The 53530-nt window shown below is 72.6% G+C and carries 53 protein-coding genes and 3 tRNA genes; 34 read left to right on the plus strand and 22 right to left on the minus strand.

Annotation, left to right across the window (positions count from 1 at the left end):
* Positions 1–29 precede the first annotated feature (29 nt).
* From AB0K09_RS01545 to AB0K09_RS01555, 3 genes are all read left to right on the plus strand, one after another.
* The gene (locus AB0K09_RS01545) at positions 30–623 is read left to right on the plus strand and encodes a DUF3566 domain-containing protein (RefSeq protein WP_366063227.1); all 594 of its coding nucleotides are present in this window, start codon (positions 30–32) and stop codon (positions 621–623) included.
* An 82-nt stretch (positions 624–705) separates the two neighbouring features.
* Positions 706–779, plus strand: a tRNA-Ile gene (locus AB0K09_RS01550).
* A 170-nt stretch (positions 780–949) separates the two neighbouring features.
* Positions 950–1084 (plus strand): DLW-39 family protein, encoded by a 135-nt coding sequence (locus AB0K09_RS01555; RefSeq protein WP_003958712.1) that lies wholly within the window; start codon positions 950–952, stop codon positions 1082–1084.
* 93 nt (positions 1085–1177) lie between these two features.
* Here AB0K09_RS01555 and AB0K09_RS01560 read toward each other — a convergent pair whose 3' ends face one another.
* Complete coding sequence (locus tag AB0K09_RS01560; RefSeq protein WP_366063178.1) at positions 1178–2344, minus strand: serine/threonine-protein kinase; 1167 nt, start codon at positions 2342–2344, stop codon at positions 1178–1180.
* A gap of 45 nt (positions 2345–2389) precedes the next feature.
* Positions 2390–2935: a DNA-binding protein gene (locus AB0K09_RS01565; RefSeq protein ID WP_366063179.1), complete on the minus strand. Its 546-nt coding sequence runs from the start codon at positions 2933–2935 to the stop codon at positions 2390–2392.
* 118 nt (positions 2936–3053) lie between these two features.
* Between AB0K09_RS01565 and AB0K09_RS01570 the strand changes: the two genes are divergently transcribed.
* Positions 3054–3126 (plus strand) — tRNA-Ala (locus AB0K09_RS01570).
* 78 nt (positions 3127–3204) lie between these two features.
* Here AB0K09_RS01570 and AB0K09_RS01575 read toward each other — a convergent pair.
* Positions 3205–3861, minus strand: coding sequence for a DUF5324 family protein (locus AB0K09_RS01575; RefSeq protein WP_366063180.1), 657 nt, complete (start codon positions 3859–3861; stop codon positions 3205–3207).
* 239 nt (positions 3862–4100) lie between these two features.
* Between AB0K09_RS01575 and AB0K09_RS01580 the strand changes: the two genes are divergently transcribed.
* Positions 4101–4625 (plus strand): peptidylprolyl isomerase, encoded by a 525-nt coding sequence (locus AB0K09_RS01580; protein ID WP_366063182.1) that lies wholly within the window; start codon positions 4101–4103, stop codon positions 4623–4625.
* Between the two features lie 134 nt (positions 4626–4759).
* Positions 4760–5623, plus strand: coding sequence for a rhomboid family intramembrane serine protease (locus AB0K09_RS01585; RefSeq protein WP_366063183.1), 864 nt, complete (start codon positions 4760–4762; stop codon positions 5621–5623).
* A 269-nt stretch (positions 5624–5892) separates the two neighbouring features.
* Here AB0K09_RS01585 and crgA read toward each other — a convergent pair whose 3' ends face one another.
* Positions 5893–6147: a cell division protein CrgA gene (gene crgA, locus AB0K09_RS01590; RefSeq protein ID WP_366063184.1), complete on the minus strand. Its 255-nt coding sequence runs from the start codon at positions 6145–6147 to the stop codon at positions 5893–5895.
* Between the two features lie 148 nt (positions 6148–6295).
* Between crgA and AB0K09_RS01595 the strand changes: the two genes are divergently transcribed.
* The 6 genes from AB0K09_RS01595 to AB0K09_RS01620 all read left to right on the plus strand — a co-directional run bounded on the left by AB0K09_RS01595 (position 6296) and on the right by AB0K09_RS01620 (position 10509).
* A complete protein-coding gene (locus AB0K09_RS01595; protein ID WP_366063185.1) occupies positions 6296–7060 on the plus strand; it encodes a DUF881 domain-containing protein in 765 nt (254 codons plus the stop codon).
* A gap of 26 nt (positions 7061–7086) precedes the next feature.
* A complete protein-coding gene (locus tag AB0K09_RS01600) occupies positions 7087–7935 on the plus strand; it encodes a class E sortase (RefSeq protein ID WP_366063228.1) in 849 nt (282 codons plus the stop codon).
* Between the two features lie 70 nt (positions 7936–8005).
* Complete coding sequence (locus AB0K09_RS01605) at positions 8006–8200, plus strand: hypothetical protein (protein WP_366063186.1); 195 nt, start codon at positions 8006–8008, stop codon at positions 8198–8200.
* Positions 8197–8835, plus strand: a complete 639-nt coding sequence (locus AB0K09_RS01610; protein WP_366063187.1) for an aminodeoxychorismate/anthranilate synthase component II — start codon at positions 8197–8199, stop codon at positions 8833–8835. The genes AB0K09_RS01605 and AB0K09_RS01610 overlap by 4 nt, the downstream gene beginning before the upstream one ends.
* Positions 8754–9782: a class E sortase gene (locus AB0K09_RS01615; protein WP_366063229.1), complete on the plus strand. Its 1029-nt coding sequence runs from the start codon at positions 8754–8756 to the stop codon at positions 9780–9782. Before AB0K09_RS01610 ends, AB0K09_RS01615 begins: the two co-directional genes overlap by 82 nt.
* 37 nt (positions 9783–9819) lie before the next feature.
* Positions 9820–10509, plus strand: a complete 690-nt coding sequence (locus tag AB0K09_RS01620; protein ID WP_366063189.1) for a class E sortase — start codon at positions 9820–9822, stop codon at positions 10507–10509.
* A 61-nt stretch (positions 10510–10570) separates the two neighbouring features.
* Here the strand turns inward: AB0K09_RS01620 and pknB are convergent, their stop codons facing one another.
* The 6 genes from pknB to AB0K09_RS01650 all read right to left on the minus strand — a co-directional run bounded on the left by pknB (position 10571) and on the right by AB0K09_RS01650 (position 18703).
* Positions 10571–12613, minus strand: coding sequence for a Stk1 family PASTA domain-containing Ser/Thr kinase (pknB, locus tag AB0K09_RS01625; RefSeq protein ID WP_366063191.1), 2043 nt, complete (start codon positions 12611–12613; stop codon positions 10571–10573).
* 175 nt (positions 12614–12788) lie between these two features.
* Entirely contained in the window at positions 12789–14246 is a 1458-nt protein-coding gene (locus AB0K09_RS01630; RefSeq protein ID WP_366063192.1) for a penicillin-binding protein 2, read from the minus strand.
* Positions 14243–15661 carry an FtsW/RodA/SpoVE family cell cycle protein gene (locus AB0K09_RS01635; RefSeq protein ID WP_366063193.1) on the minus strand — a complete coding sequence of 473 codons (1419 nt, stop codon included), beginning with the start codon at positions 15659–15661 and terminating at the stop codon, positions 14243–14245. Before AB0K09_RS01635 ends, AB0K09_RS01630 begins: the two co-directional genes overlap by 4 nt.
* A 41-nt stretch (positions 15662–15702) precedes the next feature.
* Positions 15703–17244 (minus strand): PP2C family serine/threonine-protein phosphatase, encoded by a 1542-nt coding sequence (locus AB0K09_RS01640; RefSeq protein ID WP_366063230.1) that lies wholly within the window; start codon positions 17242–17244, stop codon positions 15703–15705.
* A 75-nt stretch (positions 17245–17319) separates the two neighbouring features.
* On the minus strand, positions 17320–17853 hold the full coding sequence (locus AB0K09_RS01645; protein WP_366063194.1) for an FHA domain-containing protein: 534 nt from the start codon (positions 17851–17853) through the stop codon (positions 17320–17322).
* A 10-nt stretch (positions 17854–17863) separates the two neighbouring features.
* Positions 17864–18703 (minus strand): DUF3662 and FHA domain-containing protein, encoded by an 840-nt coding sequence (locus AB0K09_RS01650; protein WP_366063195.1) that lies wholly within the window; start codon positions 18701–18703, stop codon positions 17864–17866.
* Positions 18704–19099: 396 nt separating this feature from the next.
* Between AB0K09_RS01650 and AB0K09_RS01655 the strand changes: the two genes are divergently transcribed.
* The 4 genes from AB0K09_RS01655 to AB0K09_RS01670 all read left to right on the plus strand — a co-directional run bounded on the left by AB0K09_RS01655 (position 19100) and on the right by AB0K09_RS01670 (position 21926).
* Positions 19100–19186, plus strand: a tRNA-Leu gene (locus AB0K09_RS01655).
* 102 nt (positions 19187–19288) lie between these two features.
* Positions 19289–20707 (plus strand): DUF2252 domain-containing protein, encoded by a 1419-nt coding sequence (locus AB0K09_RS01660; RefSeq protein WP_366063196.1) that lies wholly within the window; start codon positions 19289–19291, stop codon positions 20705–20707.
* 60 nt (positions 20708–20767) lie between these two features.
* On the plus strand, positions 20768–21568 hold the full coding sequence (locus AB0K09_RS01665) for a hypothetical protein (protein WP_366063231.1): 801 nt from the start codon (positions 20768–20770) through the stop codon (positions 21566–21568).
* Positions 21569–21578: 10 nt separating this feature from the next.
* The gene (locus tag AB0K09_RS01670; RefSeq protein ID WP_366063197.1) at positions 21579–21926 is read left to right on the plus strand and encodes a rhodanese-like domain-containing protein; all 348 of its coding nucleotides are present in this window, start codon (positions 21579–21581) and stop codon (positions 21924–21926) included.
* A 127-nt stretch (positions 21927–22053) separates the two neighbouring features.
* On the opposite strand, the gene AB0K09_RS01675 is transcribed toward AB0K09_RS01670, so the two are convergent.
* The 6 genes from AB0K09_RS01675 to paaA form a co-directional block, all read right to left on the minus strand.
* Entirely contained in the window at positions 22054–23190 is a 1137-nt protein-coding gene (locus AB0K09_RS01675) for an acyl-CoA dehydrogenase family protein (protein WP_366063198.1), read from the minus strand.
* 134 nt (positions 23191–23324) lie between these two features.
* Positions 23325–24413 (minus strand): 2Fe-2S iron-sulfur cluster-binding protein, encoded by a 1089-nt coding sequence (locus tag AB0K09_RS01680; RefSeq protein WP_366063199.1) that lies wholly within the window; start codon positions 24411–24413, stop codon positions 23325–23327.
* Positions 24413–24976, minus strand: a complete 564-nt coding sequence (paaD, locus tag AB0K09_RS01685; RefSeq protein ID WP_366063200.1) for a 1,2-phenylacetyl-CoA epoxidase subunit PaaD — start codon at positions 24974–24976, stop codon at positions 24413–24415. The genes AB0K09_RS01680 and paaD overlap by 1 nt, the downstream gene beginning before the upstream one ends.
* Complete coding sequence (paaC, locus tag AB0K09_RS01690; protein WP_366063232.1) at positions 24970–25671, minus strand: 1,2-phenylacetyl-CoA epoxidase subunit PaaC; 702 nt, start codon at positions 25669–25671, stop codon at positions 24970–24972. Before paaC ends, paaD begins: the two co-directional genes overlap by 7 nt.
* 11 nt (positions 25672–25682) lie before the next feature.
* Positions 25683–25970, minus strand: a complete 288-nt coding sequence (gene paaB, locus AB0K09_RS01695; protein WP_366063201.1) for a 1,2-phenylacetyl-CoA epoxidase subunit PaaB — start codon at positions 25968–25970, stop codon at positions 25683–25685.
* Positions 25967–26929: a 1,2-phenylacetyl-CoA epoxidase subunit PaaA gene (gene paaA / locus AB0K09_RS01700; protein WP_366063202.1), complete on the minus strand. Its 963-nt coding sequence runs from the start codon at positions 26927–26929 to the stop codon at positions 25967–25969. The genes paaB and paaA overlap by 4 nt, the downstream gene beginning before the upstream one ends.
* 283 nt (positions 26930–27212) lie before the next feature.
* Between paaA and AB0K09_RS01705 the strand changes: the two genes are divergently transcribed.
* From AB0K09_RS01705 to AB0K09_RS01715, 3 genes are read left to right on the plus strand one after another with little or no spacing between them, the layout of a single operon-like run.
* On the plus strand, positions 27213–27983 hold the full coding sequence (locus tag AB0K09_RS01705) for a DUF5819 family protein (protein WP_366063203.1): 771 nt from the start codon (positions 27213–27215) through the stop codon (positions 27981–27983).
* Positions 27980–29206 (plus strand): HTTM domain-containing protein, encoded by a 1227-nt coding sequence (locus AB0K09_RS01710; RefSeq protein WP_366063204.1) that lies wholly within the window; start codon positions 27980–27982, stop codon positions 29204–29206. Before AB0K09_RS01705 ends, AB0K09_RS01710 begins: the two co-directional genes overlap by 4 nt.
* 50 nt (positions 29207–29256) lie before the next feature.
* Positions 29257–29979: a TrmH family RNA methyltransferase gene (locus AB0K09_RS01715; RefSeq protein WP_366063233.1), complete on the plus strand. Its 723-nt coding sequence runs from the start codon at positions 29257–29259 to the stop codon at positions 29977–29979.
* A 42-nt stretch (positions 29980–30021) separates the two neighbouring features.
* Here the strand turns inward: AB0K09_RS01715 and paaN are convergent, their stop codons facing one another.
* On the minus strand, positions 30022–31725 hold the full coding sequence (gene paaN / locus AB0K09_RS01720; protein WP_366063205.1) for a phenylacetic acid degradation protein PaaN: 1704 nt from the start codon (positions 31723–31725) through the stop codon (positions 30022–30024).
* 170 nt (positions 31726–31895) lie between these two features.
* Here paaN and AB0K09_RS01725 point away from each other — a divergent pair, with 170 nt between their 5' ends.
* Positions 31896–33443 carry a 3-hydroxyacyl-CoA dehydrogenase gene (locus tag AB0K09_RS01725; protein WP_366063206.1) on the plus strand — a complete coding sequence of 516 codons (1548 nt, stop codon included), beginning with the start codon at positions 31896–31898 and terminating at the stop codon, positions 33441–33443.
* Positions 33444–33445: 2 nt separating this feature from the next.
* On the plus strand, positions 33446–34045 hold the full coding sequence (locus AB0K09_RS01730; protein WP_366063207.1) for a TetR/AcrR family transcriptional regulator: 600 nt from the start codon (positions 33446–33448) through the stop codon (positions 34043–34045).
* Between the two features lie 45 nt (positions 34046–34090).
* Here the strand turns inward: AB0K09_RS01730 and AB0K09_RS01735 are convergent, their stop codons facing one another.
* Positions 34091–34600 (minus strand): Lrp/AsnC family transcriptional regulator, encoded by a 510-nt coding sequence (locus AB0K09_RS01735; protein ID WP_366063208.1) that lies wholly within the window; start codon positions 34598–34600, stop codon positions 34091–34093.
* Between the two features lie 181 nt (positions 34601–34781).
* Here AB0K09_RS01735 and pdhA (AB0K09_RS01740) point away from each other — a divergent pair, with 181 nt between their 5' ends.
* The 9 genes from pdhA (AB0K09_RS01740) (at position 34782) to AB0K09_RS01780 (ending at position 44799) form a co-directional block, all read left to right on the plus strand.
* Positions 34782–35951: a pyruvate dehydrogenase (acetyl-transferring) E1 component subunit alpha gene (gene pdhA, locus AB0K09_RS01740; RefSeq protein WP_366063209.1), complete on the plus strand. Its 1170-nt coding sequence runs from the start codon at positions 34782–34784 to the stop codon at positions 35949–35951.
* Positions 35948–36994, plus strand: coding sequence for an alpha-ketoacid dehydrogenase subunit beta (locus AB0K09_RS01745; protein WP_366063210.1), 1047 nt, complete (start codon positions 35948–35950; stop codon positions 36992–36994). The genes pdhA (AB0K09_RS01740) and AB0K09_RS01745 overlap by 4 nt, the downstream gene beginning before the upstream one ends.
* Positions 36994–38331 (plus strand): dihydrolipoamide acetyltransferase family protein, encoded by a 1338-nt coding sequence (locus AB0K09_RS01750; protein WP_366063211.1) that lies wholly within the window; start codon positions 36994–36996, stop codon positions 38329–38331. The genes AB0K09_RS01745 and AB0K09_RS01750 overlap by 1 nt, the downstream gene beginning before the upstream one ends.
* Before the next feature lie 15 nt (positions 38332–38346).
* Positions 38347–39219: an NTP transferase domain-containing protein gene (locus AB0K09_RS01755; RefSeq protein ID WP_366063212.1), complete on the plus strand. Its 873-nt coding sequence runs from the start codon at positions 38347–38349 to the stop codon at positions 39217–39219.
* A complete protein-coding gene (locus tag AB0K09_RS01760) occupies positions 39216–41156 on the plus strand; it encodes a molybdopterin-binding protein (RefSeq protein WP_366063213.1) in 1941 nt (646 codons plus the stop codon). Before AB0K09_RS01755 ends, AB0K09_RS01760 begins: the two co-directional genes overlap by 4 nt.
* The gene (locus AB0K09_RS01765; protein ID WP_366063214.1) at positions 41153–42223 is read left to right on the plus strand and encodes a potassium channel family protein; all 1071 of its coding nucleotides are present in this window, start codon (positions 41153–41155) and stop codon (positions 42221–42223) included. Before AB0K09_RS01760 ends, AB0K09_RS01765 begins: the two co-directional genes overlap by 4 nt.
* Positions 42224–42265: 42 nt before the next feature.
* Positions 42266–43243, plus strand: a complete 978-nt coding sequence (locus tag AB0K09_RS01770; protein WP_366063215.1) for an NAD(P)H-quinone oxidoreductase — start codon at positions 42266–42268, stop codon at positions 43241–43243.
* A 108-nt stretch (positions 43244–43351) separates the two neighbouring features.
* Positions 43352–43768 carry a hypothetical protein gene (locus AB0K09_RS01775; protein ID WP_366063216.1) on the plus strand — a complete coding sequence of 139 codons (417 nt, stop codon included), beginning with the start codon at positions 43352–43354 and terminating at the stop codon, positions 43766–43768.
* 467 nt (positions 43769–44235) lie between these two features.
* Positions 44236–44799 carry a bacterial proteasome activator family protein gene (locus AB0K09_RS01780; RefSeq protein WP_366063217.1) on the plus strand — a complete coding sequence of 188 codons (564 nt, stop codon included), beginning with the start codon at positions 44236–44238 and terminating at the stop codon, positions 44797–44799.
* 45 nt (positions 44800–44844) lie between these two features.
* Here the strand turns inward: AB0K09_RS01780 and AB0K09_RS01785 are convergent, their stop codons facing one another.
* Positions 44845–46506: a protein kinase gene (locus AB0K09_RS01785; protein WP_366063218.1), complete on the minus strand. Its 1662-nt coding sequence runs from the start codon at positions 46504–46506 to the stop codon at positions 44845–44847.
* 298 nt (positions 46507–46804) lie between these two features.
* Between AB0K09_RS01785 and AB0K09_RS01790 the strand changes: the two genes are divergently transcribed.
* A complete protein-coding gene (locus tag AB0K09_RS01790) occupies positions 46805–48451 on the plus strand; it encodes a protein kinase (protein WP_366063219.1) in 1647 nt (548 codons plus the stop codon).
* Between the two features lie 30 nt (positions 48452–48481).
* On the opposite strand, the gene AB0K09_RS01795 is transcribed toward AB0K09_RS01790, so the two are convergent.
* The 3 genes from AB0K09_RS01795 to AB0K09_RS01805 form a co-directional block, all read right to left on the minus strand.
* The gene (locus AB0K09_RS01795) at positions 48482–49522 is read right to left on the minus strand and encodes a phosphotransferase (RefSeq protein WP_366063220.1); all 1041 of its coding nucleotides are present in this window, start codon (positions 49520–49522) and stop codon (positions 48482–48484) included.
* Positions 49523–49537: 15 nt separating this feature from the next.
* Positions 49538–49966, minus strand: a complete 429-nt coding sequence (locus AB0K09_RS01800) for a pyridoxamine 5'-phosphate oxidase family protein (protein ID WP_366063221.1) — start codon at positions 49964–49966, stop codon at positions 49538–49540.
* Positions 49967–50098: 132 nt separating this feature from the next.
* Entirely contained in the window at positions 50099–50758 is a 660-nt protein-coding gene (locus AB0K09_RS01805) for a response regulator transcription factor (protein WP_366063222.1), read from the minus strand.
* Between the two features lie 350 nt (positions 50759–51108).
* Between AB0K09_RS01805 and pdhA (AB0K09_RS01810) the strand changes: the two genes are divergently transcribed.
* The 3 genes from pdhA (AB0K09_RS01810) to AB0K09_RS01820 all read left to right on the plus strand — a co-directional run.
* Positions 51109–52263 carry a pyruvate dehydrogenase (acetyl-transferring) E1 component subunit alpha gene (gene pdhA, locus AB0K09_RS01810; protein WP_366063223.1) on the plus strand — a complete coding sequence of 385 codons (1155 nt, stop codon included), beginning with the start codon at positions 51109–51111 and terminating at the stop codon, positions 52261–52263.
* A 2-nt stretch (positions 52264–52265) separates the two neighbouring features.
* Entirely contained in the window at positions 52266–53246 is a 981-nt protein-coding gene (locus tag AB0K09_RS01815) for an alpha-ketoacid dehydrogenase subunit beta (protein ID WP_366063225.1), read from the plus strand.
* A gap of 22 nt (positions 53247–53268) precedes the next feature.
* Positions 53269–53530, plus strand: a 262-nt coding sequence (locus AB0K09_RS01820; RefSeq protein ID WP_366063226.1) for a biotin/lipoyl-containing protein, incomplete at its 3' end; no start/stop codon positions are given.

Here is a 53530-nt window from a genome sequence, read left to right on the forward strand (position 1 = left end):
TGCGCCCTGACCTCGCCCGGCAAGGCGGAGTGCCGCAAGAGCACTCCTCTTGCGGCCAAGAACGACACCCAGAAGCGCAGGGCCCGCAGGCCGCTCAGGGCGCCGCTCAGGGCGCGGGGAAGCCTGCCGCCAAGGCTCCGGCGGCCCCGGCCGGGAACGGCGCCAAGGGCGCCGTCACGCCCCCCAGGGAGCCCGTCCTGGGCGAGCAGCGCGCGGCCCGTCCCGCGCGCCCTGTGTCCCGCCCCGTGCCGCGTACCCGCTCGGCGCGCCTGCGTGTGTCGAAGGCCGACCCCTGGTCGGTGATGAAGGTCAGCTTCGTGCTGTCGCTGGCGCTCGGCGTGTGCACGATCGTGGCCGCGGCGGTGCTGTGGGCGGTCCTGGACGGCATGGGCGTCTTCTCTGCCCTGGGCGGCACGATCAGTGACGCCACGGCCTCCAGCGAGGGCGGCGGCTTCGATCTGGAGTCCTTCCTGTCCCTGCCGCACGTGCTGATCTTCACGACGGTCATCGCGGTGATCGACGTGGTGCTGGCCACCGCCCTGGCCACGCTGGGGGCCTTCGTCTACAACCTCTCCGCCGGTTTCGTCGGCGGCGTGGAGCTGACGCTGGCCGAGGACGAATAGTCCTCGCGGACCCCCTTGGCCCGGTCCCGCAGGCCGGATTTTGGGACTGGGCCCCAAGTGCGCTAATCTTTCGGTGCAGCGCGGGGCTATAGCTCAGACGGTTAGAGCGCTTCCCTGATAAGGAAGAGGCCACAGGTTCAAGTCCTGTTAGCCCCACCGAGTCGATCGGCCCGGACGGAATTCTCCGTCCGGGCCGATCGCTTTTGGGTAGTTGGCGGCCGCCGGACCTGACAGGCGACCGGACGCAGGTCACCGATCGGTATCGGTCGGTGTGTATCATCGGCGACCAGAGGTCCCCTTACGTCAAGGAAAGACGAGGTCGCGCGGTGAAGAAGCTGCTCCTGGTCGCACTGGCCGCCATCGGCGGGCTCCTCGTGTACCGGCAGATCCAGGCGGATCGCGCCGAGCAGGACCTGTGGACGGAGGCGACCGACTCCGTGCCCGCAGGTTCGGGTGTGTGAGCCACAGAAGTTTGGGACGGAGCCCCGGCCGACACGGCCGGGGCTCCGTCGTTTTCATTGCAGTCGCAAATGGAGTGATTGCAATAGGAAACGCTATCCGGGGCGGCTGAGGACGAGCGCCCACACCCCCGCGGCCAGGCACAACAGCGCGACGAGCAGCACGGCGGCCGCGACCCCGGGGGAGGGCCCGGACCGCCCGCGGGCCGCGTGCGCGGGTCCGGACACCGGCTTCGGCCCCGGTGCCGGCGGCGTCGGGGGAGCCGTGTGCGGAAGGGGCGGCACGGGCCGGGCGAGCGGTGCGGGGGCCGGGCGCGGCGGCGTCGGGGGATGGTCCGGCGGGGGAGGCGCCTGCGGCGGGCCGGCGGGTGTTCGGCGGCCGGTCTCCGGTCCGTCCGGGCCGAAGCCGGGCGGCAGCGGGCCGAGCTGGTCGAAGACCTCGATGCGCTCCTCGTCCTCGGCGGGGCCCGCCAGCAGCTCCACGGCGGCCGCCAGTGCCTTGCGCGCGCCCGTGGCCGTACGGAAGCGGGCGTACGGGTCGGGCTGCAGCAGATTCGCGATCACGTCCCAGAGGGGGGCGGGCACCTCTTCGGGGGCGTTCGGGACGCCCTGCCCGAGAAATCTCTCCACGAGCGCCTCGGCGTCGGGTTTCCGGCCGGTGAGCAGATACAGCGCCACCAGGCCGACGGCGAAGAGGTCCGCCGGGAAGTCGGGTTCCTCGCCCAGCATTTGCTCGGGGGCGAAGTAACCGGGGGTGCCCATCACGAAGTTGGTCTCGGTCAGCCGGGGCTCGCCCTTGCGCATGGCGATCCCGAAATCCGAGAGGCGTAAATGCGGGCGTCCGGTGCCGGTCGCCTCCAAAAGGAGGTTGGCGGGTTTGATGTCCCGGTGCACCACGCCCTCGGCGTGCACCGCCGCGAGTCCGGACAGCAGCTGGTCGAGCAGGACGCACACGAAGTGGGGCGGCAACGGCCCGTAGTCCCCGATCAGATGGGCCAGTGAGCCGCCGCCGACGACGTCCATGGTGAAGAGCACCTTGTCGTCGTCCGCCGCCCAGCTCTGCGGCGCCAGCACATGGGGGTGGTCGATGCGCAGCGCCTGCTCGCGGACGAAGCGCAGCAGCGTGTGGGCATCGCTCTGCTGGAGCACCTTCGCCGCCACGTAGCGCCGTCTGCGCCGGTCCCAGGCGCGCCACACGGCCCCGGCCCCGCCGCGCCCGATCGGGTCCACCAGCTCGTACCGCCCAGCGAAGACCTCACCCATCGCGTCCGCGCCGCCCCCGCGCGCCCCGGCCCCGCCCCGGCCCGGTCAGCTCTGGTGCGCCTCGTAGTGCGCGACCGCCTCGGCGGTCCTTCCGGCGCCGTACACCCGGAGGAACTCGGCCAGTTCGGGGTGGGTGGGAGCGAGGGTGTCGGCCGCGTCGATGATGTCGCCGGCGCCGGCCACGGAGCGCAGCAGCGACTGGATCTCGCGCACGACCCGGCGCACGGTGGGGGCGCCGCTGCTGGCCGTCGTCTGGGTGGAGTTGAGGACCGAGCCACCGGAGCTCTTCTTGACCTCCTCCATCCGCTCGGCCGCCTCGGCGGCGCTCACGGTGCCGTCGGCCACTTGGCTGGAGAGCTCCTGGAGCGCCTGCACCCGCTGGACGACGGCGGGGTTGCCGATCTTCGCCCGCTGACCACTCATCAGCTGGGAGAGCATGGGCGCCGACAGGCCCAGGACGGAGGCGAGACGGGCCTGGTTGAGGCCGAGGTCGTCGATGAGACGGCGGAAGAGTGCCCCCAACGGCTCCCCGTACCAGCTCCGCTGCAGCTCTCGTGCGCGGGCGGTGGCTTCCTGCTGTGCTGCGTCCATCTCGCTCTCCCCTTCGCTTCGCTGCCGCGAATCTTGCGCTGCATCCTACGGAGAGTGGTGGCACCCGGCGATACCCGGTCGGGAAACACTCCCGGCACCGGGTAGTCTGGTCCCCGACGGGGCCTTAGCTCAGTTGGTAGAGCGCTGTCTTTGCATGGCAGATGTCAGGGGTTCGACTCCCCTAGGCTCCACCGGAAAAACCCCTCCCACCTGCGCGAACGCGCGGTGGGAGGGGTTTTGTCGTCACCGGGGGCGGCAGGGCCCCGGCGTCAGGGCAGGTCGTTCTCCTCGCCGGCCGGGTGGTCGGCCTCGGCCTGCTTGGCGCGGACCTCGGGGTCGAGCGGGGAGGCGCCGACGCTGCCGTCGACCGAGGACAGCGGGGTCCGGTCGGCGATCTCGGTGGCGGCCGGGGGCTCGACGAGCCAGTCCGGGTTGGACTGCCGGTCCCACCACTTCCACACGGCGACGGCGCCGCCCGCGAGGAGGCCGAGGACCGTCAGCCGCTTGGCCAGCCGGCCCGCGCGGCAGCGGCGGGACCGCTTCTTCGCCAGCTTCTCGATGTCCTCGGCCGACACGTCGCCCCGCAGCGCGGCGAGGGCGGCGCTGCCGCGGGCGACCGCCTCGTCGCGGACGGGTCCGGCGGCGGCGCGGGCGCGGGCGGCGGCCTGGTCGACCTTGGGCGGCAGGGCCTCGCGGGCGTGCTCGATGCGCGGGGCCAGATGGGCGTGGTACTGCTCACCGGCGGTGGCGCGGCACTGCCGCGCGGCGTGGGAGACCTTGGGCGCGATGCGTACACGGGCCTCGTGCGCGTAGTGCGCGGCCGCGTCCTTCGCCGTGCCGGCGTAGGGCGCCACCACCTCCGCGGCGTGGCGCACGCTGTCCTTGGCGGTGCTGGTCGCGGCGCGCACGCTGTCCTTGCGGGTCACGAGAACCTCCTCCTCGGTGGCGTATGGTTTGTCGCCTTTCCACCCAGTGGAAAATCATGCCTGCCGGCGGGCGGTCCGGCATGTGCGAGCGGGCATCCGGGTCACAGGGGAGCTTCGGCCGTCAACGCCCCCGACAATGCCACGGTTCGCCGCCGCCCGCGGGATTTCGTCGGCTACTCGCCCCGAACCCGTCCGTGCGAGGATCGTTAGCCGTCAGTGAAGACTATGGAAGGTAGATCGTGGCCGAGCAGCTTTACGCCACCCTGAAGACCAACCAGGGCGACATCGAGGTGCGGCTCCTGCCGAACCACGCTCCGAAGACGGTGAAGAACTTCGTCGAGCTCGCCACGGGCCGGCGGGAGTGGGTCAACCCGGCGACGGGCGAGAAGACCACGGACAAGCTCTACGACGGCACGGTCTTCCACCGCGTCATCAGCGGCTTCATGATCCAGGGCGGCGACCCGCTGGGCAACGGCACCGGCGACCCGGGCTACAGCTTCGCCGACGAGTTCCACCCGGACCTGGCCTTCACCAAGCCCTACCTGCTGGCGATGGCCAACGCGGGCCCGGGGACCAACGGCTCGCAGTTCTTCATCACGGTGTCCCCCACCACCTGGCTGACGAACAAGCACACCATTTTCGGCGAGGTCTCGACCGACGCCGGCCGGCGGGTCGTGGACGCCATCGCCGCCGTCCCGACCAACTCGAACGACCGCCCGCTCTCGGACGTCGTCATCGAGTCGGTCGTCATCGAGACCCGCTGAGCCGCGTCCGGCCGTGAGGCCGGCTCCCGCACGGGAACCCGGCGCCCCGCCCGTACGTAGGAACGGGCGGGGCGGCTCGTGACCCAGCGGACCCGGGCGGGCTTGTCCGCCCGTGACAGGGGCAAGGGGAGAGCATGAACGACCAGGCAGTCTGCTGCTACCGGCACCCGGACCGGGAGACCGGCATCCGGTGCACCCGCTGTGAGCGGCCGATCTGTCCCCAGTGCATGGTCGACGCCTCGGTCGGCTTCCACTGCCCGGAGTGCTCGGGCGGCGGGCCCGGCGGCGGGCGGTCGGCGGCGCACTCCGCCGCGCCGCGCACGATCGCGGGCGGCGCGCACACCGCGGATCCGCGCCTGGTCACCAAGGTCCTGCTGGGGATCAACGTCGCGCTGTGGATCGCCGTGCTGGCCACCGGCGACACGCTCCTGGACGATCTCGAACTCTTCGGCCAGGCGACCCTCGCCCCGCAGGGCCCTCTGGAGGGCGTCGCCCAGGGGCAGTGGTACCGGCTGCTGACCGCGACCTTCCTGCATCAGGCCCCGATGCACATCGCGTTCAACATGCTCTCTCTGTGGTGGCTCGGCCCGCCGCTGGAGGCGGCCCTCGGGCGCGCCCGCTACCTGACCCTCTATCTGCTGTCCGGGCTGGGCGGCAGCGCTCTGACCTATCTCATCGCCGATCCGCGTCAGCCCTCGCTGGGCGCCTCCGGAGCGATCTTCGGTCTGCTGGGGGCCACGGCGGTGCTGCTGCGCCGGATGAAGTACGACATGCGCCCGGTCATCGCGCTGCTCGTGCTCAACCTGATCTTCACCTTCACCTGGGCCAACATCGCCTGGGAGGCGCACGTCGGCGGTCTGGTGGCGGGCACGGTGGTCGCCTACGGCCTGGTGCACGCGCCGCGCGGGCGGCGGCTGCTCGTGCAGGGGCTCACCTGCGGGGGAGTGCTGCTGGCGATCGCCGCGCTGGTGTTCGTACGGACGCTCCAGCTGCCCTGAGGCGGGTGGGGGAGCCGATCCGGGGGCGTCACCCACACCAGTGGCGGCTCAGGTTGTCCACAAGAAGCCCCGGATCTTGTGCACAGTGTGGGGAACATGCGTTCGAGGTGTAGAGAACGCATCTGACCTGCGATTCCGTTGATGTGCGCCGATGCGGCCGTCGATACGCAGCGCTAGCGATCAGTCACACCGGCGTCAACATCACGGAAGTTATCCACAGATCTTCTGAGTTTTCCCCACTGTGGACGAGGGTGTGGATAACCCGGCCCCTACTTCCACTGCGTCGAGACGACGAAGCCCGCCGCGATGAAGCCGAAGCCCACCACGATGTTCCAGTTGTGCAGGGACTCCACCGGCATGTCGCCGCTCGTCACGTAGAAGATGACGATCCAGGCCAGCCCGATCAGGAACATCGCGAGCATCAGCGGCGCCACCCAGCGGCGCCCCGTGGTCAGCTTGATGTTCTGCTGCTTCACCGGCGGCGGCGTGAAGTCGTCTTTCTTGCGGATCCGTGACTTCGGCACGAGGGACTCTCCTGTCGATGCGCTGCGTGACCGCGCTGGGTTTGCTCGGTGGGCTGGTCTGCCGGGACGGTGAGCACCGGGAGCGGATCCCGCCCCCGGGCGTCCGTTAGCGTAGTGCTTCCGCGGCGTCGGAGAGGACAAGGGTACGTTGAGCAATTCTGCCGACTCCACCAGCGCGCGCGCCCGGCGATTCCGGCCGGTGCGGCTGCTGACCGCCGGCGTCTTCGCCCTCGCCGGCCTCATCTTCTGGATGAGCTTCAACACCGCCAAGGGCACCAACCTGCGGACCGACGCCTCCATGCTCCGGCTGTCCGATCTGATCCAGGAGCGCAGCCGCACCAACGGCCAACTGGACCAGAGCGCCGCCGCCCTGCGGTCCGAGGTCGACGCCCTCGCCCGCCGCGACAACGGCAACACCGAGGCGCAGAACAAGAAGATCGGCGCCCTGGAGAAGGCCGCCGGCACCCAGCCGCTCGCCGGGCCCGGTCTGACGGTCACCCTCACCGACGCCCCGCCGAACGCCACCGCCAAGATCCCCGGCGTTCCGCAGCCCCAGCCGAACGACCTCGTCATCCACCAGCAGGACCTCCAGGCCGTGGTCAACGCCCTGTGGCGCGGCGGGGCGAAGGGCATCGAGGTGATGGACCAGCGGCTGATCTCCACCAGCGCCGTCCGCTGCGTCGGCAACACCCTGATCCTCCAGGGCCGCGTCTACTCCCCGCCGTACAAGGTGACCGCCGTCGGCGACCGGGGCGCGCTGCGCAAGGCCCTGGACTCCTCCCCCGCGATCCAGAACTACCTCCAGTACGTCGCCGCCTACGGCCTCGGCTGGAAAGTCGACCAGCACGACGCGGTGACTCTTCCGGGTTACTCGGGCACAGTGGCTCTCCACTACGCACAGCCCGTGGGGTAATCCGGGAGGGGGTCCGTCCGGTGAGGGTGCGACTCGTCGTCCGTACGCTCAGCGAACTCTGTGTCACCGCCGGGGCGTTGATCGTCCTGTTCGTCGGCTATGTCCTCTACTGGACCGGCGTCCGCGCGGATCACGCCATGGACGCGGAGATCGGCAAGCTCCAGGACCGCTGGTCCACGGACGCCCCCGCCCGCCCGGGCGCCCCGGACCCGGCCCCGGGCGGGGACCCGTACCGGGGGCGGGAACAGCAGGGGGCCCCGGACCGGCCACAGGCCGGGGCCGGAACCGGGGAGCCGGACGCCTCGGACGCGGGGCAGGGCGGCGAGGACACCGTGAGCCGGCCCTCCGGTCCGTCCACGGGCCCCGAGGCCGGCGCCCGCGGAGCCGGTGGCGCGCCGGGCCGTCGCGACGGGGCCGCCTTCGCCGTCATGTACATCCCCCGCCTCGGCTCCGGCTGGGCCAAGCCCGTCCTCCAGGGCACCGGCACCGAGCTCCTCAAGCGCGGGCTCGGCCACTACGCGGACACCGCCGGCCTCGGCGAGACCGGGAACTTCGCGGTGGCCGGCCACCGGCGTACCTACGGCGACCCGTTCAAGGACCTGCCCCGGTTGCGCCCCGGCGACGCGGTGGTGCTGACGGACGGGGCCGACTGGTTCACGTACCGGGTCGACACCCTGCCGTACCGGACGCTGCCCGGGGACACCGGCGTGATCGATCCGGTGCCCGCGAAGGCCGGATACCGGGGGCCCGGGCGCTATCTGACGCTGACGACCTGTGACCCGGAGTGGGGCCACAGTCACCGGCTGATCGTCTGGGCGCACCTGGCGGACACGCGGCCGGTCGGGCGCGGGAAGCCGGACGCTTTGCCCGGCTGACCCTCCCGGCACGGGTGCCGACCCTTACTCTGGTGTCGCAATGACCGATCTCATCGGCGGGTAGGACAGCATGTACGTCTGGATCTGGCGTCATCTGCCGGGCAACGCATGGGTGAAGGCGCTGATCTCGCTGGTGCTGGTGCTGGGGATCGTCTACGTCCTCTTCCAGTACGTCTTCCCCTGGGCGGAACCGCTGCTGCCGTTCAACGACGTGACGGTCGACAACGGTATGCCGGTGAGCGGCGGAACGGCGGTGGCACGGTGAGCGCGCGCATCCTCGTCGTGGACAACTACGACAGCTTCGTCTTCAACCTCGTCCAGTACCTCTATCAACTCGGTGCCGAGTGCGAGGTGCGGCGCAACGACGAGGTGGAGCTCTCCCACGCGCAGGACGGTTTCGACGGCGTGCTGCTGTCGCCCGGGCCGGGCGCGCCCGAGCAGGCCGGGGTCTGCGTCGACATGGTGCGGCACTGCGCGGACACCGGGGTTCCGGTCTTCGGCGTGTGCCTGGGCATGCAGTCGATGGCCGTGGCCTACGGCGGTGTCGTCGACCGCGCGCCCGAGCTGCTGCACGGCAAGACCTCGCTGGTGACGCACGAGGGCAAGGGCGTCTTCCAGGGCCTGCCCTCGCCCTTCACCGCCACCCGCTACCACTCGCTCGCCGTCGAGCGGGCCGGCTGGCCGGACGAGCTGGAGATCACCGCCTGGACCGACACAGGCATCGCCATGGGCCTGCGCCACCGGGATCTGCCCGTCGAGGGCGTGCAGTTCCACCCCGAGTCGGTGCTCACCGAGTGGGGTCACCGCATGCTGGCCAACTGGCTCGTCGCCTGCGGCGACGCCGGAGCCGTGGAACGATCGGCCGGCCTCGCTCCGGTGGTGGGCAAGGCCGGGGCGTGACCACGCTCCGCCCGGAGGGCCATCCCTCCGGGCAGGGCGGGCCGTACGAGGCGTACGGGGTGTACGGGGCGCAGGAAGCGCCCTACGGACCGTCCTACGGGCCGTACGGGCCCCACGTGCCGCTCCAGGACGACGCCACGCTGACGCTGCGCCGGGTGGAGCCCGCCCCGGCCACGGCGTACACGGCGCCGGTCCCGCCGCCCGTGACCGGGGGGCGCGCCGAACGGCGCAAGGCCGCGCAGCGCGCCGCCCGGGCCCGCAGGGACAGCGTCGGCGTCGTCGTGAGCCGGGCGGTCGGCGAACTGTTCATCACCCTCGGCGTCGTGATGCTGCTGTTCGTGGCCTACCAGCTGTGGTGGACGAACGTGCTGGCGCACCAGCAGGCGGGAGGCGCCGCCGACGACCTGCGCCACAGCTGGGAGCAGGGCCGGGGCGGCGACGACCGCGACGCCGGGCGGTTCTCCCCCGGCCAGGGATTCGCGATCCTCTACATCCCCGCCCTCGACGTGAAGGCCCCCATCGCCCAGGGGGTGAGCAAGCACAAGGTCCTCGACCGGGGCATGGTCGGCCACTACGCCGACGGCGGGCTGAAGACCGCGATGCCCTGGGACAAGGAGGGCAACTTCGCGCTCGCCGGCCACCGCAACACCCATGGCGAGCCGTTCCGCTACGTCAACCGGCTGAAGCCGGGTGACAAGATCGTGGTGGAGACGGCGAGCGCCTTCTACACCTATGAGATGACAAGCCGTCTGGATCAGACGTCGCCGGAGAACGTGCGGGTCATCGGCCCTGTGCCGCCCGGTTCGGGCTTCACGCGCCCGGGCCGCTACATCACACTGACCACCTGCACCCCCGAATTCACCAGTACCTACCGCCTGATCGTGTGGGGCAAGATGGTCGACGAGCGGCCCCGGAGCGAGGGAAAGCCGGACGCCCTCGTCGAGTAGCGGCACACGGGAACACCGAATCGGGGTACGAACGGCTGTGGCACGGGGACGGATCGCCGCCTTCGTCAGCGTCATCGGTGAGCTGCTCATCACCGCCGGCGTGATCATGGGACTCTTCGTCGTCTACTCCCTGTGGTGGACGAACGTGCTCGCCGACCGCGAGGCCGCGCGGCAGGGCAGTCATGTGCGCGACAACTGGGCCAAGGCCGTCCCGGGCCGGCCGCAGGGCCCGGGCACTCTCGACACCAAGGACGGCATCGGCTTCCTGCACGTCCCCGCCATGCGCAACGGCGAGGTCCTGGTCAAGCCCGGCACCGGCACCAAGGTCCTCAACGAGGGTGTCGCCGGCTACTACCTCGACCCCGTGAAGTCGGCCATGCCCTGGGACGCCAAGGGCAATGTCACCCTGGCCGCGCACCGCGACGGGCACGGCGCGAAGTTCCACAACATCGACAGGCTGAGGACCGGCGATCCGATCGTCTTCGAGACCCGCGACGTCTGGTACGTCTACCGGGTCTACAGCGAGCTGAAGCAGACCTCGCGCTACAACGTCCGCGTCCTCGACCAGATCCCCCGCGAGTCCGGGAAGGCGCTCCCGGGCCGCTACCTCACCCTGACGACCTGCACGCCCGTCTACACCTCCGACTACCGCTATGTCGTCTGGGCGCAGCTGGAGCGCACGGAGCGGGTCGACGCCAGGCGCACGCCGCCCCCGGAACTCCGCTGAACGCGCGGAGCCCCGGCGTCCTTTCGGACACCGGGGCTCCGCGCGGTCGTACGATCCGGGCTCAGTGCTTGCGGCCGCCCGTCCAGCCGCCGAAGATGCCGCCGACGTCCTGGCCGCCCGTGGGCCCGCCGGTGGTGGTGCCCGGGCCACCGGTGCCGGCCATGGTGGTCAGGTTGACCGCGGTGTTCTTGTCGACCTGGGCGCCGGGGGGCTGGTCGCTGAGGACCACGACGGCGTTGTCGTCCGCCGGGCCCGAGATGGCGCCGACCCGCAGCCCGGCGTCCGTGATCGCCTTCTTGGCGTCCTTGAGCTTCATGCCCGCCAGGTTGTTCGGCACCGTGGCCTTCGCCGCGCCCTTGGAGACGAAGAGGGTGACCGTGGAGCCCGGCTTGGCCGAGGTGTTGCCGTCGGGGCTCTGCCGGGTGACGTTGCCGGCCGGCTGGTCGGAGTCCTCGTCCTGCCGCTGCACCACGAAGCCGAGGTCCTGGAGCTGCTTCTTCGCCGCGTCGAACGGCTGGCCGGTCACGGGCGGGACGGTCTTGGTCGCGGCCGGGGTGGCCACCGTCAGGGTGACCTCCGCACCCTTCTCGGCCTTGTCGCCGCCCTTGGGGTCCTGGTCGATGACCGTGTTCGGCGTGCGGTCCGACTCCTGCGCCTTCTGCTTGACGGTGAAGCCCTTGCCCTCCAGCGCGGCCTTCGCCTCGCTGAAGGAGGCCCCGAGCTCGTCCGGCACGGAGATCTTCTCGATGCCCTTGGACACGCTCACCGTGACCGTGCTGCCCCGGTCGGCCTTCGTCTCGGCCTTGGGGTTCTGCTCGCAGATCTTGCCCTTGGGCTGGTCGCAGAACTTGCCCTCGCCCTCGGCGACCTTGAAGTCGCCGTTGTCGCCCTGCTTCTTGGCGTCGGCCAGCGTCTCGCCGATCAGGCTGGGCACCGTGATCTGCGAGCCGTTGCCGCCGCCGCTGAAGAGCGACTTGCCGATGAAGATGGCGCCGACGAGGACGAGCACGCCCGCGGCGACCAGCAGGATCGTCGAGAGGTTGCTCTTCTTGCCGCCGCCCGCGCCCCGGCGGCCGCCGCCGGAGCCGTCGTCGTAAGCGCCGTATCCGCCGCCGTAGCCGGCGCCGCCGTCGGAGACCGGCGGCATCATCGAGGTCTGGCCCATGCCGCCCGCGTGGTCCTGCGAACGCAGCATGGTGGTCGGCTGGTCCTCGCCGTAACCGCCGGCGCCGAGCACGCCCATCGAGGCGGTGGCGGCGACGGGCTGGCCCTCCAGGGCCGCCTCGATGTCGGCACGCATCTCGTCGGCCGACTGATAGCGGTAGTTCGGGTCCTTGACCAGCGCCTTGAGGACGATGGCGTCCATCTCGGGCGTGATCTCGGGGTCGTAGGTGCTCGGCGGGTTCGGCTCCTCCCGCACGTGCTGGTAGGCGACGGCCACCGGGGAGTCGCCGACGAAGGGGGGACGGACCGTCAGCAGCTCGTAGAGCAGGCAGCCGGTCGAGTAGAGGTCGGACCGCGCGTCGACCTGCTCACCCTTGGCCTGCTCCGGGGAGAGGTACTGGGCGGTGCCGATCACCGCGGCCGTCTGCGTCATGGTCATGCCGGAGTCGCCCATGGCACGGGCGATGCCGAAGTCCATGACCTTGACCTGGCCGGTGCGGGTCAGCATGACGTTGGCGGGCTTGATGTCCCGGTGGACGATCCCGGCGCGGTGCGAGTACTCCAGCGCCTGGAGCACGCCGATGGTCATCTCCAGCGACCGCTCGGGCAGCAGCTTGCGGCCGGAGTGCAGCAGCTCGCGCAGGGTCGACCCGTCGACGTACTCCATGACGATGTACGGGATCGACACGCCGTCGACGTAGTCCTCGCCGGTGTCGTACACGGCGACGATCGACGGATGGTTGAGCGAGGCGGCCGACTGGGCCTCACGACGGAACCGGGCCTGGAAGGACGGGTCGCGGGCGAGGTCCACCCGCAGCGTCTTCACGGCGACGGTGCGGCCGAGCCGGGTGTCGTGCGCGAGGTAGACCTCGGCCATGCCACCACGGCCGAGCACCGAGCCCAGCTCGTACCGGCCGCCGAGGCGACGCGGCTCTTCCATAGCTCCAGCCCTTCCGTTTACCTGACCGCACCGGCCCGGGTCCGGCGGTGTGCTGTTCGGGCATACCGTACCCGGCGCGCACGGCCCCTTCCGGCCGCCACCGGCACCCGATACACGACCGGTACCGACCCGCTGGTGATCTCGGGCCGGTCGGTCGGCGATCGGGTGAACCGGATCACTTCTCCGTCTTGAGCACCGCCTCCATGACGCTCTTCGCGATGGGGGCGGCGAGCTTGCCACCGGCGATGTCGTCACGGGCGGTGTCGTTGTCGCCCTCGATCACGACGGCGACCGCGACCGGCGAGCCGTCACCGGTCTTGGCGTAGGAGATGAACCAGGCGTAGGGGTTGCCGCTGTTGTCGACGCCGTGCTGGGCGGTACCGGTCTTGCCGCCCACCGTGACGCCGTTGATCTGCGCGCTGGTGCCGGTGCCGCTCTGGACCACCGTCTCCATGATGCTCTGCAGCTTCTGCGCGTTCTCCGCGGAGACCGGCTGGCTCAGCTGCTTCGGCTGGTGGGTCTCGATGACGTTGAGGTTCGGCGCGCGCAGCTTGTCGACCATGTACGGCTCCATCAGCTTGCCGTTGTTGGCGACGGCGGACGCGACCATGGCCATCTGCAGCGGGGTGACGCGGTTGGACGCCTGGCCGATGCCGGCCATGGCGTTCTGCGGGCGGTTGTCCTTGGGGTAAATGCTCGCGACCGCGCGCACCGGGGTGTCGATGGGCTTGTTGAAGCCGAACTTGTCGGCCTCTTCGATCATCTTCTTGTTGCCGAGATCGGCGCTGATCTTGCCGAAGACGGAGTTGCAGGACACCCGCAGCGCCTCCCGCAGGGAGGCGTCCTTGCAGGGCAGGTTGCCCTCGTTCTTCAGCTCCAGCTTCGCCGTGTCCGGCAGGTACCAGGGCAGCGGCGAGTCGGTCTTGGAGTCGACGTCCTTGTACAGGCCGTTCTCCAGCGCCGCCGCGGCGGTGACGACCTTGAACGTGGAGCCGGGCGGGTACGTCTGGCTCAGCGCCCGGTTGAGCATGGGCTGGTTCTTGTCGTTGATCAGCTTGCTGTACGCCTCGCCGTCGTTGGCCCCGGCGATCGTCGAGGGGTCGTACGAGGGCGTGGAGGCCAGCGCGAGGATCTTGCCGGTGCGCGGGTCGAGCGCCGCGACCGCGCCCTTCTTGTCGCCGAGGCCCTTGAAGGCGGCCTCCTGGGCCTTGCTGTTCAGGGTGGTGATCACGTCACCGCCCTTCTTGCCCTTGCCGGTGATCATGTCGATCGTGCGGTTGAAGAAGAGCCGGTCGTCGTCGCCGGTGAGGACCTTGTCCTCCAGCTTCTCGATCTTGTTCGAGTCGAAGCGCTGCGAGGAGTAGCCCGTGACCGGGGCCCACATCGGGCCGTTCTCGTAGGTGCGCTTGTACTTGTAGTCGATGCCGCCGGTCTCCACGGAGCCCGTGATCGCCTTGCCGTCGACGATGATGTTGCCGCGCGGCTGGCTGTAGCGGGCGATGTCGAGCCGGTGGTTGTGCTTGTTGTTCTTGAGCTCGTCGGCCTGGACGAACTGCAGCCAGTTGGCGCGGATCATCAGGGCCAGCACGAGCAGGCCGCAGAAGATCGCGATCCGGCGCACGGGCTTGTTCACGGGCGGACCACCTGAGTCATCTCGGCATCGGGGGACGGGGCGGGGGCGGGCGCCGGGCGGCGCGCGGTGTCGCTGATCTTGAGGAGGATCGCGACGAGGGCCCAGTTCGCGAGGACGGACGAACCACCGTACGCCATGAAGGGCATGGTCATACCGGTCAGCGGGATGAGGCCCATGACGCCGCCGGCGACCACGAAGACCTGGATGGCGAAGGCGCCGGACAGACCGCAGGCGAGCAGCTTGCCGAAGGGGTCGCGGGCGGCGAGGGCGGTGCGCACGCCGCGCTCCACGATCAGCCCGTAGACCAGCAGGACGGCCATGAGACCGGCCAGGCCGAGCTCCTCGCCGACCGTGCCGAGGATGAAGTCGGAGTTGGCCGCGAAGCCGATGAGGTCGGAGTGGCCCTGGCCCCAGCCGGAGCCGAAGACGCCGCCGGAGCCGAAGGACATCAGGGCCTTGGCGATCTGCTCGCTCGCCTGGGACTTGCCCCAGCCCCCGAAGGGGTCGAGCCAGGCGTTGACACGGGCCTGGACGTGGGACTCGAAGGAGGCCACGCCGACCGCGCCGGCCGCCGACATCAGCAGACCGAAGACGATCCAGCTGGTGCGCTCGGTCGCGACGTAGAGCATCACGACGAACATGCCGAAGAACAGCAGCGAGGTGCCGAGGTCGGTCTCGAAGACCAGGATCAGGATGGAGAACGCCCAGACCGCCAGGATCGGGCCGAGGTCCCGGCCGCGCGGCAGGTACAGGCCCATGAAGCGGCGGCTGGCCAGAGCCAGGGCGTCCCGCTTCACCATCAGATAGCCGGCGAAGAAGATCGCCAGGATGATCTTGGCGAACTCGCCGGGCTGGAGCGAGCCCAGACCCGGGATCCTGATCCAGATGCGGGCGCCGAACTGTGCCGGGAAGAACATCGGCAGGATCAGCAGGACCAGCGCCAGCACCATCGAGATGTAGGTGTAGCGCTGGAGCACCCGGTGATCCTTCATGAAGATCACCACGGCGACGAAGGCGGCGAGGCCCAGGGCCGAGTACAGCAGCTGGTTCGGCGCCGAGGCGACGAACTTGTAGCCCAGGTTCTTGGCGTCGTTGGCCAGCCGCGGCGACTGGTCGAGCCGCCAGATCAGCACCAGGCCGAGCCCGTTGAGGAGCGTGGCCAGCGGCAGCAGCAGCGGGTCGGCGTACTTGGCGAACTTGCGCACCACCAGGTGGCCGACGCCGGCCAGCAGGCCGAGGCCGATGCCGTAGCCGAGCATGCCGGAGGGCATCTCACCGCTGAGGGCCAGACCCGTGTTGGCGTAGGCGAAGCAGGGGATGACCACGGCGAAGGCCAGCAGCGCGAGCTCGGTGTTCCGCCTGCTCGGCGGGCCCGCGGTGCTGATCGTGGTGGTGTTGGTGGTGTTGTTCGGCATGGGTGAGATCGCTGACATGGCTGGCTCGGCCCCCTACGGCTTCACTGCGAAACGGTGCTGCACTGCGGGACCAACTTCTGCTCTTCCTCGCTGAGGGTGGGGCCGGGGTTCGGCGCCGGGGTGGCCTGGGCGGCGTTCGTACGGGTTTCCGTCCGGCTCTCGGCTCCGGACTCCTTGGCGGTGCCGGTCACGCCACCGGTGCGGTCACCCGACTGCTTCTCGCTCTCCTTGCGCTGCGTCTCCGCCTTGCGCCGCTCGTCCTCCTTCTTGCAGGCGCCGGCCAGCGTGCCGAGCTCCTTGGCCTTCTTCTCGGCCTGGTCCCGGCTGCCGACCGCGATGGTGTCCATCACACGGCTGCGCTGGTCCACGGGGAGGTACTTGAGTTCGATCTCGGGGTGGTCCTGATAGAGCCTGCTCAGGCTCACCCACGCCAGGTCCTGGTTGATGCCCTGGTAGACGGCCAGGTGGTCGTTGTCCTTGGCACCCACGTAGTACTGGGTCTGGGTCCAGGAGTAACCGCCGTAGAGGCCGCCGCCGACGACGCCCAGGACGATCGCGATGATCAGGGACCGCTTGATCCAGCGGCCGCGCCGGCGGCCGGGCTTGACGAAGTCCTCGTCGGTGAACGGTCCGAAGGAACCGTCCGCCATGCCGCCCAGGGACGGGTCGCCGCTGCCGGGCGGGCCGAAGCCGCCGCCGGGGCCCTCCTGCGCGGGACCGCCGCGGTGCCGGCCGAGCTCGGAGGCCCGGCCGGCCGGGGTCTGCATGGCCTTCTTGTCGTTGATGTGCAGCTGGTTCTCGGCCACCGCCCCGACGATCACGGGCGTGTCGTTGAGCTGCTGGCCCAGGGTGTCCCCGCCGTCGACGTCCAGGACGTCCGCGACGATGCAGGTGATGTTGTCGGGGCCGCCGCCGCGCAGCGCCAGCTGGATCAGCTCCTGCACGGTCTCGTGCGGGCCCTGGTAGCTGGCGAGGGTCTCCTCCATCGTCTGATGGCTGACGACCCCGGACAGTCCGTCCGAGCAGATCAGGTAGCGGTCGCCGACCCGCACCTCGCGGATCGACAGGTCGGGCTCGACGTGGTCGCCGCTGCCCAGCGCGCGCATCAGCAGGGAGCGCTGCGGATGGGTGGTGGCCTCTTCCTCGGTGATCCGGCCCTCGTCGACCAGGCGCTGCACCCAGGTGTGGTCCTGGGTGATCTGGGTGAGGATGCCGTCGCGCAGCAGGTACGCGCGCGAGTCGCCGACGTGCACGAGGCCGAGCCGCTGACCGGTCCACAGCAGCGCGGTGAGGGTGGTGCCCATGCCCTCCAGCTGCGGGTCCTCCTCGACCATGACGCGCAGCTGCTCGTTGGCGCGCTGCACGGCCGTGCCGAGGGAGGTGAGGATGTCCGAGCCGGGGACGTCGTCGTCGAGGGTGACGAGGGTGGAGATCACCTCGGAGGAGGCGACCTCGCCGGCGGCCTGGCCGCCCATGCCGTCGGCGATGGCGAGCAGGCGCGGGCCGGCGTAACCGGAGTCCTCGTTGCCCTCCCGGATCATGCCCTTGTGCGATCCGGCGGCGAAGCGCAGTGACAGACTCATGCGCACCTCGCCCGTCGGCTCCGGGTACAGCCCCTTCCCAGCCACGCTGCCCACCCTCCGGTCGTCATGGTCCTACTACTTCCGCAGCTCGATGACGGTCTTGCCGATGCGGATCGGCGCGCCGAGCGGAATCGGGGTCGGGGTGGTCAGCCGGGTCCGGTCGAGGTAGGTGCCGTTGGTCGACCCGAGGTCCTCGACGATCCACTGGCCGTCGCGGTCCGGGTAGATCCTGGCGTGCCTGCTGGACGCGTAGTCGTCGTCCAGCACGATGGTCGAGTCGTGGGCGCGGCCGAGGGAGATCGTCTGGCCCTGCAGGGCGACCGTGGTGCCGGTGAGGGAGCCTTCGGAGATCACCAGCTTGGTGGGGGCGCCACGGCGGCCACGGTCGGCGCGGCGGCCGCCGGACTGCTGCTGTTGCTGCTGGCGCTGCGGCGGCGGGGCCGCCTGCGCCGCGCGCTGCGGCCGGCCCGCGTCACCGCGGCGGGAGCCGCGCTGCGTCACACGGGTACCGAACAGATCACTGCGAATGACCTGAACGGCCACGATGACGAACAGCCACAGTACGGCGAGGAAACCCAACCGCATGACCGTGAGGGTCAGCTCTGACATTGCCCCCGCTTCACCCTTCGGCTTGCCGATAAACGATGGTCGTACTGCCCACGACGATGCGCGAGCCGTCGCGGAGCGTAGCGCGCGTGGTGTGCTGTCCGTCCACCACGATGCCGTTGGTCGACCCCAGGTCCTGGATCGTCGCGGGGGTGCCGACCCGGATTTCGCAGTGCCGGCGGGAGACGCCGGGGTCGTCGATGCGTACGTCCGCCTCGGTGCTGCGGCCGAGCACGAGGGTGGGCCGGGAGATCTGGTGACGGGTGCCGTTGATCTCGATCCACCGCCGGGTCTGCGCGCCGGGGACCGTGCCCGGACCGGGAGCCCCGGTCCGCGGCTGGGGGCGCGCGCCGGGCGGCGGCGACGTGGGCATGGGCGGCGCCCCGGCGGGCTGCGGCGGATAGCCGGCCCCGTGGGTGACCGCCCCGGCCCCGCGCGGGGCGGGGGCCTGCGGCCGGGCGTGCGGGTCCTGCGACTCGCTCGCGGCCAGAGTGCGGCTGCGCACCCGGTACAGCCCGGTGTCCAGGTCGTCCGCCTTCTCCAGGTGGACCTTGATGGTCCCCATGAAGGTGTACCGCTGCTGCTTCGCGTAGTCGCGGACCATGCCGGCGAGCTCGTCCCCGAGCTGGCCGGAGTACGGGCTGAGCCGCTCGTAGTCCGGAGCGCTCAGCTCGACGATGAAGTCGTTCGGGACGACGGTGCGGTCACGGTTCCAGATGGTGGCGTTGTTGTCGCACTCCCGCTGGAGTGCCCCCGCGATCTCGACCGGCTGCACCTCGGACTTGAACACCTTGGCGAAGGTGCCGTTCACGAGTCCCTCGAGTCGCTGCTCGAAGCGCTTCAGTACTCCCACGGGGCACCTCCTTCCCTCAGTGACGTCTGTGATGCTCAGTGTCGTTCCTGATACTGCTTACTGATCGTATCCACGCGTCGGGAAAACAGCTGGTTCCCCTTCGGCGCCAGGAGTGACGAGTGTCGCCTTCGTGTCCGCCCGCGCGTGGAGGGGCGTTCTCTCCGGCGGTGCTCCCGCACGTTTCCCGTACGGATCGTAGAGGCGCCCGAGAGCCAGTGTCCCGCAACCGGAACGGTCTCCGCGGACCCCGCCCGGGGTCGTCGGGGGCGGGGGGCGCACGACGGGTGTGAAGACACCCCCGCGGACGTGCTAATGTTCTCGATGTCGGAAGGCGAACGCACCGGAAACGGGCCGAAAGGTTCGGGGAAGGGGCGGGGCCCGGAAGACGACACCCATGCGCGGGTGGCGGAATAGGCAGACGCGCTGGATTCAGGTTCCAGTGCCCGCAAGGGCGTGGGGGTTCAACTCCCCCCTCGCGCACCAAAGGACTCCGCAGGTCTTATGACCTGCGGAGTCTTTGTTTTACCCCGGTTCCTCCCGATACGGTCTGGGCCCAGTCGAACGGCGAAGGGGGAGGTGGCGGACGTGTCACGACTGCCGTACGTACCGGGTTTCGCGAGGCCGGCCGGGCCGGACGGGAAGGCCGGCCGGGCCAGGGGTGGGGCGAAGGCCGCCGGGAAGGCGCTGCGGGAGCGGGTGCCGCGGGCGGCGCACGCGCGCTGGGAGGCCGCCGCCGGGCGGCCCGGGGCCGTGGAGACGGTCGAGTCCTCGAACGCGGGGCGGCTGCCGGAGCTGGTGCCGATCCGGGTGGGCCGCATGGCGGCCTCGCCCTTCGCGTTCCTGCGCGGCACGGCCGGACTCATGGGACACGACCTGGCGGACACGGCCGTCACCGGGATCGGCGCGCAGTTGTGCGGGGACGCGCACGCCGCGAACTTCGGGCTCTACGGCGACGCCCGCGGCGAACTGATCATCGATCTCAACGACTTCGACGAGACCCTGTACGGGCCGTGGGAGTGGGACGTGAAGCGGCTGGCCGCCTCGCTGGTGCTGGCCGGCCGGGAGGCGGGCGCGGCCGAGGACGTGTGCCGGGCCGCGGCCCGGGACGCGGTCGGCGCCTACCGGCGCACGATGCGGTTGCTGGCCCGGATGCCGGCCGCCGACGCCTGGAACGCGATCGCCGACGAGGAGCTCGTCTCGCACGCGGACGCCCACCAGCTGCTGGGCACCCTGGAGCGGGTCGCCGAGAAGGCCCGCCGGAACACCAGCGCGCGCTTCGCCGCGCGGTCGACCGAGAAGGACGGCGAGGGCGGCCGGCGCTTCGTCGACGCCCCGCCCGTGCTGCGCCGGGTGCCGGACGCCGAGGCGGCGGCGGTCGCGCTGGCGCTGGGGGAGTACCGCGAGACGCTGCCGGCGGAGCTGCTGCCGCTGCTGGCCCGGTACGAGGTGCAGGACGTGGCCTTCCGCGTGGTCGGCACGGGCAGCGTGGGCCTGCGCTCGTACGTGGTGCTGCTGCTCGACCACCGGGGCGAGGCCCTGGTGCTCCAGGTCAAGGAGGCCCGGCCCTCGGTGCTGCTGCCGTACGCGGACAAGGCGGGTTTTTCGGCGTTCCCCGCCTCCGATGCGGGGCACGACGGGCGGCGCGTGGTGCTCGGGCAGAAGCGGATGCAGGTCGTCAGCGATGTGCTGCTGGGCTGGGCGACGGTCGACGGCCGGCCCTACCAGGTGCGGCAGTTCCGCAACCGCAAGGGCAGCGTGGACGCCGCGGCGCTGGGCCCGGACGAGATCGACGACTACGGCCGGATGACGGGCGCGCTGCTGGCGCGGGCGCACGCGCACAGCGCCGACCCCTCGCTGATCGCCGGCTACTGCGGCAAGTCGGAGGAGCTGGAGGAGTCGGTCGCCGCCTTCGCCGCCGGCTACGCGGACCGGATGGAGCGGGACCACGCGGAGCTGGTCGCGGCGATCCGGTCGGGACGGCTGGCGGCGGAGCTCGGCGTCTAGGCGGGGCGTGCCGGAACGAGTGCTTCCGGAGGCTCGCGAGCTCGTAGTCTGGGGCGCGTGATGAATCCGGAAGCCGAACTGTCCGAGGAGCCCGGAACCGAGCGCCTGGAGCAGGCCGTGCGGACCGCCGAGGGCGCGCTGATCGAGTTCGAGATAGCCGTGGAGACGTTCCGGGTGGAGGTCGAGAACTTCTCCCGGCTGCACCACCAGCGCCTCGGCCCGATGTACGCGCGCCTGGACGAGCTGGAGGCGTGCATCGCCGAGGCCGTCGCCGCGCGCTCGGGCGACGCGGAGGACCAGCGCCGGGCGCGGGAGGCGCGGGCGCTGGTGCAGCCGATGCCGGCGGTGGAGGAGCTGTTCGGCGGCTGGCTGGACTCCGACGGGCTGTCCCCGGAGGCCTCGGCGATGCTGACCGAGCAGCCCGTGCAGCCGCCGAAGCGGGTGCGACCGAGCGACGGCGCGCGCCGGGCCTACCGGGAACTGGTCCGCCGGGCGCATCCGGATCTGGCCGGGGACGAGGCGGACCGGCAGCGGCGCGAGGAGTTCCTGGCCCGGGTGAACGCCGCCTACGCCGACGGCGACGAGGCGCTGCTGCGGGAGCTGGCCGAGGAGTGGGCGGCCGGTCCGCTGCCGGCCCAGCGGCGGCCGAGCCGGGCCGAGGAGCTGTACGCGCGGCTGGAATGGCTGGCCCGGCGCAAGGAGATGCTCTCGGAGCTGGCGGCCGAGCTGGAGGGCTCCGCGATCGGCGCGATGATCAAGATGGCGCCGGACGACCCGGACGGGCTGCTCGCCGAGATCGCGGACGGCCTGCTGGCGCAGATCGCCGAGCGGGAGGCCTGTCTGGCCTCGCTGGTCGGGTAGCGTCGGAGTCATGCGATTTGGATCCGGAGTCCCCACTGTCGGCGTCGACGTGCTCGCGTCGGACGACTTTCTGCTGGACGTGCGCGAGGACGACGAGTGGGACGCGGGGCACGCCGAGGGCGCGCTGCACATCCCGATGAGTGACTTCGTCGCCCGCTTCGGCGAGCTGACCCAGAAGGCGCCCGACGGCGCCCGGATCAACGTCATCTGCCGCTCCGGCGGCCGTTCCGCGCAGGTCACCACCTACCTGGCCCAGCAGGGCCTGGACGCGGTGAACGTCGACGGCGGCATGCAGGCGTGGGAGGCCGCCGGCCGCCCGGTCGTGGGCGCGGACGGCGCTCCGGGCGCCGTGATCTAGCCGGCGCCTTTCCCGGCGGTCCGGGGCCGGCGCGCGGGTCGCGGCGGTCGCGGGTGCCGCCGCATCCTGGCCGCGGTGGTGCTCGGCCCGGTGCGGCCGGCGGCGGTGCCGGACCGGCCGCAACCCCTCAAGCGGTGTCCGAAGCGAGCAGGTCGGCGAGGGCCTCCTCGTGGGCGGCCGCGGGGCCCAGGGAGAGCTCCAGCTGCTTGGCCCACGCGTGGTAGCGGTGCAGCGGGTAGTCCGTGTCGGCGCCGAAGCCGCCGTGCAGGTGCTGGGCGGTCTGGACGACGCGGCGCACCCCTTCCGATGCCCAGATCTTGGCGACCGCGATGTCGGCCGCGACCGGGAGGCCCGTGTCGCCGGGGGCGTCCGTCTCGATGCGCCAGGCGGCCTGCCAGAGGGTGGCCTCCATGGCCCGCAGATCGATGTAGCGGTCGGCGGCCTGGACGGCGACCGCCTGGAACGTGGCGATCGGGTGGCCGAACTGCTCCCGCTTGCTCGTGTACTCGCCGGTCATCCGCGAGACCGCCGTGCCGAGCCCGAGGGCGAGGGCGCAGGTGCCGGTGATCAGCAGGCCGCGCAGCCACTCCCAGGCGTGGCAGGCGGTGAGCACCTCCGCGTCGTCCACGCACACCGAGTCCAGGGTGATCTCGGCCAGCCGTTCGCCGCTGGTGGAGACCTGCTCGGCGAGGGTGAGGCCCGGGGCGTCGGCCGGGACGAGGGCGAGGACGGTGCGGCCGTCGCCGGCGCGGGCGGGCAGCAGCACGCGGTCCGCGCCGTACGCCCAGGGCACGGCGGTCTGCACGCCGTCGAGCAGCCAGTCCTCCGGGCCCACCGAGCGTGCGGAGACGGCCAGTTCGGCCGGGTCGTGGCCGGTGCGGCCGTTGCCGGCGACGGTCACGACGAGTTCGCCACGCCCGATCGGCGCGAGCAGCCGGGCGGTGCGCTCGCCGCCGTACCGGGCGAGGACGAGGGCCGTCGCGCCGGCCTCCAGGAGCGGGACGCGGGCCAGCACCTTCGCGGCCTCGCGCAGCACCAGGCACAGCGCGACGGGGCCGAGGCCCGCGCCGCCGTGCTCGGTGGGGACGGTCAGGCCGACGAGGTCCGCGCGGACCAGCCGTCGCCACAGCTCCCGGTCGAAGTCCTCGGCGACGGCGCCGGGGACCTCGACCGGGCTGGGCACGCCGTCCGGGGCGACGTCGGAGAAGACGGCCGCGGCGGCCTCGGCGGCGGCCTGCTGTTCCTCGGTGAAGGTGAAGTCCACTGTCCCGTCCCTCCCGGCCGTCAGCGTCCTGACGGAGCTCTCTGACGGGGCGTCACCTTAGGGCAGGCGGCCGCAACAGGGAACGGTGCGGGAGCGGACGGTCAGTGGTCGCTCAGCGGGCGTTCAGCGGGTGTTCAGCGGTCGAAGTCGAGCTCCACCTGCTCGGTGACCGGATGGGACTGGCAGGCCAGCACGTATCCCGCGTCGACCTCTTCCTCCTCCAGCGCGAAGTTGCGGTCCATCCGCACCTCGCCCGAGACCAGGAACGCCCGGCAGGTGCCGCACACCCCGCCCTTGCAGGCGTAGGGCGCGTCGGCGCGGTTGCGCAGCACGGTCTCCAGCAGGGACTCGCCGTCGCGCACGGGCCAGCTGCCGGCGCGGCCGTCGAGCTTGGCGGTCACCGTGCTGTGCGAGGGGGCGGGGACGGGCCCGCCCGGGGGCTGCGCCGCCGGGGCCTCGGCCACATGGAAGATCTCCTGGTGGACGCGGTCCCGGGGCACCCCGAGGCCACGAAGCGCCCGCTCGGCCGCCTCCACCAGCCCGTGCGGGCCGCACAGGAACCAGCCGTCCACGTCCGCCACCCGCAGCAGCGCGGGCAGCAGCTCGGTCAGCCGCCGCTCGTCCAGCCGCCCGGACGCCGGGCCCGCCTGCTGCTCCTCCCGGGAGAGCGTCTGGACCAGCTGGAGACGGTCGGGATAGCGGTCCTTGAGGTCGGCGACCTCGTCGAGGAACATCGTCGACGCGGTGGTGCGGTCGCTGCGGATCAGGGTGAAGTGAGCCTCGGGTTCCCGGGCGAGCAGGGTCGAGACGATGGACAGGACGGGTGTGATCCCGCTGCCGCCGACGACCGCCGCGAAGTGGCCGGGCCGGGGCGCCAGCGTGAACCGGCCGGCCGGTGCCATGACCTCGACGGTGTCCCCGGTGGTCAGTTCCTTGAGCGCGTAGGTGGAGAACGCGCCGCCGTCGACCAGGCGCACGCCCACCCGCAGCGTCTCGGGCCCGGGGCCGCCGGGGCCGGAGGCGGGGCCGCAGATGGAGTACGTGCGGCGTATCTCGGCGCCGTCGAGGACGCGGCGCAGGGAGAGGTGCTGGCCGGGGTGGTGGCGGAAGTCCTCGCGCAGCTCGGGCGGCACGGCGAGGGTGACGGCGACCGAGTCGTCGGTGAGCGGTTCGACGGCCGTCACCCGCAGGGGGTGGAAGGCGCCATGGCGGGCCGCTGCCATCACAACTCCTTGAAGTGGTCGAACGGTTCGCGGCACGCCTCGCAGCGGCGCAGCGCCTTGCACGCGGTCGAGGAGAAACGGCTGAGGAGGGTGGTGTCGGTGGAGCCGCAGTGCGGGCAGCGCACGGGCTCCGCCGGCTCCGTGGCGGGCCGGCCGGCCAGCCGGGTGGGGCCGAGCCCGACCGGGACGGGACCGGTCGGCCGGGGGCCGGTGCGCGGGGGCGCGATGCCGAACTCGGCCAGCTTGCGCCGCCCTTCGTCGGTGATGTCGTCCGTGGACCAGGCGGGGGAGAGCACCGTGCGCACGGAGACCTCCGCCTGGCCGTGTTCGCGCAGCACGCGCTCGATGTCCGCCGCCATCGCCTCGACGGCCGGGCAGCCGGTGTAGGTGGGGGTGAGCTCCACCTCGACGCGGCCGGGGCCGGTGAGGTGCAGGCCGCGCAGGACGCCCAGCTCGGCGAGGGTGAGGACGGGCAGCTCCGGATCGGGCACGGCCCCCGCCAGGGCCCGCAGCTCCTCCTCGAGCGGGGTGGGGCCGTCCAGGGGCGTCGGGGCGGTCACCATGTCGCCCCCGGGTGACTGCGGTGCAGATGCTGCATCTCGGCGAGCATCCGTCCGAACGGCTCGGTGTGCACGCCCTGCCGGCCGGCCCCGGCCGCCCACGAGCCGGCCTGCGGGCCGGTGGGCAGGGTCAGGGTGGCCTGCTCCACGATCGCGGTGATCCGGGCCTGCCAGGTGTCCCGCAGGGCGGGCCAGTCGGCGTCGACGCCCTCGACCGGCTCGAACAGCTCGCCGGTGTACCGCCAGAGGGCGTCGAGGGCGGTCTGCATCCGCCGGTGGCTCTCCTCGGTGCCGTCGCCGAGCCGGAGTGTCCAGTGCTCGGCGTGGTCGCGGTGGTAGGCGGTCTCCTTGACGGCCTTGGCGGCCAGCGGGGCGAACGGCCCCTCCCCGGCGGCCAGCTCCGCGTACAGCAGCTGCTGGTAGGTGGAGAAGTACAGCTGGCGGGCGATGGTGTGGGCGAAGTCGCCGTTGGGCTGCTCGACCAGCTGGACGTTGCGGAAGGCGCGCTCCTCGCGGAGGTAGGCGAGTTCGTCCTCGTCGCCGGCGAGGGAGAGCAGGGTGCGGGCCTGGCCGAGCAGGTCGAGGGCGATGTTGGCGAGCGCGACCTCCTCCTCCAGGACGGGCGCGTGCCCGGCCCACTCCCCCAGCCGGTGGGAGAGCACGAGCGCGTCGTCGCCCAGCGCGAGGGCGGCGGTCACGGGTCCGCGGTTCACAGGTGCCGCACCCCTTCGGGGATCTCGTAGAAGGTCGGGTGGCGGTAGGGCTTGTCGGCGGCCGGCTCGAAGAACGGGTCCTTCTCGTCCGGCGAGGAAGCGGTGATCGCGGCGGAGGGCACGACCCAGATCGAGACGCCCTCGCCGCGCCGGGTGTAGAGGTCCCGGGCGTTGCGCAGGGCCATCTCGGCGTCCGGCGCGTGCAGGCTTCCCGCGTGGGTGTGCGACAGACCGCGCCGGCTGCGCACGAACACCTCCCACAGCGGCCACTCCGTGCTGGTCATGCCACACCCTCTCCGTGCCGGGCCGCGTACGCGGCGGCCGCCTCGCGCACCCAGGCGCCCTCTTCATGAGCCCGCCTGCGCTGACCTATCCGCTGGTCGTTGCAGGGGCCGTTGCCGCGCAGCACCTCGTGGAACTCGTCCCAGTCGATGGCGCCGAAGTCGTAGTGCCCGCGCTGCTCGTTCCACCGCAGGTCGGGGTCGGGCAGGGTCAGGCCGAGCGATTCCGCCTGGGGGACGCAGATGTCCACGAACCGCTGGCGGAGCTCGTCGTTGGAATGCCGCTTGATCTTCCAGGCCATGGACTGCGCGGAGTGCGCCGACTCGTCGTCCGGCGGGCCGAACATCATCAGGGACGGCCACCACCAGCGGTCGACCGCGTCCTGCGCCATGGCGTGCTGGGCCTCGGTGCCCCGGCTGAGCGCCAGCAGCAGTTCGTACCCCTGGCGCTGGTGGAAGGACTCCTCCTTGCAGATACGGATCATCGCGCGGGCGTACGGGCCGTAGGAGCAGCGGCAGAGCGGCACCTGGTTGGTGATCGCCGCGCCGTCCACGAGCCAGCCGATCGCGCCCACGTCCGCCCAGGTCAGCGTGGGGTAGTTGAAGATCGAGGAGTAGCGCTGGCGGCCCGCGTGCAGCTTGTCGAGCAGCTCGTCGCGGCCGGTGCCCAGGGTCTCGGCGGCGCTGTAGAGGTAGAGGCCGTGGCCCGCCTCGTCCTGCACCTTGGCCATGAGGATCGCCTTGCGGCGCAGCGAGGGCGCGCGGGTGATCCAGTTGGCCTCGGGCTGCATGCCGATGATCTCGGAGTGGGCGTGCTGCGCGATCTGCCGGACGAGCGTGGCGCGATAGGCGTCGGGCATCCAGTCCCGGGGCTCCACGCGCTCGTCGGCGGCCACCGTGGCGTCGAACACCGCGCTCAGCGCGGCTTCCCGGCCTTCCGCTTCCGGCGCCGTCGTCGTCATGCCGTGCCCCCTCGCTCGTCGAACTCCCTACCGACCGATCGTTCGGTTCAATGGTGAAGTGCTCCCCTGGGCGTGTCAAGGCCGGACCGGCCCCTGTGGACAACCGGTCCCCCGGGCCGGGCCGCCTGTGGACGACCCGCGCCGCCCGCGGCGCTGGGCCTTGCGGGGCCGCGTCGGTACGGTGAGGCAGCCCCGACCGGACGGAGGCCGTCCACGGCCGCACGGCGGACGGGCGGGGCCCGGCAGGAGAGACGGAATGCGGCGAGCGGGAGCGGGGCGTGCCATGAAGGCCACGGAGGCGGCGGAGGCCACAGGGGCGGCGGGCGCTGCGGGCGCCGTGCCGGCCCAGGCGTCCGGGGCGGCGGTGCACGGCGCCCGGGGCGGTGGCGACGAGGGTGACGGTCTGGCCCGGCTCGCCGGGCTGTCCCTGCCCGCGCGGCTCGTCGTCGCCGGCGGGACGGCGGTCGTGGCGGTGGCGACGGCCGTCCATCTGGCCATGGTCTTCCTGCACGTGGCACCGCCGAACACGGTCAGCAAGCAGCACGCCGCGGCCATCGACGACTACGTCTACCCGGAGTTCGAACAGAACTGGAAGTTCTTCGCCCCGAACCCGCTCCAGCAGAACGTCTCCGTACAGGCCCGTGCCGAGCTGGGCGGCCCCGGCGGCCGGACCACCGTCACCCCCTGGACGGACCTGTCCGCCCAGGACGGCGCCGGCATCCTGCACCAGCCCTTCCCCAGCCACACCAAGCAGAACGAACTGCGCCGCGCCTGGGACTTCTACGCCTCGTACCACGACGCGAACGAGCAGCCCAGCGGCCTGCGCGGGCGCCTGTCCGAGCAGTACGTCCGGCGGATCGTCGTCTCCCGGCTGACCGCCTCCGGCGGCGCCGGCGCGGACCGCCCGGTCGAGCGGGTCCAGGTCCGCGTGGTCACCGCGCCCATCGCACCGCCGCCGTGGAGCGACGAGAAGACCGACACCAAGCCGGTCCACCGGGAACTGGGCTGGTGGCCGGTCACCACTGCCGATCACGCGGAGGTGACCGCCCGATGAGCACCGCCCCGGCCACCACGGCCGCCACCGCCTCCCCGCCCTCTCCCGGCTCCCCCGGCTCCGCGCTCGGGCGCCGTCTCGCGCGCGGCCTCGGTCGCGTCACCGGTTCGTCCCTCGGCCCGTACCAGTCGGCCGTGCTCCGGATCGGGCTGTCCTTCACCTGGCTCTGCTACCTGCTGCGCGAATGGCCCGACCGGCACGAGCTGTACGGCCCCGACGCGCCGTGGAGCCTGGGCATGGCGCGTCAGCTGCTCGGCGAGAACCACGCCTTCAGCGTGCTGCTGTGGTCCGACGGAACGGTCTGGTTCGAGACCGTCTACGGCCTCGCCATCCTGGTCAGCCTGCTGCTGATGCTCGGCTGGCGGACACGGACGATGTCCGTGCTGCACATGGTCGGCGTCCTCTCGCTGCAGAACCGCAGCGTCTTCGTCGGCGACGGCGGCGACAACGTCATCCATCTCATGGCCATGTACACGGTCTTCACCCGGTGCGGGCGGGTCTGGTCGCTGGACGCGCGCCGCCTCCGCCGCGCCGCCGCGGCCAGGCCCGGCCGGGACATCACCGGCAGGCCCGGCCGGGACATCACCGGCGTCGTGCTGTGGGTGGCCTGCGGGTCGGCGCTGGCCCTCGCGCAGGGCCTCGGCCGTCCCGCGCCGGACTGGACGGCGAACGGGCCACTGCCCGGGCTCGGCTGGGCGACGGTGCTCTGGGGCCTCTGGCTCGTGCAGGCCCTGTGGTGGGCGGTGCAGCGGTACGCGCCCGGGGAGCCCCGCACGGTCCTCGACGCGCTCGCCCATCTCGTGCACAACGCCGGCCTGTTGGTCATCATGGCGGAGGTCTGTCTCATCTACGCCACGGCCGGCTGGTACAAGATCCAGGGGACGCGCTGGCAGGACGGGACCGCGCTCTACTACCCGATGCACATCGACTACTTCGCGCCCTGGCCCGTGCTCTCGCACGCGCTGGCGAGCAATGGAACGGTCGTGATGCTGCTCAGCTACGGGACGGTGGCGGTGCAGGCCGCCTTCCCGTTCACGCTGCTGAACCGGCGGGTGAAGAACGTGCTGCTGGCGGTGATGATGGCCGAGCACGTCGGGATCGCCGTGACGCTGGGGCTGCCGTTCTTCTCGCTGGCGATGGTGGTGGTGGACGCGGTGTTCCTGCCGACCGCGTTCCTGCGGCGGGTGGGGGGCTTCCGACCGGCACGTACGCTGAGCCGGTGAGCACCGAAAGCACCCCGGAAAGCACCCCGGAAAGCACCGACGCCGAGCGGATCTGGGCCGCGTCCGCACCGCACGCCGTCCTGCTCGACGGGTTTCACGCGCTCAAGCACGCGCTGCGGTTCGGCGCCCGCGTCGGGGTCGCGCTCACCACGGACCGGGCGGCCTCCCTGGAGCTCGCCGCGGAACTGGCCCCCGACCTCGTCGAACGGCTCGGTGCGCTGCTGACCGAGGTGCCTGAGCGCACGCTGCGCGGGCTCCTGCCGCGGGTGCACCCGACCGGCGTGGCCGCACTGGCGGACCGGCCGGCGCGCGAGCGGAACCTGGAAAGCCTGGCCCGCATGCCGCGCACGGCACCGGTCGTCGTGCTGGACAACCCGCGCAACCTCGGGAACGTGGGCGCGGTCGTGCGGCTCGCGGCCGGTTTCGGCGTCACGGGCGTGGTCACCACCGGCGACATCGACCCCTGGCACCCGAACGCCGTCCGGTCGGGCGCGGGGCTGCACTACGCCACGGCCGTGGAGCGGCTGCCCCTCGACGAACTGCCGCCCGGGCCGCTGTACGCGCTGGACCCCGAGGGCGAGGACATCCGCTCCCTCACCCTGCCCGACGACGCGCTGCTCGCCTTCGGCTCCGAGCGGCACGGCATCTCACCCGGGCTGCGGGCGAGGGCGACCCGGCTGGTCGCCCTGCCCATGCGGCCCCAGGTGTCCAGCTACAACCTGGCGACGAGCGTGGCCATGACGCTCTTCCACTGGGGCGGCCCGGCGGAATGAGCCCCGGGGGAATGAGCCCGGGGGAACGAGCGGCGTGCGGCGTCACGCCTGGCGCCGCACCTCCACCGTGCGGAAGCGGGAGGCGACGAACGCGGTGTCGCACAGCGCGGCGTTGGCCGCGGGGTTGCCGCCGGAGCCGTGGAAGTCGGAGAAGGCGGCCGTCTGGTTCACGTACACCCCGCCGGTGAGGTTCAGCGAGAGCTGGGCGCACTCCTCCAGGCACGCCTCCTCCACCAGCCGCTCGACCTCGGCCGAGGTGGTGTAGGCGCCGACCGTCATCGCGCCCTTCTCGCGCACCGTGCGGCGCAGCAGCTCCACCGCGTCCGTCGTGGAGTCGACGGCGACGGCGAAGGCCACCGGGCCGAAGCACTCGGAGAAGTAGGCGGCCTCGGAGTCCGGCTTGGCGCCGTCCAGCTTCACGATGACGGGGGTGCGGACGGTGGCGCCCGGGAAGTCCGGGTTGGCGACCGTGCGGGAGGCCAGGGCGACCTCGCCGAACCGGGCGGCCGCGTCGATGCGCTCCTTGACCTGGTCGTTGACGATGGCGCCCAGCAGGGCGTTGGCCCGGGCGTCGTCGCCCAGCAGCTTCTCGACGGACATCGCCAGGTCGGAGACGACCTCGTCGTACGACTTGTGGCCGGCGTCGGTGCCGATGCCCTCGCGCGGGATCAGGAGGTTCTGCGGGGTGGTGCACATCTGGCCGCTGTAGAGCGACAGGGAGAAGGCCAGGTTGGACAGCATGCCCTTGTAGTCGTCGGTGGAGTCGACGAGCACGGTGTTCACGCCGGCCTTCTCCGTGAAGACCTGCGCCTGGCGGGCGTTGGCCTCCAGCCAGTCGCCGAAGGCGGTGGAGCCGGTGTAGTCGATGATGCGGATCTCCGGGCGCACGGCCAGGGTCTTGGCGATGCCCTCGCCGTCCCGCTCGGCGGCCAGCGCCACCAGATCGGCGGAGAACCCGGCGTCCTTCAGCACCTCGCGGGCGATGCGCACGGTCAGCGCGAGCGGCAGGACGGCGCGCGGATGCGGCTTGACCAGCACGGCGTTGCCGGTGGCGAGCGAGGCGAACAGGCCGGGGTAGCCGTTCCAGGTGGGGAAGGTGTTGCAGCCGATGAGCAGGGAGACGCCGCGCGGTACGGGCGTGAACCGCTTGTCGAGCTTCAGCGGATCGCGCTTGCCCTGCGGCTTGACCCACTCCGCCGACTCCGGCGCTGCCTTGACCTGCTCGGTGTAGGCGTAGGCGACGGCCTCCAGGCCGCGGTCCTGGGCGTGCGGGCCGCCGGCCTGGAACGCCATCATGAACGCCTGGCCGCTGGTGTGCATGACCGCGTGCGCGAACTCGTGCGTCCGGGCGTTGATCCGGGCGAGGATCTCCATGCAGACCGCCGCCCGCGCCAGCGGACCGACCTCGCGCCACTCGGGCATGGCCGCGCGCATGGCGGGCAGCAGGGCGTCGACGTCGGCGTGCGGATACTCGATGCCCAGCTCCAGGCCGTACGGCGAGACCTCCGAGCCCGCCCAGCCCTCGGAACCCGGCTGGTCCAGCTCGAAGCGCTGCCCGCGCAGCGCGTCGAAGGCGGCCTGACCCTCGGGCGCGCCCAGGCTGCCCGGCACGCCCTCCGCGCCGTACGCCTTCGGGTGCTCCGGGTACGGCGACCAGTAGGCGCGCGTGCGGATGGCCTCAAGGGCCTGGTCGAGCGTGGGGCGGTGCTTCTCGATCAGCTGGGCGGTGGTGAGTCCGGCGGTCACGTCAGACCAACTCCTCGTCGAGCGGGGCTCCGGTACGGGGTCCGGTACGGAAAACGGCGCGGGGAGAACTGTGCGGGGGAACACCCCCGATGGATACAGTAACCGAACGATCGGTCGGGACAAGAGGGCCCGGCGAACCTGTGGACAACTCATCGGGGAGGATCATCGTCATGACCGCCGCCGCAGCTCCCGCCGACGCCGTCGAGCCCGCCGCCGGACCGGCCGCCGTCGAGCCGTCCCGGACCGTGGCCGTCGTCGGCACCGGCACCATGGGCCAGGGAATCGCGCAGGTCGCGCTCGTCGCCGGCCATCCGGTGCGGCTGTACGACGCGGTGCCCGGCCGTGCGGAGGAGGCCGCGCTGGCCGTGGCCGGACGGCTGGACCGGCTCGTGGCGAAGGGCCGGATGACCGCCACCGAGCGCGACGCCGCCCAGAAGCGGCTGCGGCCCGCCGCCCGGCTCGCCGAACTCGCCGACGCCGCACTCGTCGTCGAGGCGGTCGTCGAACGACTCGACGTCAAGCAGGAGCTGTTCGGCCAGCTGGAGGCCGTCGTCCCCGGCGACTGCCTGCTCGCCACCAACACCTCCTCGCTGCCGGTCACCGCCATCGCGGGCGCCCTGCGCCACCCCGGCCGCTTTCTCGGCCTGCACTTCTTCAACCCGGCGCCGCTGCTGCCGCTCGTCGAGGTCGTCCGGGGCCACGCCACGGACGAGGCCGCCGCCGAGCGCGCCCGCGCCACCGTCACCGTCTGGGGCAAGACGCCCGTGAGCTGCGCCGACACCCCCGGGTTCCTCGTCAACCGGCTCGCCCGGCCCTTCTACGCCGAGGCCTTCCGCGTGTACGAGGAGCGCGCCGCCGACCCGGCCACGATCGACGCCGTGCTGCGCGAGTGCGGCGGATTCGCCATGGGCCCCTTCGAGCTGACCGATCTCATCGGCCAGGATGTGAACAACGCCGTCACCCATTCGGTGTACGAGGCGTTCTTCCACGACCCGAAGTTCACGCCGTCGCTGGCGCAGGGGCGGCTGGTGCAGGCGGGACGGCTCGGCCGGAAGACCGGGCAGGGCTGGTACGACCACGCGGAGGACGCGCCGGCGCCGGAGCCGCACACGGCACAGCCGTGCCCGGCGCCCACGGAGGTCGGGTGCGGGCCCGGGCTCGCCGGGCCGGCCGCCGTGCTGCCGCAGCTGATCGAAGAGGCCGGGATCAAGGTCGTGCGGGGTGGGGCGGGCGCCGGCATCGTGCTGCCCGGCGGCACGGAACTGTGCCTCACCGACGGCCGGGGGCCGGCCGCCGGGGCGCGCATCGAATTCGACCTGGCCCTGGACTACCGCGCCTGCGCGCGCGTCGCCCTCGCCCCGTCCGCGACGGCGCCCGGGGAGGACCTCGCGGCGGCCGTCGGCCTCTTCCAGGCCCTGGGCAAGCGGGTCAGCGTCATCGGTGACGTTCCCGGCATGATCGTCGCCCGTACGGTCGCCCTGCTGGTCGACTTCGCCGAGGACGCGGCCGGCCGGGAGGTCGCCGGCCGGGAGGACGTCGACACCGCCATGCGGCTCGGCGTGAACTATCCGCTGGGCCCGCTGGCCTGGGGGCAGGAGCTCGGCGCCGACTGGGTGGCGGGTCTTCTGCGCAACATGGACCACGAATACCCGGGCGGGCGCTACGCGGCCTGCCGGTCACTGCGCCGCCGTGCGGCCGTCAAGGAGAGCCTGCTGTAATCATGACCATGGCCAAGCGCGACACCTACACGCCCGAATCGCTGCTCGCGGTCGCCGTCGGGGTGTTCAACGAGCGGGGCTACGACGGCACCTCGATGGAGCACCTCTCCAAGGCCGCCGGCATCTCCAAGTCCTCGATCTACCACCACGTCAAGGGCAAGGAGGAGCTGCTGCGCCTGGCCATAAGCCGTGCCCTCGACGGCCTCTTCGCGGTCCTCGACGAGCCCGCCGCGGCCGGTGACGGCCGGGCGGTGGAGCGGCTGGAACACGTCGTGCGGCGCACGGTGGAGGTGCTGATCGCGGAGCTGCCCTACGTGACGCTGCTGCTGCGGGTGCGCGGGAACACGGGCACCGAGCGGTGGGCGATGGAACGGCGCCGCGAGTTCGACCACCGGGTCGCGGAGCTGCTCAAGCGGGCCGTCGCCGAGGGCGACCTGCGCAGCGACGTCGACGTGCGGCTGGCCACGCGGCTGCTGTTCGGAATGATCAACTCGATCGCGGAGTGGTACCGGCCGGCTCGCGCCGGGGCGGCCACGGTCGACGAGGTCGCGGACGCCGTGATCCATACGGCGCTGGGGGGACTGCGGACGCACCGCTCGTAGCCGACGCCCCCGCCCCCGGCACCCTGGGGCGGGCCCGCCCCCAGGTCACAGGCGTTCCGACTTCAGGTCCGTTTCCTCGAAGACCAGCAGCGTGCGCGTGCTGAGGACTTCCTCTATGGCCTGGATGCGGGTCAGGACCAGCTCCCGCAGGGCGCGGTTGTCCCGGGTGTGGACCAGGAGCAGGACGTCGAAGTCGCCGCTGACCAGGGCGATGTGGGACGCGCCCGGCAGTTCGCGGAGCTTTTCCCGGACCGTTCGCCACGAGTTCTGGACGATCTTCAGGGTGATGTAGGCCGATGCGCCCTGCCCCGCGCGCTCCTCGTCCACGCGCGCGGAGAAGCCGCGGATGACGCCGTCGTCGATGAGGCGGTTGATCCGGGCGTAGGCGTTGGCCCGGGAGACGTGTACGCGCTCGGCCACGGAGCGTATCGACGCCCGGCCGTCGCACTGGAGCATGCGCAGGATCGACCGGTCGATGTCGTCGAGCGGGCGGGCCGGTGGTCTCTCGCCGGAAGCGAGCGACGGGACCGGCGTGGCCATCTGTTCGTCCGCCATACCGCCATGCCTCCCCTTCATGGACACCGTGTCCATATCTCACGTTGTGGAGAACCGTTTGTCCACAGGCTCGGGCCGCCTGTAGCCAAAATGTGCCGACGACCGAACAATCGGTAGGGAGAGCGCAGGGCGCTTTCCGGTCACGCTCGTCTCAAGCCCGTCCTCCGAGGAGGTGCTCGTCATGACGGTTCTGGAGCAGCCCGGTTCGTACCGGCCCACTCCGCCGAACTGGCAGCCCCGCACCGACCCCGCGCCGCTGCTTCCGGACGCGGAGCCGTACCGCCTGCTGGGCACCGACGCCGCCGCGGAGCTCGACCCCGAGCTGCTGGTGCTGCTGTACGGCCACCTGGTGCGCGGCCGGCGGTACAACACACAGGCCACGGCGCTGACCCGGCAGGGCCGGCTCGCCGTCTACCCGTCCTCCACCGGCCAGGAGGCGTGCCAGGTGGGCGCCGCGCTCGCCCTCGCCGAGCGGGACTGGCTCTTCCCCAGCTACCGCGACACCCTCGCCGCGGTCGCGCGCGGCCTGGACCCGGTCCAGGCACTGACGCTGCTGCGCGGCGACTGGCACACCGGCTACGACCCGCACGAACATCGTGTCGCCCCCCTGTGCACTCCACTGGCCACCCAACTCCCGCACGCGGTCGGTCTCGCGCACGCCGCCCGCCTGAAGGGCGACGACGTCGTCGCGCTCGCCATGGTCGGCGACGGCGGCACCAGCGAGGGCGACTTCCACGAGGCCATGAACTTCGCCGCCGTGTGGCGGGCCCCGGTCGTCTTCCTCGTGCAGAACAACGGCTTCGCCATCTCCGTGCCCCTGGCCAAGCAGACCGCCGCGCCCTCGCTCGCCCACAAGGCCGTCGGTTACGGCATGCCCGGCCGCCTGGTGGACGGAAACGACGTGGCCGCCGTCCACCGCGTGGTGGGCGAGGCGCTCGCCCGGGCACGGTCCGGCGGCGGCCCCACGCTGATCGAGGCCGTCACCTACCGCCTCGACGCGCACACCAACGCCGACGACGCCACCCGCTACCGCTCCGACGCCGAGGTCGAGGCATGGCGCGGCCACGACCCGGTGGCCCTGCTGGAGGCGGAGCTGACCGGGCGCAAGCTGCTCGACGAGGACGGCATGCGGGCCGTCCGCGAGGACGCCGAGCGGATGGCGGCGGGGCTGCGCGAGCGCATGAACCAGGACCCGGTCCTGGACCCGATGGAACTGTTCACCCACGTGTACGCCGAGCAGACTGCCCAACTGCGCGAGCAGGCGGCGCAATTGCGCGCCGAGCTGGCCGCCGCCGACGAGCTCGCCCCGGGCACCCACGGACACGGCCCCCAGGAAGGAAGGCAGCGATGACCACCGCCGCTGTCGCGCACGCCGCCACACCCACCTCGATGGCGCAGGCGCTCACCCGGGCCCTGCGCGACGCGATGGCGGAGGACCCCTCCGTCCACGTCCTCGGCGAGGACGTCGGCACCCTCGGCGGGGTCTTCCGGGTCACCGACGGCCTGGCCAAGGAGTTCGGCGAGGACCGCTGCACGGACACCCCGCTCGCCGAGGCCGGCATCCTCGGCACGGCCGTCGGCATGGCGATGTACGGGCTGCGGCCAGTGGTCGAGATGCAGTTCGACGCCTTCGCCTACCCGGCCTTCGAGCAGCTCGTCAGCCACGTCTCCCGGATGCGCAACCGCACGCGCGGCGCGATGCCCATGCCGATCACCATCCGGGTGCCCTACGGCGGCGGCATCGGCGGCGTCGAGCACCACAGCGACTCCTCCGAGGCCTACTACCTGGCCACCCCCGGCCTGCACGTCGTCACGCCGGGCACGGTCGCCGATGCGTACGGGCTGCTGCGCGCCGCCATCGCCTCCGACGACCCGGTCGTCTTCCTGGAGCCCAAGCGGCTCTACTGGGCCAAGGCCGACTGGAACCCCGAGCACCCGGCGTCCGTGCCCGGCATCGGCCGCGCGGCCGTCCTGCGGCCCGGCACGTCCGCCACGCTGGTCACCTACGGGCCGTCCGTGCCCGTCTGCCTGGAGGCCGCGGAGGCCGCCCGGGCCGAGGGCTGGGACCTGGAGGTCGTCGACCTGCGCTCGCTCGTGCCGTTCGACGAGGAGACCGTCTGCGCGTCCGTACGCCGCACCGGCCGGGCCGTCGTCGTCCACGAGGCGACCGGTTTCGGCGGTCCCGGCGGGGAGATCGCCGCCCGGATCACCGAGCGCTGTTTCCACCACTTGGAGGCGCCCGTGCTGCGGGTCACCGGCTTCGACATCCCCTATCCGCCGCCGATGCTGGAGAAGCACCATCTGCCCGGCGTGGACCGCGTGCTCGACGCGGTGGCGCGGCTGCAGTGGGAGTCCGAGTGGACCGGCGAGGGTGCCGAGGGTGGTGCGCGCTGATGGCCGTCGTCCGTGAGTTCACCCTGCCGGACCTGGGCGAGGGCCTGACCGAGGCCCAGGTCGTGCGCTGGCTCGTCGCCGTCGGTGACGTGGTCGTCGTCGACCAGCCCGTCGTCGAGGTCGAGACCGCCAAGGCGATGGTCGAGGTCCCCTGCCCGTACGGCGGCGTGGTCACCGCCCGGTTCGGCGAGGAGGGCACCGAACTGCCCGTCGGGGCGCCCCTGCTGACCGTCGCGGTCGGCGAGCGGGACGGCTCGGCGGCGGGGGAGGAGCCGAAGCCGGCGCCGGAGGGCTCCGGCAACGTCCTCGTCGGGTACGGCACGCAGGCGCCCGCCGCGCGCCGCCGCCGGGTCCGGCCGCAGCGGACCGGACGGACGGAGCCGAAGGCCCCTGCCCCGGCCCCCGCCCCGCTCGCGGACCCGAACCCCGGTTCGGCGGCGATCGCGGTGATATCCCCGCTCGTCCGCCGGCTCGCCCGCGAGCACGGCGTCGACCTCGCCGGCGTGCGCGGCAGCGGCCCGGACGGGCTGATCCTCCGGGTGGACGTCGAACAGGCCGCCCGGGCCGCCCGGTCCGCCGGGTCCGTCGCCGCGGAGGCCAAGGACACCGCCGGCCGTGCCGCCCGGCCCGCGCCGCGCCAGGCGGCCGAGGGGCTGCGCGTGCCGCTGCGCGGTGTGCGCGGCGCGGTCGCCGAGAAGCTCAGCCGCAGCCGGCGCGAGATCCCCGACGCCACCTGCTGGGTCGACGCCGACGCCACCGAACTGCTGGAGGCCCGCCGCGCGATGAACGCGTCCGGTGGCGCGAAGGTCTCGCTGCTGGCCCTCCTCGCGCGCATCTGCACGGCCGCGCTCGCCAAGTACCCGGAGCTCAACGCCACCGTCGACGTGGAAGCCGGCGAGATCGTCCGGCTGCCCGGCGTCCACCTCGGTTTCGCCGCGCAGACCGAACGCGGACTGGTCGTCCCGGTCGTCCGGGACGCCCACGCGCGCAACGCGGTCGAGCTGTCCGTCGAGATGGCCCGGCTCACCGAGGCCGCCCGCGCCGGCAAGCTCAGCCCCGCCGAGCTCACCGGAGGCACGTTCACGCTGAACAACTACGGCGTCTTCGGCGTCGACGGCTCCACCCCGATCATCAACCACCCCGAGGCCGCGATGCTCGGCGTCGGCCGGATAGCGCCCAAGCCCTGGGTGCACCGCGGCGAGCTGGCGGTGCGGCAGGTCGTGCAACTGTCGTTCACCTTCGACCACCGCGTCTGCGACGGCGGCACGGCCGGCGGCTTCCTGCGCTACGTGGCCGACTGTGTCGAACAACCCGCCGTGCTGCTGCGCTCGATCTGACCCGATACTCATCGGGTGACGGATCACGCGGAGTACGACGTTGTTGTGCTGGCCGGCGGGGCTGCCCGCCGGCTCGGCGGTGCCGACAAGCCGGGCGTGCGGATCGGCGGGCGCGCGCTGCTCGACCGGGTGCTCGGCGCCTGTCCGGACGCCGCCCGGACGGTCGTGGTGGGCCCGCGCCGGGCGACCGCCCGGCCGGTCCTGTGGACGCGCGAGGAACCGCCCGGCGGCGGCCCCCTCGCCGCCCTGCACGCCGGCCTGCGGCACGCCACCGCCGGCACGGTCCTCGTCCTCTCCGCCGACCTGCCGTTCCTCCGCCCGGACACGGTCCGGGAGTTGCTCACGGAAGCCGGAGCGGCCGGCACGGAGGGCACCCTGCTCGTGGACCCCGCCGGCCGCGACCAGCCCCTGGTCGCCGCCTACCGGACCGAGCCGCTCCGCCGCGAGCTCGCCCTGCTCGCCACGGAACACGGCACGCTGACCGGACTGCCGCTGCGGCTGCTCCTCTCCGACCTCACCCTCACCCGCCTCCACCGTCCCACCGACTCGCCGGATTCCTTCGACTGCGACACCTGGGACGACATCGGCGCGGCCCGTGCCCGCATCAGGGACCATGGGACCGTGCTGGATGAATGGATCTCCGCGGTCAAGGCCGAGATGGGCCTGGATCTCGACGTCGACACGGCGGGCCTCCTCGACCTGGCCCGCGACGCCGCCCACGGCGTGGCCCGGCCCGCCGCGCCCCTGACCACCTTCCTCGTCGGCTACGCGGCCGCGCAGCGGGGCGGCGGCCCCGAGGCGGTCGCGGAGGCGGCCCGCGCGGCGACCGCGCTCGCCGCGCGCTGGGCGGAGGAGAAGACGGACGGTTCGGCAGACGGACCGTCATGACCGACCACGACGCGGACGCGGCCCTGGAACGGGCGACCGAGGAGGCCCTGGCCCTCCTCACCCCGCGGCCCGCCGGTTCCGACGGGCCGCCCGGCCGCTCGCCGCGGCACGCGGACGCGCATGCCGAGCAGCGGCACGGACCGTGCGCGGGACAGCAGCCCGGCCACAGCGCGCCCCGGGAGCACGCCGAGCGGGCACCGGACCGCTCACCGGACCGCTCAGCCGCCGGGCCCGGATTCCCCTTCGACGGCGATCCGTTCGGGCCGGAGGAGGCGTTGCGTGAGCGCGGTGCGGCCGGCGGGCCGCTGCTGCCGGGCTCGCGGCGTGACGGTGAGCGGCCGGCCGACCCGCCGCGCGAGCGGGCTGCGGCCGCTGTGCGCAGCGGAGCCGTGGACCCGGGCTTCCCGTTCGACGGCGATCCGTTCGGGCCGGAGGAGGCGTCCCGTGAGCGCCGTCCGGCCGACGTGACGCTGCCCGGGTTCCTCCTCGACGCCGAGCGGCCTGCCGCGCAGGCGCGTTCCTCGCGGAACGAGCCACCGGCCGGGTCCGGGTTCTCCTTCGACCGGGACCCGTTCGGCGCCGCCCCCGAGGCGGCCGGTGGGCGGTCCCGGGGACACGGGGGCGAGGGGCCGGAAGAGCCGCTCGACGTGCCGTTCGACGGCGTGCGCTTCGTCGATCTGCACGCGCCCGAGCGGCGACGGAAGGGGACCGGCGGGCCGCGGCACGGGCGCGTCCCCTGGGACGAGGCCCGGCACATCGCCGCCCGGGCCGCCGACGTGCTGCCCGCCGAGCGGCTGCCGATCGCCGAAGCGCTCGGCCGGACGCTCGCCGAGCCGCTCGCCGCGCTCGCCGACCTGCCGTCGTTCGACACGTCCGCCATGGACGGCTGGGCCCTCGCCGGCCCCGGGCCCTGGCAGCTGCCCGGCGAGGGCGAGGACGGCACCGGCATCCTCGCCGGCCAGGACGCGGCCGCCCCGCTCGCGGACGGCCGTGCCGTACCCATCGCCACCGGCGCGCGCGTGCCCCCCGGGACGACCGCCGTGCTGCGGCGGGAGCACGGCAGAACCGGTCCGCAGGGCGAGCTCCAGGCGACGCGCCGTGTGACCCAGGGGCAGGACATCCGCCCGAGGGCCCAGGAGTGCCGCCGCGGCGACGAGCTGCTGCCCGCCGGGATGCGCGTCAACCCGGCCGTGCTGGGCCTCGCCGCCGCCACCGGGTACGACGAACTGGCCGTCACCCGCCGCCCGCGCGTCGACGTACTCGTCCTGGGCGACGAACTGCTGCGCGAGGGGACGCCCCGGGACGGCCTGATCCGCGACGCCCTCGGGCCCATGCTGGGTCCCTGGCTGGACGCCCTCGGCGCCGAGGTCCGCACCACCCGGCATCTGGGCGACGACGCGGAGGCGCTCCACGCCGCTCTCGCGGGCAGCGAGGCCGACCTCGTCCTGACCACTGGCGGGACCGCGTCGGGGCCCGTGGACCACGTCCGCCCGGCCCTGGGCCGGCTCGGTGCCGAACTCCTCGTCGACGGCGTCGCCGTCCGGCCCGGGCACCCGATGCTGCTCGCCCGGCTCGCCCCCGGCCGGCATCTGGTCGGCCTGCCGGGCAATCCGCTCGCGGCCGTCGCCGGGCTGGTCACGCTCGCCGTGCCCGTCCTGCGGGCCCTCGCCGGGCAGCCGCCCGCCGACCGCCTCCCGCAGGCCGTGCTCACCGGGCCGGTCTCCGGGCACCCGGCCGACACGCGCCTGGTCCCGGTGACCGGCCAGGGCGGCGGCCGGGCCCGGCCCCTGCGCTTCCACGGGCCGGCGATGCTGCGTGGCCTGGCCGCCGCCGACGCGCTGGCCGTCATCCCGCCGGGCGGCACCGGCCACGGCGGCCGGGCCGAGCTCCTGGCCCTGCCCTGGGCCGCCGCCGCGCCCGCCGGAGGCGCCGTGTGAAGCTCCCCGCCCAGGACGCCGCGGCCCGCTCCGAGGATCCGGAGGGCGAGTACCGCATCCTGCTGCCGCGCGGCGCCGTCGCGCCGCTGCGGCAGGTCGCGCGCCGGCTGGGCCTCGCACTGCTCGTCCTCGTCGCGACCGTGATCGTCGTCTACGCCGACCGGGGCGGCTACCACGACAACGCGGACGGCCGGGTGGACTTCCTCGACGCCGTCTACTACTCCACCGTCACCCTCTCCACCACCGGGTACGGCGACATCGTGCCGCACAGCGACGGCGCCCGGCTGTCCAACGTGCTCCTGGTGACGCCCCTGCGCGTCCTCTTCCTGATCATCCTGGTCGGTGCCACGCTCGAGGTCCTCACCGAACGCACCCGCCGGCAGTGGCGCGAGGCACGCTGGAGGTCCGCCGTGCGTGAGCACACCGTCCTCATCGGATTCGGCACCAAGGGCCGGTCCGCGCTGCAGACCCTGCGGGCGACCGGGCTGGCCGCCGAGAAGGTGGTCGTCGTCGACCCGAACCCCAAGGTCGTCGAGTCCGCCACCGCGCACGGCTACGCGGGCGTCGTCGGCGACGCCACCCGCAGCGACGTGCTGCTCCGCGCCGAGCTCCAGAAGGCACGGCAGATCATCGTCGCCACGCAGCGCGACGACACGGCCGTGCTCGTCACCCTCACCGCACGCCAGCTCAACCGCGGCGCCCACCTCGTCGCCGCCGTGCGGGAGGAGGAGAACGCCCCGCTGCTGCGCCAGTCCGGCGCCTCAACGGTGATCACGAGCGCCAGCGCGGCCGGACGGCTGCTCGGCCTGTCCGTGCTCAGCCCGAGCGCCGGCACGGTCATGGAGGACCTCATCCAGCACGGCACGGGCCTCGCCCTGATCGAACGGCCGGTGGTGAAGTCCGAGGTGGGACGCGGGGTGCGGGAGACGGACGACCTGGTCGTCTCCGTCCTGCGCGGCCACCGCCTGCTGCCGTACGACGACCCGGCAGCGAGCCCGCTCAGGGCGACCGACCGGCTGATCACGATCGTCCGGGCCCGGCCGGACGCGTCCGACGGCCAGTCATGAACCGCGCGGCCTCCGGGGATTCCGGGGAGTAGCCTCGCGCTCATGCATGCGATCACCATTCCCGAACCCGGTGGCCCCGAGGCGCTCGTCTGGGCCGAGGTCCCCGATCCCGTGCCCGGCGACGGAGAGGTTCTCGTCGAGGTCGCGGCCGCCGGCGTCAACCGCGCCGACGTGATGCAGCGGCAGGGCTTCTACGACCCGCCGCCCGGCGCCTCCCCCTACCCGGGCCTGGAGTGCTCCGGCCGGATCGCCGCCCTCGGCCCCGGGGTGAGCGGCTGGGCGGTCGGCGACGAGGTGTGCGCGCTGCTGGCCGGCGGCGGCTACGCGGAGAAGGTCTGCGTGCCGGCGGGCCAGCTGCTGCCCGTGCCGGCCGGCATGGACCTCGTTCACGCGGCCGCGCTGCCGGAGGTGACGTGCACGGTCTGGTCGAACGTATTCATGATCGCCCACCTGGCCCCCGGCGAGACGCTGCTCGTGCACGGCGGTGGCAGCGGCATCGGCACGATGGCCGTCCAGCTGGCCAAGGCGGCCGGCGCACGCGTCGCCGTCACGGCGGGCGGGCCGGAGAAGCTGGAGCGCTGCCGCGAGCTGGGCGCGGACATCCTCATCGACTACCGCGAACAGGACTTCGTGGAGGAGCTCCACAAGGTGACGGGCGGGGTCGGCGCGGACGTCATCCTCGACATCGTCGGGGCGAAGTACCTCGCACGGAACGTAGACGTCCTCGCCGTCAACGGACGGTTGACGATCATCGGGTTGCAGGGCGGCCGGCGCGCCGAGCTGGACCTGGGCGCGCTGCTGATGAAGCGGGCCGCCGTGATGGGCACGTCGCTGCGCGCGCGGCCTCTCGCCGAGAAGGCGACGATCGTGGCGGCCGTGCGGGAGCACGTCTGGCCGCTGATCGCGGCCGGGCGGGTACGGCCGGTCGTGGACCGCACGATGCCGCTGCGGGACGCGGCGGGGGCGCACCAGGTGCTGGAGGAGAGCGCGCACATCGGGAAGGTGCTGCTGACGGTGTGAGCGCTTGACCCGTTCGCCTGATCGCCCTGTCCAGCGCGCTGCCGGGCGCCACCCGTGTGAGGGTGGTGGGTGTCCGTCAGGGGGGCGACTCCCGCGGAGGTTGGCGAAGTGGGCTGCCGATCGCGAACCGTCTCCCTGGCCGTGCTCGTGCTGACGGCCCTGCTGAGCGCGCCGGGCGGCGCGGTGCGGGCGGACGAGCGGGACCCGACGGCGGTGCCGTCGTACACGACGGTCTTCCCGTCGCCGCCGTCGTCGCCGTCGCCCTCCGGCGACGACCTCGTGGGCACGGCGGCGGGCGCGGGGCGGCGCCATCCCGGTCGCCCCGGCGCGGAGGAGAAGGGCGAGGCCCCGCGGCCGGCCGCGCCTGTGCCGCCGGCCCCGCGTCCCGCGGACCGGGGCGCCCCTGCCCGCTCCCGGGCCACGGAATCCTCGGACCGAGCGATGCGGGTGCTGCCGCTGGGGCTGGGGCTGACGCTGACGGGGCTGGGGCTGGCGTTCTTCGCCCTGCGCCTGCGGGGTCGCTGACCCCGAGCCCTCTCCCGGGCCCGCACCCCGACGGCGCTCTGTCCTTCCCCCCGGCCGAGGGCGCCCTCTCCCTTCCGCCCCTGCCCGGGGCCTGCGGGAGGGGGGCTGGCGCCCCCTCGTCCCCTCTTCCCGGCGCGGCGGCGCTCAGCCACCGTGCCGGTGTCCGGCACGGTGCCCGCCGGGCTGGGCCCGGTTCGGCACCGCCGGCCAGGTCGCATGGGGACCTCGCCGTCGCGGCGGCGTTGGGGGGGGCTGGCGCCCCTCGGCCCCGCCTCCGCGCGCGCCAGGCGGCCGACGGCCCTGGCCTGGGGCTGGGGGGGCCTCGCCGTCGCGGCGGAGAGGAGGGCGGAGAGGAGGAGGGGGAGGCCCCGCCTTCTTCGTGTTGCTGCCCGCATGGGCAACCCGCATGGGCGTGCGTGTGCGGGGGCATCACCCTGGGGAAATCACATGTGCGAGAGAATGGCGGCATGGATATGCCGAGGAATGAACGGTCGCAGGAGAGCCCGCCGCACGTCCTGGTCGTAGGCCCGGACGGCCTGGCTCTCGGCAGCGCCAGCCCCGGCGGCGGGGAGGGCGACGACGAGTCGCGCGAGGTCCCGGTGACGGAGATGGTCGAACAGCCCGCGAAGGTCATGCGCATCGGCAGCATGATCAAGCAACTGCTGGAAGAGGTCAGGGCCGCTCCCCTCGACGAGGCGAGCAGGGTGCGGCTGCGGGAGATCCACGCCAGCTCGGTCAAGGAGCTGGAGGACGGGCTCGCCCCCGAGCTCGTGGAGGAGCTGGAGCGCCTCTCCCTGCCCTTCACGGACGAGACGATCCCCACCGAGGCCGAACTGCGCATTGCGCAGGCGCAGTTGGTCGGCTGGCTGGAGGGGCTGTTCCACGGCATCCAGACGACGCTGTTCGCGCAGCAGATGGCGGCGCGCGCCCAGTTGGAGCAGATGCGCCGGGCCCTGCCGGCCGGCATCGGGGGCGACGACGAGCGGGAGGGCCCGCAGCACGGCGGCGCCCGCTCCGGGCCGTACCTGTAGGAAAAACAGAAAGGGGGCCGTCGGTTGCCGGCGGCCCCCTGCCGGTTACTGCGGCGCGTCGCCCGTCGACACGGTCAGCGTGAACTGCGCGCTCGGCGACTTCGGGTCGAAGGGGTCGCCCGACTCGGGCGTCTGGCTCAGGACCGTGCCCTTGCCCCAGGTGTTCTCGTCCTGGTCGACGATCTTGTACTTCCAGCCGGCGGCCTGGAGGCACTCCTTCACCGAGTCGATGTAGACGTAGCGGAAGTCCGGCGCGGACTTCTTCGTCTTGTCGTTGTAGTAGTCGTACGCGCCGGTGCACTTCTCCTTGTCGATGGTCTTCGACTTGTCGCCGTCCCGGTGCTTGGCCTGCGCCCCGCCGGAGGTCCCGCCGCTCCCGGTCGTGCCGGCGGCCGTACCGCCGGTCGTGCCGGCCGCGGGGCTGGCGGAGGCCTGGTTCTGCGCCGGCTTGGCGGGGTCGTTCTTGTCGCCACCGACCAGGAGGGCGGTGATCACTCCCACGACCGCGAGGGCGGCGACGACGGCCGAGCCGATGATGACCGGCCTGTTGTTCCTCCCGCCGGAGGGGGACGGCGCGGGCGCCGACGGGGGCGGCGGCGTGCTGTAGGAGGGTGCCGGGGCCGCGTAGGCCGGGGCCGGCGCGGCGTGCGGCGCCGGCGTCGACGGCCCGTAACCGCCACTGGCGTAAGGATTCTGATAGGGCGTCTGGACGCTCTGCGGCGCCGGCGTGCCCCGGCTGTCGACCGGCGGGAAGACGGCCGAGCTGACGCCCGCACCGCTGCGGGCCGGCGGGCCGCCCGCGATGATGATCGGCGAGGCGGCGGCCTGCGCCGCGCCCGAGACCCGCGCGCACTCGTCGCGCATCGACTCGGCGCTGGGGAAGCGCTCGTTCGGGTTCTTCTTCAGCGCGCGGGCGACGAGCGCGTCCACGGCCGGCGGGACCGAGCGGTTGATCGAGGAGGGGACCGGCGGCTCCTCCTGGACGTGCGCGTAGGCGATGGCCAGCGGCGAGTCCGCATCGAACGGCAGCCGGCCGGTCAGCAGCTCGAAGAGCATGATGCCGACCGAGTACAGGTCGGAACGGGCGTCGACGCCGCGTCCCAGCGCCTGCTCGGGCGAGAGGTACTGCGGGGTGCCGACGACCATGCCGGTCTGCGTCATCGAGGTCACGCCGGACTGCATGGCGCGCGCGATGCCGAAGTCCATGACCTTGACCACGCCGCGCTTGGTCATCATCACGTTGCCCGGCTTGATGTCCCGGTGGACCAGGCCCATCTCGTGGCTGACCTCGAGCGCGGCCAGCACATCGGCTGTGATCTTCAGCGCTTTCTGGGCCGGCATCGCGCCGTACTGGGCGATGTCCGCGTCGAGGACCGAGCGCAGCGGCTGGCCCTCGACGTACTCCATGACGATGTACGGCATCGTCGCGCCGTCGAGGTCGTCCTCGCCGGTGTCGAAAACCGAGACGATGTTGGTGTGGGTGAGCTTGGCCACCGACTGCGCCTCGCGCCGGAAGCGCTCGCGGAAGGACGCTTCCCGGCCGAGTTCGGTGTGCAGCGTCTTGATGGCGACCTGGCGGTCCAGCACACTGTCGTACGCGAGGTGCACGGAGGCCATGCCGCCCTCGCCGAGCAGGTCGCGCAGCTGGTAGCGGCCGCCGCCGACCGCGCGTCCCGCGTACCGGCTCCGCGCGCCGTCCTGGCTCATGGTGTTACTTCCCCCTCGGCGCACGGCCTGCCGTACGGCATGTCTTCACGTTGTCTTCCAGCTGTCTTCCGGCCAAGTCTGCCCCAGGCCACGGGCACGTCAAGCCGCGTGCCCGTTCCGTGACCGGATGCGCGACAAGCCGTCACGGGATTTGCCTTGCTCGGCCCGATACGGGTTTGATAACCGGTCCATCCCGGACCGGTGCCCGCTCGGAAGCCTGTAGCGTGGCCTGGCGGAAGACCGTATTGCCCCGCGCACGCCCCCGAACGCGAGCGGCCAGACACGACGGCGAGGACTGATGGCACAGACGCAGAGCGCCCAGGGTCCGGGCGACCCTGACGCCAACGGGGGCGGAATGCCCGATGTGCCTGAAATGTGGGGTAACGGCGGGCTCGTCGGCGACGGCCGCTACCGCCTCACCCACCGGCTCGGCCGCGGCGGCATGGCCGAGGTCTTCGCCGCCGAGGACGTGCGCCTCGGCCGCACGGTCGCGGTCAAGCTGCTCCGCGCGGACCTTGCCGAGGACCCGGTCTCCAAGGCCCGCTTCACGCGCGAGGCCCAGTCGGTCGCCGGCCTGAACCACCATGCGGTGGTGGCCGTCTACGACTCCGGCGAGGACACCGTCGGCCGCAACGTCGTGCCGTACATCGTCATGGAGTTGGTTGAAGGCCGCACTATTCGCGACCTGTTGCTCAGCGCCGAGGCACCGCCGCCCGAGCAGGCGCTGATCATCGTGTCGGGCGTGCTGGAGGCGCTGGCCTACAGCCACCAGCACGGCATCGTGCACCGCGACATCAAGCCCGCCAACGTGATCATCACCAACGCGGGCGCGGTCAAGGTCATGGACTTCGGCATCGCCCGCGCCCTGCACGGCGCGGCCTCCACCATGACCCAGACCGGCATGGTCATGGGCACGCCGCAGTACCTCTCGCCCGAGCAGGCCCTCGGCAAGACCGTCGACGCCCGCTCGGACCTCTACGCGACCGGCTGCCTGCTGTACGAACTGCTCGCGCTGCGCCCGCCGTTCACCGGCGAGACGCCGCTGTCGGTCGTCTACCAGCACGTCCAGGACACTCCGGTGCCGCCGTCGCAGGTGCTCGGCAGCGTGCCGCCGGAGCTCGACGGGCTTGTCATGCGCTCCCTCGCCAAGGACCCGGACGACCGGTTCCAGAGCGCCGAGGAGATGCGCGGGCTGGTCCAGTACGCGCTCCAGATGCTGCACGAGGCGGGCGGCCACACGGGTGTCTGGGACACCGGCCCGATCGACCACGCCACGGCCGCCACCCAGGTGATCGGCGGTCCGGGCGGCGGCGCGGCCGGCGGCCTGGGCATGGGGGCCACCACGGCCATGCCGCACCCGCAGCACGGTGACACCTCGCAGCAGCCGCTGCTGCCGCGCCGGTCCGGCGCCGGGAACGACGGCGGCTTCGACGGCTACGGGGGCGGCCGTGGCCGTCCGCAGGGCGGCGGCCGGGGCAAGACCCTGCTGATCGTCGCCGTCGCGTTGATCGCGCTGGTCGCGGGCGGTGTCTGGGTGCTGACCAAGGGCAACGGCACGGCCGGCAAGAACGGGCACACCACGTCCGACAAGCAGACCCCCGGTCCCTCCACCTCGCCGACGCCCAGCTCCACCCCGAGCCAGGGCGGTACGCGCAAGCACTCGCCGTCGCCCGGCCACAACGGCACCATCGGCGGTGACACCAGCGACCAGGGCAACTGGACGGACGACCCGGGCAACGACCCGACCGACGAGCCGACGCGCGGTTCGCACTCGCAGGCGCCGTCCGGCAACCCGAGCAACCCGACGGTGCCGTCGACCAAGCCGACGGACGGCGGGGACAACAAGCCGTCCGACAAGCCCTCGCAGCCCGGTGGCACCACCGAGGGCGGGACGTCGGGCACCGGCCCGACCGCGGGTGCCGGTACCCGCGGCGCCAGCGGCTGAGGCCGAGGGGCCCCGCACCGCGGGGCCCGCTCAGTCCGTGAACGCCTCGCGCACCGCCTCGTAGGAGCGCGTCCACCACACCGACAGCGCCGCCGACGCCGGGAAACCGGGGTCGGCGCGGTGGTCGTTGAGCTGGTAGTGCCAGCGCAGCATCCAGAAGTCGTTCAGCCGCTCCCACCACACCCGGTGCACGGCCGCCGCGAGCTCGCCCGCGTCCGCGCCGGTCGCGCGGCGGTAGGCGCGCGCGTACGGCCTTATCTTCACCAGGTCGAGCGTGCCGTCGGGGGACAGGAAGAAGATCACGGCCGCCCGGACGGCCTCCTCGGCGCGGGGCTGCACGCCCAGCCGGTCCCAGTCGATGATCGCGGCGGGCTCGGCGCCCCGGTAGAGCAGGTTCAGCGGGTGGAAGTCGCCGTGCACCCAGCCCCGGGCGGGGACGGCGGCGGCGTCCGGGCGGCGGTGCGCGTGCCGCTCCAGCAGGCCGCGGCGTTCGACCAAACGGTGTTCCGCGAGCTCGTCGAAGGCGTCGCGGGGGCGGCTGCGCACGAGGGTCAGGAGCTCGTCGATGAGGGCGTAGGTGTCCTCGGGGTCGGCCGCGGCGTCCGGAGCCGCTCCCGGGCCCGTACAGGCCCCTTCCGGGCCCTCCATGACCTGCTCCAGACAGGTGTGCACATGGCCCAGCAGTGCGCCGAGGCGGCGGGACTGGGCGGCGGTCAGCTCGCCGCCGTCGCGGTGCCGGCCCTCGATCCAGGGGTGCAGCGCGTAGCAGCGGCCGCCCAGCACGGTGACGGTCGAGCCGTCGCGGCCGGCGACGGGCGGGGCGACGGGCAGCCCGAGCGCGCCGAGCCGGCGGGTGACCTCGTGCTGGCGGGAAATCGCCTCCTGGTCGCCGTCGAGGTGGTGCTTGAGGAAGAAGCGGCCGCGCGTGGTGGAGAGCCGGTACCCCCGGTTGAGCAGGCCTTCCGTCAGCGGTTCGCAGGAGACGGGGTCGCCGAGGCGTCCGTAGCGGCGCAGCAGCGTGCGCAGGGTGCCGCCGTCGGGTGGGGCGGTCGAGACATTTGAGCGCGGCACGCCCCAAATGTTAGTTCACGCAGAGTGGGCGACCCGTCGCGCGGGTACGCCCTCGAGGTGGTGAACCGTGCTGAACTGGGGTTCTACGCAAAGGTATTCGGGAACGAAGGGCGCGTCGTCGGCGGTGCGCGGGGCCGGGCCGAAGAGCTCCAGCTCGGCGGGGCCCGGGGTGGCGGTCCGCGCCGTGCCGACGCACTGCGCGGTCCACACGGCCTCGTCGTCCCCGGCGCGGTCCGCGAGATTGTCCGCGCCGTACGCGACGACGACGCCGTCGCAGGCCCGGGCGTAGCCGAAGCCGGCGTGCGTGCGCAGCAGGATCCGCCCGTCCCCGGTCACGATGTGGCGGGCGACGGTGATGACGGGGAGGGCGCGCAGGCTCACGGAAAGCCGGCCGTACGCCGTGCGGCGGAGCAGATCGAGGGCGTGGGCCGGGTCGTAGCGCATGGCCTCACTCTGCACGCCAGTCTCACGTGCCCCTAGAGCCTTTGGTCCTCTCCCCCGTCACTGTTCTGCGGCCCGGTCTCCGGCCCGGTCTCCGGCCCGGTCTGCGGCCCGGAAAAAACCGGCCCCGGCGACCTAGCGGCCTTCGGCCTGGAGCCGTGCGACGTAGGCGGCGGCCTGGGAGCGCCTCTCCATGCCCAATTTCGCGAGCAGGCTGGAGACGTAATTCTTGATCGTTTTCTCCGCCAGATGCAGCCGCTCGCCGATCGCCCGGTTCGTCAGGCCCTCGCCGATGAGGTCGAGGATGCGTCGTTCCTGGTCGGTGAGGGAGGCGAGGCGCTCGTCGCCCTTCGCGCCCTTGCCGTGGCGGAGGCGTTCCAGAACGCGGGCGGTGGCCACCGGGTCGAGCAGGGATTTCCCGGCCGCGACATCGCGTACCGCGGAGAGGAGTTCATTGCCGCGAATGGCTTTGAGGACATATCCCGAGGCGCCCGCCATGATGGCGTCGAAGAGGGCCTCGTCATCGGCGTAGGACGTCAGCATCAGGCATTTGATGTTTTCGTCCTGCGAACGGATCTCACGGCATACTTCCACTCCGCTGCCATCCGGAAGGCGGACGTCCAGTACGGCGACATCAGGACGCGTAGCCGGAATGCGCACGAGCGCGTCGGCGGCCGTGCCGGCCTCCCCGACCACCTCGATGTCCACCTCGGAGGAGAGCAGCTCGTGCACGCCGCGGCGGACGACCTCGTGGTCGTCAAGCAGAAATACCGTGATTTTTCCTTCTTCGCGCACGATGACAGTCTCACACATCGACTCTTCCCCTGCTCTTGTCCGGCGGGATAACGTGCCCCCGTTCCGGCCGGGCGCAAGGCGCTGACCAGTGGAGATATGGCCCCGTTGTCGATTTACTTGGAAATCCAAGCAAAATCGCAGGTCAGATGGGGTTTCGCAGTAATGCGTCCCGCTGGGTAACGTGCTTGTTGCAGGCCAATGGCCGGGGCGCCTGTCACGCCCGGTTTCCGGCCTCGGCACACCCACCCCGTGTGCCGTCGGGGATCGAGCGAGCCTCCCCCTGTCTCACGGCGGGGGGACCCCCTCTGGCCGCCGGCGACCCCGGGGGCCGGACAGACGGAGGAGCACACGTGACCGTGGACAGCACTGCCGCGCGCAAGCCGCGACGCAGTAACGGCAAGCGAGCCGGCGCCGCGAAGACGGCCGAGGGGTCGGCCCAGGCCGACCTCGTCCAGCTGCTGACGCCGGAGGGCGTACGGGTGGAGCACCCGGACTACTCCATCGACGTCTCGCCCGAGGAACTGCGTGGTCTGTACCGCGACATGGTGCTGACCCGCCGCTTCGACGCGGAGGCGACCACGCTCCAGCGGCAGGGCGAACTGGGCCTGTGGGCCTCCCTGCTGGGCCAGGAGGCCGCGCAGATCGGCTCCGGCCGGGCCACCCGCCACGACGACTACGTCTTCCCGACCTACCGCGAGCACGGCGTCGCCTGGTGCCGCGGGGTCGACCCGACCAACCTGCTGGGCATGTTCCGCGGGGTGAACAACGGCGGCTGGGACCCCAACCAGAACAACTTCCACCTCTACACCATCGTCATCGGCTCGCAGGCGCTGCACGCGACCGGTTACGCGATGGGCGTGGCCAAGGACGGCGCGGACTCCGCCGTGATCGCCTACTTCGGCGACGGCGCCTCCTCGCAGGGCGACGTGGCCGAGGCGTTCACCTTCGCGGCCGTCTACAACGCCCCGGTGGTGTTCTTCTGCCAGAACAACCAGTGGGCGATCTCCGAGCCCACCGAGCGCCAGACCCGTGTCCCGCTCTACCAGCGTGCCCAGGGCTACGGCTTCCCCGGCGTGCGGGTCGACGGCAACGACGTGCTGGCCGTGCTCGCGGTCACCAAGGCGGCGCTGGAGCGCGCCCGCACCGGCCAGGGCCCGATGCTGATCGAGGCGTTCACCTACCGCATGGGCGCCCACACCACCTCCGACGACCCGACGCGCTACCGGCGCGACGAGGAGCGCGAGCTGTGGGAGGCGAAGGACCCGATCCTGCGCCTGCGCGCCCTGCTGGAGCGCGAGGGCCACGCGGACGAGGCGTTCTTCACCGAGCTGGAGGCCGAGAGCGACGCCCTCGCCAAGCGCGTGCGCGACACCGTGCGCACCATGCCCGACCCCGACCACATGGCGATGTTCGAGCACACGTACGCCGACGGCCACGCGCTGGTCGACGAGGAGCGCGCACAGTTCGCCGCGTACCAGGCTTCGTTCGCAGAGGAGAGCAAGTAACCATGAGCATCGAGAAGCTCTCGATCGCCAAGGCGATCACCGCCTCCCTGCGCGCCGCCATGGAGGCGGACCCGAAGGTCCTGGTCATGGGCGAGGACGTCGGCAAGCTCGGCGGCGTCTTCCGCGTCACCGACGGGCTCCAGAAGGACTTCGGCGAGGAGCGGGTGATCGACACCCCGCTGGCCGAGTCCGGCATCGTCGGCACCGCGATCGGCATGGCCCTGCGCGGCTACCGCCCGGTCGTGGAGATCCAGTTCGACGGGTTCGTCTTCCCGGCCTACGACCAGATCGTCACGCAGCTTGCGAAGATGCACGCCCGCGCGCTCGGCAAGATCAAGCTGCCGGTCGTCATCCGCATCCCCTACGGCGGTGCCATCGGTGCCGTCGAGCACCACAGCGAGTCCCCCGAGTCCCTGTTCGCGCACGTCGCGGGCCTGAAGGTGGTCTCCCCGTCGAACGCGGCCGACGCCTACTGGATGATGCAGCAGGCCATCCAGAGCGACGACCCGGTCATCTACTTCGAGCCCAAGCGCCGCTACCACGACCGCTCCGAGGTCGACACCGACGCCATCCCGGGCCCCCTGCACGCCGCCCGCACGGTCCGCGAGGGCACGGACCTGACGCTGGTCGCCTACGGGCCGATGGTCAAGACCTGTCTGGAGGCCGCGGCCGCCGCCGCGGAGGAGGGCAAGTCGCTGGAGGTCGTGGACCTGCGCTCGATCTCGCCGATCGACTTCGACGCGATCCAGGCGTCGGTGGAGAAGACCCGCCGGCTGGTCGTGGTCCACGAGGCGCCGGTCTTCTTCGGCTCCGGCGCGGAGATCGCCGCCCGGATCACCGAGCGCTGCTTCTACCACCTGGAGGCCCCCGTCCTGCGGGTCGGCGGCTACCACGCCCCCTACCCGCCGTCCCGGCTGGAGGACGAGTACCTGCCCGGCCTCGACCGGGTGCTCGACTCCGTCGACCGCGCGCTGGCGTACTAGGGGATAGAGGAGAGCCGTGACGATGACTGCAAGCACCCAGCGCTTCCGCGAGTTCAAGATGCCGGACGTCGGCGAGGGACTCACCGAGGCGGAGATCCTCAAGTGGTACGTGGGCGTCGGTGACACCGTCCACGACGGGCAGATCGTCTGCGAGGTCGAGACCGCCAAGGCGGCCGTCGAGCACGAGCTCAACAGCGGGAACCGCTGCCCGGGCTCGCCCGTGGAGACGCCGGCGTCCTCGGGGCCCTGGTGGACTCCACGCACCGCACCGACCGTTCCCGAGG

The sequence above is a fragment of the Streptomyces sp. NPDC049577 genome, assembly GCF_040675635.1.
In the GTDB taxonomy this organism is placed as follows: domain Bacteria; phylum Actinomycetota; class Actinomycetes; order Streptomycetales; family Streptomycetaceae; genus Streptomyces.

Bases quoted from the DNA above. Each gene is read 5' to 3' on its own strand.
- AB0K09_RS01560 (WP_366063178.1), bottom strand. From the start codon at position 2,344: ATGGGTGAGGTCTTCGCTGGGCGGTACGAGCTGGTGGACCCGATCGGG.
- AB0K09_RS01565 (WP_366063179.1), bottom strand. From the start codon at position 2,935: ATGGACGCAGCACAGCAGGAAGCCACCGCCCGCGCACGAGAGCTGCAG.
- AB0K09_RS01585 (WP_366063183.1), top strand. From the start codon at position 4,760: ATGAACGACCAGGCAGTCTGCTGCTACCGGCACCCGGACCGGGAGACC.
- AB0K09_RS01605 (WP_366063186.1), top strand. From the start codon at position 8,006: ATGTACGTCTGGATCTGGCGTCATCTGCCGGGCAACGCATGGGTGAAG.
- pknB (WP_366063191.1), bottom strand. From the start codon at position 12,613: ATGGAAGAGCCGCGTCGCCTCGGCGGCCGGTACGAGCTGGGCTCGGTG.
- AB0K09_RS01635 (WP_366063193.1), bottom strand. From the start codon at position 15,661: ATGCCGAACAACACCACCAACACCACCACGATCAGCACCGCGGGCCCG.
- AB0K09_RS01640 (WP_366063230.1), bottom strand. From the start codon at position 17,244: ATGAGTCTGTCACTGCGCTTCGCCGCCGGATCGCACAAGGGCATGATC.
- AB0K09_RS01645 (WP_366063194.1), bottom strand. From the start codon at position 17,853: ATGTCAGAGCTGACCCTCACGGTCATGCGGTTGGGTTTCCTCGCCGTA.
- AB0K09_RS01665 (WP_366063231.1), top strand. From the start codon at position 20,768: ATGAATCCGGAAGCCGAACTGTCCGAGGAGCCCGGAACCGAGCGCCTG.
- AB0K09_RS01670 (WP_366063197.1), top strand. From the start codon at position 21,579: ATGCGATTTGGATCCGGAGTCCCCACTGTCGGCGTCGACGTGCTCGCG.
- AB0K09_RS01680 (WP_366063199.1), bottom strand. From the start codon at position 24,413: ATGGCAGCGGCCCGCCATGGCGCCTTCCACCCCCTGCGGGTGACGGCC.
- paaD (WP_366063200.1), bottom strand. From the start codon at position 24,976: ATGGTGACCGCCCCGACGCCCCTGGACGGCCCCACCCCGCTCGAGGAG.
- paaB (WP_366063201.1), bottom strand. From the start codon at position 25,970: ATGACCAGCACGGAGTGGCCGCTGTGGGAGGTGTTCGTGCGCAGCCGG.
- paaA (WP_366063202.1), bottom strand. From the start codon at position 26,929: ATGACGACGACGGCGCCGGAAGCGGAAGGCCGGGAAGCCGCGCTGAGC.
- AB0K09_RS01705 (WP_366063203.1), top strand. From the start codon at position 27,213: ATGAAGGCCACGGAGGCGGCGGAGGCCACAGGGGCGGCGGGCGCTGCG.
- AB0K09_RS01710 (WP_366063204.1), top strand. From the start codon at position 27,980: ATGAGCACCGCCCCGGCCACCACGGCCGCCACCGCCTCCCCGCCCTCT.
- AB0K09_RS01725 (WP_366063206.1), top strand. From the start codon at position 31,896: ATGACCGCCGCCGCAGCTCCCGCCGACGCCGTCGAGCCCGCCGCCGGA.
- AB0K09_RS01730 (WP_366063207.1), top strand. From the start codon at position 33,446: ATGACCATGGCCAAGCGCGACACCTACACGCCCGAATCGCTGCTCGCG.
- AB0K09_RS01735 (WP_366063208.1), bottom strand. From the start codon at position 34,600: ATGGCGGACGAACAGATGGCCACGCCGGTCCCGTCGCTCGCTTCCGGC.
- pdhA (WP_366063209.1), top strand. From the start codon at position 34,782: ATGACGGTTCTGGAGCAGCCCGGTTCGTACCGGCCCACTCCGCCGAAC.
- AB0K09_RS01745 (WP_366063210.1), top strand. From the start codon at position 35,948: ATGACCACCGCCGCTGTCGCGCACGCCGCCACACCCACCTCGATGGCG.
- AB0K09_RS01750 (WP_366063211.1), top strand. From the start codon at position 36,994: ATGGCCGTCGTCCGTGAGTTCACCCTGCCGGACCTGGGCGAGGGCCTG.
- AB0K09_RS01760 (WP_366063213.1), top strand. From the start codon at position 39,216: ATGACCGACCACGACGCGGACGCGGCCCTGGAACGGGCGACCGAGGAG.
- AB0K09_RS01770 (WP_366063215.1), top strand. From the start codon at position 42,266: ATGCATGCGATCACCATTCCCGAACCCGGTGGCCCCGAGGCGCTCGTC.
- AB0K09_RS01780 (WP_366063217.1), top strand. From the start codon at position 44,236: ATGGATATGCCGAGGAATGAACGGTCGCAGGAGAGCCCGCCGCACGTC.
- AB0K09_RS01785 (WP_366063218.1), bottom strand. From the start codon at position 46,506: ATGAGCCAGGACGGCGCGCGGAGCCGGTACGCGGGACGCGCGGTCGGC.
- AB0K09_RS01790 (WP_366063219.1), top strand. From the start codon at position 46,805: ATGGCACAGACGCAGAGCGCCCAGGGTCCGGGCGACCCTGACGCCAAC.
- AB0K09_RS01800 (WP_366063221.1), bottom strand. From the start codon at position 49,966: ATGCGCTACGACCCGGCCCACGCCCTCGATCTGCTCCGCCGCACGGCG.
- AB0K09_RS01815 (WP_366063225.1), top strand. From the start codon at position 52,266: ATGAGCATCGAGAAGCTCTCGATCGCCAAGGCGATCACCGCCTCCCTG.